The 42,358-nt window shown below is 71.9% G+C and carries 32 protein-coding genes and 1 pseudogene (1 of these 33 only partly in view); 25 read left to right on the top strand and 8 right to left on the bottom strand.

Annotated elements, in window-relative coordinates; genetic code table 11:
• Window positions 1–636: 636 nt before the first annotated feature.
• Window positions 637–2,688, top strand: coding sequence for a prolyl oligopeptidase family serine peptidase (locus tag AB0K05_RS41135; protein WP_364236776.1), 2,052 nt, complete (start codon window positions 637–639; stop codon window positions 2,686–2,688).
• Between the two features lie 62 nt (window positions 2,689–2,750).
• Here AB0K05_RS41135 and AB0K05_RS41130 read toward each other — a convergent pair.
• From AB0K05_RS41130 to AB0K05_RS41115, 4 genes and pseudogenes are all read right to left on the bottom strand, one after another.
• Window positions 2,751–3,329: pseudogene (locus AB0K05_RS41130) on the bottom strand (alpha-L-rhamnosidase N-terminal domain-containing protein); the annotation flags it as partial.
• Between the two features lie 62 nt (window positions 3,330–3,391).
• Window positions 3,392–4,219: a carbohydrate ABC transporter permease gene (locus tag AB0K05_RS41125; protein ID WP_364236774.1), complete on the bottom strand. Its 828-nt coding sequence runs from the start codon at window positions 4,217–4,219 to the stop codon at window positions 3,392–3,394.
• Window positions 4,216–5,148 (bottom strand): sugar ABC transporter permease, encoded by a 933-nt coding sequence (locus AB0K05_RS41120; RefSeq protein WP_364236772.1) that lies wholly within the window; start codon window positions 5,146–5,148, stop codon window positions 4,216–4,218. The genes AB0K05_RS41125 and AB0K05_RS41120 overlap by 4 nt, the downstream gene beginning before the upstream one ends.
• Complete coding sequence (locus tag AB0K05_RS41115; RefSeq protein ID WP_222708910.1) at window positions 5,145–6,446, bottom strand: ABC transporter substrate-binding protein; 1,302 nt, start codon at window positions 6,444–6,446, stop codon at window positions 5,145–5,147. The genes AB0K05_RS41120 and AB0K05_RS41115 overlap by 4 nt, the downstream gene beginning before the upstream one ends.
• A 260-nt stretch (window positions 6,447–6,706) precedes the next feature.
• Between AB0K05_RS41115 and AB0K05_RS41110 the strand changes: the two genes are divergently transcribed.
• The 11 genes from AB0K05_RS41110 (at window position 6,707) to AB0K05_RS41060 (ending at window position 23,147) form a co-directional block, all read left to right on the top strand.
• The gene (locus tag AB0K05_RS41110) at window positions 6,707–7,699 is read left to right on the top strand and encodes a LacI family DNA-binding transcriptional regulator (RefSeq protein ID WP_271278225.1); all 993 of its coding nucleotides are present in this window, start codon (window positions 6,707–6,709) and stop codon (window positions 7,697–7,699) included.
• Window positions 7,700–7,890: 191 nt separating this feature from the next.
• Window positions 7,891–11,094 (top strand): family 78 glycoside hydrolase catalytic domain, encoded by a 3,204-nt coding sequence (locus AB0K05_RS41105; protein WP_364236769.1) that lies wholly within the window; start codon window positions 7,891–7,893, stop codon window positions 11,092–11,094.
• 139 nt (window positions 11,095–11,233) lie between these two features.
• Window positions 11,234–13,672: a PEP/pyruvate-binding domain-containing protein gene (locus tag AB0K05_RS41100; RefSeq protein ID WP_364236767.1), complete on the top strand. Its 2,439-nt coding sequence runs from the start codon at window positions 11,234–11,236 to the stop codon at window positions 13,670–13,672.
• A 65-nt stretch (window positions 13,673–13,737) separates the two neighbouring features.
• Complete coding sequence (locus AB0K05_RS41095) at window positions 13,738–13,929, top strand: hypothetical protein (RefSeq protein ID WP_271278222.1); 192 nt, start codon at window positions 13,738–13,740, stop codon at window positions 13,927–13,929.
• Window positions 13,926–14,015, top strand: a complete 90-nt coding sequence (gene kdpF, locus AB0K05_RS41090) for a K(+)-transporting ATPase subunit F (protein ID WP_271278221.1) — start codon at window positions 13,926–13,928, stop codon at window positions 14,013–14,015. Before AB0K05_RS41095 ends, kdpF begins: the two co-directional genes overlap by 4 nt.
• Window positions 14,015–15,679 carry a potassium-transporting ATPase subunit KdpA gene (gene kdpA, locus AB0K05_RS41085; RefSeq protein ID WP_364236763.1) on the top strand — a complete coding sequence of 555 codons (1,665 nt, stop codon included), beginning with the start codon at window positions 14,015–14,017 and terminating at the stop codon, window positions 15,677–15,679. Before kdpF ends, kdpA begins: the two co-directional genes overlap by 1 nt.
• The gene (gene kdpB / locus AB0K05_RS41080; RefSeq protein WP_271278219.1) at window positions 15,676–17,739 is read left to right on the top strand and encodes a potassium-transporting ATPase subunit KdpB; all 2,064 of its coding nucleotides are present in this window, start codon (window positions 15,676–15,678) and stop codon (window positions 17,737–17,739) included. The genes kdpA and kdpB overlap by 4 nt, the downstream gene beginning before the upstream one ends.
• Window positions 17,739–18,572 (top strand): potassium-transporting ATPase subunit C, encoded by an 834-nt coding sequence (locus AB0K05_RS41075; RefSeq protein WP_364236759.1) that lies wholly within the window; start codon window positions 17,739–17,741, stop codon window positions 18,570–18,572. The genes kdpB and AB0K05_RS41075 overlap by 1 nt, the downstream gene beginning before the upstream one ends.
• A gap of 1 nt (window position 18,573) precedes the next feature.
• Window positions 18,574–21,111: a DUF4118 domain-containing protein gene (locus tag AB0K05_RS41070; protein WP_364236756.1), complete on the top strand. Its 2,538-nt coding sequence runs from the start codon at window positions 18,574–18,576 to the stop codon at window positions 21,109–21,111.
• Window positions 21,108–21,776: a response regulator gene (locus AB0K05_RS41065; protein ID WP_148031035.1), complete on the top strand. Its 669-nt coding sequence runs from the start codon at window positions 21,108–21,110 to the stop codon at window positions 21,774–21,776. The genes AB0K05_RS41070 and AB0K05_RS41065 overlap by 4 nt, the downstream gene beginning before the upstream one ends.
• Window positions 21,777–21,932: 156 nt before the next feature.
• Window positions 21,933–23,147 carry a hypothetical protein gene (locus tag AB0K05_RS41060; protein ID WP_148031034.1) on the top strand — a complete coding sequence of 405 codons (1,215 nt, stop codon included), beginning with the start codon at window positions 21,933–21,935 and terminating at the stop codon, window positions 23,145–23,147.
• A gap of 10 nt (window positions 23,148–23,157) precedes the next feature.
• Here AB0K05_RS41060 and AB0K05_RS41055 read toward each other — a convergent pair whose 3' ends face one another.
• Window positions 23,158–26,022, bottom strand: coding sequence for a BTAD domain-containing putative transcriptional regulator (locus AB0K05_RS41055; RefSeq protein WP_364236753.1), 2,865 nt, complete (start codon window positions 26,020–26,022; stop codon window positions 23,158–23,160).
• A gap of 281 nt (window positions 26,023–26,303) precedes the next feature.
• Here AB0K05_RS41055 and AB0K05_RS41050 point away from each other — a divergent pair, with 281 nt between their 5' ends.
• From AB0K05_RS41050 to AB0K05_RS41035, 4 genes are all read left to right on the top strand, one after another.
• Window positions 26,304–27,311 carry an aldo/keto reductase gene (locus AB0K05_RS41050; protein ID WP_148031033.1) on the top strand — a complete coding sequence of 336 codons (1,008 nt, stop codon included), beginning with the start codon at window positions 26,304–26,306 and terminating at the stop codon, window positions 27,309–27,311.
• 87 nt (window positions 27,312–27,398) lie between these two features.
• Window positions 27,399–27,545 (top strand): hypothetical protein, encoded by a 147-nt coding sequence (locus AB0K05_RS41045; protein ID WP_364236749.1) that lies wholly within the window; start codon window positions 27,399–27,401, stop codon window positions 27,543–27,545.
• A gap of 58 nt (window positions 27,546–27,603) precedes the next feature.
• Window positions 27,604–27,894 carry a hypothetical protein gene (locus AB0K05_RS41040; protein ID WP_364236747.1) on the top strand — a complete coding sequence of 97 codons (291 nt, stop codon included), beginning with the start codon at window positions 27,604–27,606 and terminating at the stop codon, window positions 27,892–27,894.
• A gap of 264 nt (window positions 27,895–28,158) precedes the next feature.
• Window positions 28,159–29,904, top strand: a complete 1,746-nt coding sequence (locus tag AB0K05_RS41035; protein WP_364236779.1) for an AfsR/SARP family transcriptional regulator — start codon at window positions 28,159–28,161, stop codon at window positions 29,902–29,904.
• On the opposite strand, the gene AB0K05_RS41030 is transcribed toward AB0K05_RS41035, so the two are convergent.
• On the bottom strand, window positions 29,901–32,696 hold the full coding sequence (locus tag AB0K05_RS41030) for a LuxR C-terminal-related transcriptional regulator (RefSeq protein ID WP_364236746.1): 2,796 nt from the start codon (window positions 32,694–32,696) through the stop codon (window positions 29,901–29,903). The genes AB0K05_RS41035 and AB0K05_RS41030 overlap by 4 nt on opposite strands.
• A 135-nt stretch (window positions 32,697–32,831) precedes the next feature.
• Between AB0K05_RS41030 and AB0K05_RS41025 the strand changes: the two genes are divergently transcribed.
• From AB0K05_RS41025 to AB0K05_RS41015, 3 genes are read left to right on the top strand one after another with little or no spacing between them, the layout of a single operon-like run.
• Entirely contained in the window at window positions 32,832–33,176 is a 345-nt protein-coding gene (locus AB0K05_RS41025; protein WP_148031031.1) for a VOC family protein, read from the top strand.
• 44 nt (window positions 33,177–33,220) lie between these two features.
• Window positions 33,221–33,832: a glyoxalase gene (locus AB0K05_RS41020; RefSeq protein ID WP_219552005.1), complete on the top strand. Its 612-nt coding sequence runs from the start codon at window positions 33,221–33,223 to the stop codon at window positions 33,830–33,832.
• A gap of 44 nt (window positions 33,833–33,876) precedes the next feature.
• Window positions 33,877–34,317: a DUF1801 domain-containing protein gene (locus AB0K05_RS41015; protein WP_364236742.1), complete on the top strand. Its 441-nt coding sequence runs from the start codon at window positions 33,877–33,879 to the stop codon at window positions 34,315–34,317.
• A gap of 20 nt (window positions 34,318–34,337) precedes the next feature.
• On the opposite strand, the gene AB0K05_RS41010 is transcribed toward AB0K05_RS41015, so the two are convergent.
• Both AB0K05_RS41010 and AB0K05_RS41005 read right to left on the bottom strand, forming a co-directional pair.
• Entirely contained in the window at window positions 34,338–35,084 is a 747-nt protein-coding gene (locus AB0K05_RS41010) for a hypothetical protein (protein WP_271278005.1), read from the bottom strand.
• Window positions 35,085–35,553: 469 nt separating this feature from the next.
• Entirely contained in the window at window positions 35,554–36,102 is a 549-nt protein-coding gene (locus AB0K05_RS41005; protein WP_271278009.1) for a DUF5994 family protein, read from the bottom strand.
• A gap of 375 nt (window positions 36,103–36,477) precedes the next feature.
• Here AB0K05_RS41005 and AB0K05_RS41000 point away from each other — a divergent pair, with 375 nt between their 5' ends.
• The 6 genes from AB0K05_RS41000 to AB0K05_RS40975 all read left to right on the top strand — a co-directional run.
• The gene (locus AB0K05_RS41000; protein ID WP_271278004.1) at window positions 36,478–37,596 is read left to right on the top strand and encodes an AI-2E family transporter; all 1,119 of its coding nucleotides are present in this window, start codon (window positions 36,478–36,480) and stop codon (window positions 37,594–37,596) included.
• Window positions 37,597–37,749: 153 nt separating this feature from the next.
• Window positions 37,750–38,148 (top strand): STAS domain-containing protein, encoded by a 399-nt coding sequence (locus AB0K05_RS40995; protein ID WP_271278003.1) that lies wholly within the window; start codon window positions 37,750–37,752, stop codon window positions 38,146–38,148.
• A gap of 180 nt (window positions 38,149–38,328) precedes the next feature.
• Window positions 38,329–39,330, top strand: a complete 1,002-nt coding sequence (locus AB0K05_RS40990; RefSeq protein WP_364236737.1) for a glycosyltransferase family 4 protein — start codon at window positions 38,329–38,331, stop codon at window positions 39,328–39,330.
• A 196-nt stretch (window positions 39,331–39,526) separates the two neighbouring features.
• Window positions 39,527–40,669, top strand: coding sequence for a glycosyltransferase (locus AB0K05_RS40985; protein WP_364236735.1), 1,143 nt, complete (start codon window positions 39,527–39,529; stop codon window positions 40,667–40,669).
• Window positions 40,666–41,670 (top strand): glycosyltransferase, encoded by a 1,005-nt coding sequence (locus AB0K05_RS40980; protein WP_271278000.1) that lies wholly within the window; start codon window positions 40,666–40,668, stop codon window positions 41,668–41,670. Before AB0K05_RS40985 ends, AB0K05_RS40980 begins: the two co-directional genes overlap by 4 nt.
• A protein-coding gene (locus AB0K05_RS40975; RefSeq protein ID WP_364236733.1) for a glycosylase crosses the window boundary here: on the top strand, window positions 41,667–42,358 show its 5' end (the start). 784 nt of this gene lie beyond the right edge of the window; only the first 692 of its 1,476 coding nucleotides appear in the window; the start codon lies at window positions 41,667–41,669; the stop codon falls past the right edge of the window. Before AB0K05_RS40980 ends, AB0K05_RS40975 begins: the two co-directional genes overlap by 4 nt.

The following is a 42,358-nucleotide window of genomic DNA, read 5'->3' as shown; positions in this document are numbered from 1 at the left end:
ACCTGGACTTTACGTGTCCGTCTACCTGGAGATTTCATGGCCGCCAGCCTGGATCAGGCTGGCCGCCCACCTGGAGAAATTCCTGACCGTCCACAAGGCCGCCCGCCACCGTGAAGGTCCGGTACCGTACGCGAACTCCCCCCGGGTTCGTGGGGAGGCCGCCCGGCGCCGTGAGGGTCCGGTCCGTACGCGAACCCCCGCCCTAGGCGGAGACTGCCGGGCGCCGTGAGGGTCCGGCACCGTACGTGAGCTTCCGAGCTGGGGTTGTGGAGGCGGACCGGCTTGTCGTACAGCCGGACCTCCGCGAGCAGGGGTCGGCGCGAGGTGCGGGTCGATCTCGTCGATCAAGTCCGGTTCGAGAAGCTGAGCACCGATGCCGGGCGAGAACCCCCGAGGTTCCTTCCGCGGCCCGATCCGGGCCGCCTCGGACGCGCCGTGACGACGTGGCCGCGCCGTAACGAGGGCCGCGCCGTAACGAGGGGTCGCGCCCGTAACGACGGGATCGTGCCGTAAAGAGGGGTCGCACCGTAACGACGAGGCCGCGCCGTGACGACGTAACCGCAGGGTGGCGGGAGAGGCGATCGGCGCTGGTTTATGCGGTTGCGTCCGGCTTGGCGGGCGTGCCTATGATCCCCCATGCCTCCCCTCACGCTTCCTCGTCAGCATGCCCGTACGGCCCGGTTCAAGCTCGGCGTCCCCAGGGACTTCACGATCTCGCCGGACGGCGCCCGGGTGGTGTTCCTCAGGTCCTCGGGCGGTGACGACCCGGTCAACCGGCTGTGGACGCTGACCGTGGCCACCGGGCAGGAGCGGCTGCTCGTGGACCCCGGCACGCCGGGCGGGACGTTGCCGGAGGCGGAGCGCGCCCGCAGGGAACGCACCCGCGAGCGCGCGAGCGGCATCGTCGCCTACGCCACCGACGCCGCCGTCACCAAGGCCGTCTACGCGCTCGACGGCGCGCTCCACACCGTCGACCTGCTGACCGGCGAGGTCACCCCGCTCGGCACGACCGGATCCGACCCGCGGCTCGACCCGGCCGGGCAGCGCGTCGCCCACGTGTCCGACGGCGCCCTGCACCTCGAAGGCAAGCCGCTGCTGACGCCCGACGGTCCCGAGGTGACCTGGGGGCTGCCCGAGCACGTGGCGGCCGAGTCGATGGCCCGCCACCGGGGCTACTGGTGGTCGCCCGACGGCACCCGCCTGCTGGTGGCGCGGGTGGACAACGCCCGGGTGAGCAGGTGGCACCTGTCCGAGCCCGCCGATCCGGGCAGGCCCTCCAGGACCATGGCCTATCCGGCGGCGGGCACCGACAACGCCGACGTGACGCTCTGGCTGACCTCGCCGGCCGGGGAACGTACCGAAGTGGTCTGGGACAGGGCGGCGTTCGAGTACGTCGCGGCGGTGTCGTGGACCGGGCAGGGGCTGCTGATCCTGGTGCAGAGCCGCGACCAGCGCACCACCCGCCTCCTGGAGGCCGACCCCGCGACGGGCGCGACCACGCTGGTGCGCGAGGACACCGACGACGCCTGGCTGACGCTGGTGCCCGGCACCCCCGCCCGTACGGCGGCCGGGGAGCTGGTCTGGACGGTGGACCGCGACGACACCCGCCGGCTGATGGTCGGGGACGACCTGGTCACGCCGCCGGGCCTGCAGGTGCTGCGGATCCTGGCGGTGGACGGCGACACCGTGCTCGCGCAGTGCTGCGACGAGCCGACGGAACGCCACCTTTACAGCTACTCCAGGGCTGCGGGGCTGACCAGGGTCACCTCCGAGCCGGGGGTGCACACCGGAACGCGCGCCGGCGGCGTCACCCTGGTCGTCAGCCGCACTCTGGAGGAGCACGGGACCCGCGTCACGGTGACCGGCGGAGGGGCGGCCACGCCGATCGTCTCGAACGGCGCGACCCCGGTCGTGCGCCCGCGGGCGGACCTGGTGTCGCTGGGCGAACGGGAGCTGCGCGGCGCGATCGTGTTCCCGTCCGGGCACGTGCCGGGCTCGCGGCGGCTGCCGGTCCTGCTCAGCCCGTACGCCGGGCCGGGCGGCGCCCTGGTGCTGCGCGGGCTGGACGACTACGCGGTCGCGCAGTGGTTCGCCGACCAGGGCTTCGCCGTGCTGGTCGTGGACGGGCGCGGCACGCCGGGCCGCGGACCGGCCTGGGAGCGGGCCGTGCACCTCGACAAGCTGAGCGCGGCGCTGGAGGACCAGGCCGACGCGCTGCGGGCCGCCGCCGGCCGCTTCCCCGACCTGGACCTGGACCGGGTGGCGATCCGCGGCTGGTCGTACGGCGGTTATCTGGCCGCCGCGGCCGTGCTGCGCCACCCCGACGTCTTCCACGCCGCCGTCGCGGGCGCGCCGGTCACCGACGCCCGCCTCTACGACACCCACTGGCAGGAACGCTACCTCGGCCATCCCGACCGGAACCCCGAGGCGTACGACCGCAGCTCCCTGATCGCCGACGCCCCGAACCTGCGCCGCCCGCTCATGCTCGTGCACGGTCTGGCCGACGACAACGTCTTCGCCGCGCACACCCTGCGGCTGTCCGCCGCGCTGCTGGCCGCGGGCCGCCCGCACACCGTCCTGCCGCTGTCGGGCGTCTCCCACATGACCGCCCAGGAGCAGGTCGCCGAGAACCTTCTCCTGCTGGAGCTGGACTTCCTGCGCCGGGCGCTCGGTCCGGAGCCCAGCTGATCACGCCCAGCGGAAGACGTGCCGTCCGGCTCCCACCTCGACGGCGGTGTCCGGGTCAGGGGCAGGTGGACGGCGGCGGTGGTGTTCGCCGGCACCACCACGACGAGTTCCGTCTGGTCCCCGGTCCGTTCCCAGCCGGCCTCGGCCCGGCCGTACGGGGTGTCGAGCGTGGCGCGGGCGCGGGTGAGGCCGCCGCCGGGAAGCAGGCGCGCGTCGTGGGACTCGCCGTCGTAGAGGCTCGCGGCGGTGACCTGGTTCGGCGCGCACCGCCAGGCGCCGTCGGTGGCGACGGTGTCCGTGGTGCCGTCGGAGTAGGTGATCTCCAGCTGGGTGATCAGGGCGGTCCGGTCTCCGTAGACGGCGGACCTGCCCCCGGCGAAGCCGACGCGGCCCCGGTACCAGCCGTCGGCGAGGGTGGCGCCGATCGTGTTGGCGCCCTCCTCCAGCAGGGCGGTGACGTCGTGGGTGCGGTAGCGCAGCCGGTGGTGGTAGCTGCTCCAGCCGGGGGCGAGCACGTCGTCGCCCACGACCCGGCCGTTCATCTCGACTTCGTACGTGCCGTGCGCGGTGACGTACAGGCGGGCCCGCTCGACGGGACCGCGCCGCTCGCGCGAGCCCAGCTCCGGTCCTGGCCAGGGCACGAGCACCGATTCCCCGGACGCGACGACGCCGGTGCGGGTGCCGTCGCCGCAGAGAGGTCATGTCATCCCTTGATGGCGCCGGCGGTCATGCCGGCCACGATCTTGCGGTTGAAGAAGACGAAGGCCAGCAGCGGCGGGATCGTGATCAGGACGATGTCCATGAACAGCAGGTTCCACTGGGTGCTGTACTGGCTCTGGAAGTTGTAGAGGGTGACCTGCACGGTGGCGTTCTCGTCGCCGGGCAGGAAGTAGAGCGGGTTGACGAAGTCGTTGAAGACGGCCACGGACGAGGTCAGCACGACCGTGATGGTGACCGGCCGGAGCAGCGGGAAGATCACCCGGAAGAACAGCCGCGCCCCGTGGCAGCCGTCGATCTGGGCCGCCTCGTCCAGCTCGCGCGGGATCGCCGCGATGAACGCCCTGAACAGCAGCATCGCGAACGACAGCCCGTAGGCGACCTCGACCAGGATCAGCCCCGGCAGGGTCTTGAACAGGCCCAGTGCCTGCAGCAGCCAGATGGTGGGCACGATCGCGGGCGGGATGATCAGCCCGGACAGCACCAGGAAGTCGACCAGCGTCCCGACCTTGCCGGCGCGGCGCTGCAGCACGAACGCGGCCATGGCGGCGAAGAACACGATCAGCGCGACCGAGGCGACGGTGAGGACGGTGGAGTTGACGAAGGCGCGCAGCAGCACGTAGTCACGCGCCTGGACGACCTCGACGAGGTTGTCCACCACCCGCCAGTCGACCGGCCAGGCGAAGTCCAGATCGGCGGCCTGCGCCGGGTCCTTGACCGCGGTCAGCAGCATGAACGAGAACGGCACCAGGAAGATCACGGTGGCCAGGACCAGCGCGATCGTGTCGGCGCCGAACTTCCTGAAGGTCCTCATACGGCGACCTGCCTCTTGCCCAGGACGTAGGTGAGCGGGACGACGATGGCGGTGACGATGAGGAACAGCAGCACGTTGCCGGCGGTCGACAGGCCGAAGAAGCCCGCCTGATACTGCTTGTAGATGATCGAGGCGATGACGTCGCTGGTGAAGCCGGGACCGCCCCGCGTCATCGTCCAGATGAGGTCGAACGACCGCAGCCCGCCGATGAACGACAGGATGATCACCGAGTAGGTGGCGGGCCAGGACAGCGGCAGCGTCACGTGCCGGAACCGGTGCCAGGCGCCGCCCCCGTCGACCTCGACCGCCTGGTAGTAGTCGCGCGGGATCGACATGATCCCGGCGATGTAGATGACGGTGGCCAGGCCCACGCCCTTCCAGACGTCGACCAGCGCGACCGACAGCAGCGCGGTCGTGGCGTCGCCGAGCCAGTCGGCGCCGTCGACGCCGGCCAGCGCGAGGGCCTTGTTCACCAGGCCGGTGTCCGGGCGGAGCAGCGCGCTGAAGGTGATGCCGACCGCCACGGTGGAGACCAGGACCGGGAAGAACACCACCGCGCGCAGGAAGCCGCGCAGCCGCAGCCTGGACGTGAGCAGCACGCCCAGCAGCAGGCCGAGCACCACCTTCAGCCCGCTGGTGACCACGGCGTAGACGATCGTGTTCCGGAAGCCGACGCGCAGGTTCTGCTCGGAGAGGAAGTCGCGGAAGTTGTCCAGGCCGACGAACTCGCTGTCGAACAGCGTCCACCGGGTCAGCGCGAAGTAGAACGCCATCACCGTCGGCACCAGGAAGATCACCAGGTAGACGACGGCGGCCGGCAGGTAGAGGGCGTACGGGTAGGGCGACCTGCGCCTGGCCGCCGGCCGGGCGTGCCGCTCGGCCGGCGGCCCGCCGGGCCCCGCGCGGAGCCCGGCACGCTGCTCGGTCACCACCCTGCCAGCCCCAGTTGCCTGGCCTGCTTCTCCACGTCCTTGTCGTACTGGGCGGCGCCCTCGGCGGGCTGCGTCAGCCCCGAGCCGACGGCGACGGTGATCTGCTCCAGCGACGGGCCCTTGATGGGCGACAGGAACTCCAGCGCGGGCGTCGTGGCGCCCCGGTCGATGTAGGCCTGGAGGTCCTTGGCCACCTGGATGGCGTCCTCCGGCAGCTTCGACCCCTTGATCCGGTACGGTCCGGACGGCTGGACGGCGGCGGTCACGGCTTCGGTGCCCGCCGGGGAGGCGACGAAGGCCAGGAACTTCTTGGCCGCGTCCAGGTGCTCGGTGGTCCTGGCGATGTAGAGGGCGGCGGGCTCCCAGACGGTGGCGCCGCCGGCGGCCGGGTCGTCGCCCGGGATGCCGAAGTAGCCGACATCGGTCGCGGTCTGGGGGTAGGTCTCCAGGAGCGGCGGGAGCAGTTGACTGAGCATCGCGTAGTGCGCGCCCTCGCCCTCGACCAGCATCTTCAGTCCCTGGTCGAGGGTCGCCGAGCCGAAGCCCTTGTTGAGGTGGCCCTTGGCGTGCACGTCGGCGAGGTGCTGGAAGCCGCCCGTCGCGGCCGGCGTGGTGGCAAACTTGGCCTTGCCAGCGGTGTAGTCGGCGGCGAAGCCGGGCACGGCGGCCTGGACGTTGTGGTAGTCGGCGAGCACGAAGATCTGGGACGTCCAGGTGTCCTTGAACGTGCTGATCACCGGGGTGATCCCGGCGGCCTTGATCGTGTCGTTGTTGGCCATGAAGTCGGCCCAGGTCCTGGGGACCTCCAGGCCGAGCCGCTCGTAGACCTTGCGGTTGTACAGGATGCCGCCGCCGCCCATCGTGGTGGCCGGGACGCCGTACGCCTTGCCGTCGTGCGAGACGACGGGCAGGTAGTCGGGCTGGACCTGGGCCAGGACGGGATCCCCGGTCAGGTCGACGAGGGTCTGGGCCGGGTTCAGCGCCTGCAGCAGCGAACCGGAGTTGTACCAGAACACGTCGGTCATCTCGCCGGTGGACAGCCGGGTCTTGACGACGTTGTCACCCTCGCTGCCTCCCGGCTGGTGCTCCATGTCGATCTTGATCGTGGGGTTGACCTTCATGAACGCGTCGGCCAGCGCCTTGGAGGTGTCCACGGTCGACTGGTCGCTGCCCGTCATGAAGGACAGGGTCACGGTGCCGTCGGCGGCGGGCTCCGAGCCGGATCCGCACGAGGCAAGGGCCGCCGTCGCGAGCACGGCCACGGCCGATGCCAGCATGCGGTGGGAGGTCTTCACACACCCTCCAGGGGTTTTGAATCGTTTTAAGCGGCTCCCCGATGCGGTTAACGTAGGCGTTGCCCGAAGAGGTGTCAAGACATGATTTGGGTAACGGTACCCACTCTTCTCGCAGTTGAGATCGCTGTACGTACGAGTAATGCAGGTAATGTTTCCCCCGTCGGACCGGCTCGCGTCCAGCTCGTACACTGGGATCACCCCACGGGAATTGGAGCCTCATGGTCGCGCCCAGCCGACGCCGACGAGTGACGATCAACGACGTGGCCAGCCACGCCCAGGTCTCCGTCACCGCGGTGTCCAAGGTGATCCGCAACGCCTACGGCGTCAGCCCCGCCATGAGAGACCGGGTCAAGACGGCCATCGAGGAGCTGGGCTACCGGCCCCAGGCCGTGGCGCGGGGCATGCGCGGGCGCACCTTCACGATCGGCCTGATGCTGCCGCACATCAGGAACCCGTTCTTCGCCGACATCCTCGACGGCCTCACCGAGCAGCTCGCCGGCACCGACTACCGGGCGTTCATGATCCAGGGGGGCGCCACCCGCAAGGTGGAGAGACTGGCGGTCGACGCCCTCATCGACCGCCAGGTCGACGGCATCATCATGGTCGCCCCGCTCGCCTCGAAGGCGCGACTGGAGGAGGTGGCCCAGGAGAAGCCCACCGTGGTGCTGGCCCGCCACGAGCGGTCGTCCTTCTACGACTCCGTCTACGACGACGACGAGGCGGGCGCCGAGCTGGTCGTGAAGCACCTCATCGAGCTCGGCCACCGCCGGATCGCGCACATCACGCACCAGGACGACAGCCAGGCGCAGCCGGCCGACCTGCTCCACAACATCCGGGCCGCGACCTACGAGCGCGTCATGCGCGAGCACGGGCTGGCAGACGAGATCGCCGTCGCGACCAGCTTCTACCACGAGAAGGGCGGCTACGAGGGAGCGCGGGAGCTGCTGGACCGCGATCCCCGCCCGACGGCCATCTTCGCGGGGGCCGACCAGGCGGCGTTCGGCGCGCTCGCCGCGGTCTACGAGGCCGGGCTCCGCGTCCCGGCGGACGTCTCGGTCGCCGGCTACGACAACACCCACCTGGCCGCCCTGCCCAACATCACCCTGACCAGCGTCGACCAGGAGGGCTCCGTCATGGGCGGCGCCGCCGGCAAGCTGCTGCTGGAGCGCATCGAAGGCCGCACGTCCGCGGTCCGCTTCTCGGTCACCCCCAGCCTGGTCGTCCGCGGCTCCACGGCCCCGCCCGCGTCCTGACGCGCGTGGGTAACGTTACCCACGCATCCACACACGCGGCCGGTCGAGGTGCGGCGGGAGCGGGAACCGTTGCCTCTTGACGGCACATGAGGGAGCGCTTACGGTGACGACGTCCGCGGATGTTAAATCGTTTCACTCTCCAGGGGGCTCACCACGGAAGAGCGGCCATGCCGCCGGAAGGGAGTGACCTCGTGTTCACCGCACCTCGCCGGACCCGCGTGCTCGCCGGGGCGGGGGTGTCTCTCGCCCTCGTCCTCTCGCAGCCCCTCGTCCCCCCGGCGTCCGCCGCCGGCGGACAGCCCCACGTCGAGGCCGTCGACCTGCGCGTCGACGGCCGGCGTGACCAGCCGCTCGGCATCGACGCCACCGCGCACTTACTGAGCTGGCGGATGACGGAGACCCGGCAGGGCGCCGCCCACCCGTGCCACCGGCGCCCCTCCCCCGCCGTCTGCCCCGCGGACGCGCAGACCGCGTACCAGATCCAGGCCGCCGCGAGCGAGGCCGACCTCAGGCACGGGCGGCTGATCTGGGACTCCGGCAAGGTGAGCTCCGCCGTCCAGTCCGGCGTCCGCTACGGCGGGCGGCCCCCGCGCTCGCGCGAGAAGGTCAGCTGGCAGGTCCGCGTCTGGGACGCCGGCGGCACGCCGTCCTCCTGGAGCAGGCCCTCCTCCTGGGAGATCGGCCTGCTGGAGCGGAGCGACTGGGGAGGCGCCCGCTGGATCGAGTATCCCGGCCGCACCGAGAACCAGCCGATGCCGATCTTCGCCCGCGCGTTCGACCTCGACCGCGGCAAGCGGGTGGCCGAAGCCCGCCTCTACCTCTCCGGCGTCGGGCTCCACCTGCCGACGCTCAACGGCCGCGAGCTCGGCGACGAGGTCCTCGCCCCCGGCAACTCCAACTACCAGCTCTCCAGCGAGTACCGCGCCTACGACGTCACCCGGCACCTGCGCGGCGGACCGAACACGCTCGGCGTCCGGCTCGGCAACGGCCCCGCCTACGTGCGGCGCAGCGTCACCAACCCCGCCGCCGGCCGGACCGCGCCCTACTCCTGGTGGCAGAGCCGGCTGAAGGGCAGCGGCACTCTGGCCGCCGACGCCGCGCCCGGCGCCACCACGGTGAGACTGGACGACGTCACCGGCTACCACCTCGGCGGCACCGTCAACATCGACACCGGCGACGGCGGCGACACCCTCGAATCCCGTACGATCACCGCGATCGGCACGCCGGGCCCCGGCGGCACGGGCATCACCTTCACCCCCGGGCTGGAGAAGCCGCACCGTGCCGGGGCGGCCGTCACCGGGTCCGGCAACAACATCGCCGCGAGCGACCCGAGCGCCGGCGCCGCGGTGACGCCGCGCCTGATCGCCCGCCTGGAGATCCGCTACGCCGACGGCTCGGCGGACGCCGTCGTCTCCGACCGCGACTGGCGCACCGCGCTCGGCCCGCTGGTCACCGACGCGTGGTACTCCGGCTCGGACCACGACGCACGCCGCGAGCAGCCCGGCTGGGACGCGCCGGGCGCCGACCTGTCCCCCGCCGCCACGCGGCGCGACGGCTCGGCGATGGAGTGGCGGGCCGCCGGCATCGCCCCTCCCCCGAACCTCGCGACCGAGCTCGTCGGCCGTACGGCCGAGCCGGTGAGGGCCGTGGAGAAGCTCACCCCGGTCTCGATGACCAACCCGAAGCCGGGCGTCTGGGTGTTCGACCTGGGCCAGAACATCACCGGATGGCCGCTGCTGCACCTCAGGGGCAGGGTGCCCGCCGGAGTCACCGTCCGCATGTCGCCCGCCGAGTCCCTCGCCCCTGACGGCACCGTCGACCAGTCCTCCCTGATGGGTGGCGGCGGCAGCCGGGGCCGCGATCTGTTCTCCACCTACACCACGGCCGGGCTCCGCGGCGGAGAGACCTGGCACCCCGACTTCACCTACTTCGGGATGCAGTGGATCCAGGTCACCGGCCTGCCGGAGGGCTACAGGCCCGCGAAGGACCTCGTCACCGGGATCCGGCTCCAGGCGGACACGCCGGTCGCGGGCCGGGTGACGACCTCCAGCGCCCGCGTCGACCGGATCCACAAGATGGCGAGATACTCCTTCGCCTCGAACATCATGTCGGTGTTCACCGACTGCCCCGGCCGCGAGAAGCTGTCCTACCCGGCCGACTACACGATGCCGATGGGCGCCATCCACCGCGACCACGACCTCAGCGCGTACCTGAAGACCACCATGCGGCACCTCGTCGAGGGGCAGTCGGTCGCCGACACCCCGATGCGCGGGAACGTGGCGCTGAAGACCCCGGTCTACGACTGGGGCTACAGCGGGCGCTTCGGCGACGAGATCAACTGGGGCAACGCCATCATCCTCGTCCCGTCCCTGCTGTACGAGCTCTACGGCGACACCGAGACGATGGCCCGCCACTACGACCGGATGACCGATTTCGCCGGCTACATCGAGCGGGAGAAGGCCGACGCCCACATCGTGGACGCCGCCCTGGGCGACTGGGTGGCCGCCGACCAGACCTCCGGCCGGATCACCGGCACCTGGGGCTACTACGTCATGATCAGCAAGTTGGCCACGATGGCCGGGCTGACCGGCCACGCCGGCGACGCCGCCCGTTACCGGGCGCTGGCCGCCGACATCAAGGACGCCTTCAACGCCCGCTTCTACAACCATCAGCTCCGCCGCTACACCTCCGACGGCGACGCGGGCATGGCGGGCGCGACCCAGACGGCCCAGGCGCTCGCCCTCGACGCCGGGCTGGTCCCCGACGGCGAGCGGCAGGCCGTGCTCGACGCGCTCGTCGAGCTGGTGTACGCCTTCCACCCCAACGGCGACGGCCCGCACTTCAGCGGCGGCACCATCGGGATGGGGCCGACCGTCCGGGCGCTCGCCGACGGCGGCAGGGACGACGTGCTGTGGGACCTGCTCCAGGAGGACGACCAGCCCGGTTACGGCTTCTTCATGGAGTCCACCAGCGCCAACCCGGGCGGCATGACCACCATGGGCGAGCGCTGGAACCGCGGCGACTCCAAGAACCACATGATCCTCGCCCAGATCGAGGAGTGGTTCCACACCGGGCTGGCCGGCATCCGCGCGGCCGACGGCTCGACCGCCTACCGCCGGCTGGTCATCCACCCCAAACCGGTCGGCGACCTCACCTTCGTCAAGGGCGGCTACGACACCCCGCACGGCACCGTACGGTCTGATTGGACCAAGAAGGCAGGCCGGTTCACGCTGACGGTGGAGGTGCCCCCGAACACCGCCGCCGAGGTCTGGGTGCCCGCCGGGGACAGGCGCCTCGTGGCGGCGCCCCACCGCGCGGCCTTCCTGCGCATGGACGGCGGCCATGCGGTCTACGAGGTCGCCTCCGGCTCGTACACGTTCGCGGCGGCGACCTGACCCGCACGGCGGTCACCCTCGTGACACGGGGGTGACCGCCTGGTCTGGATTCCGCCGCGGTGTTAGCGTCGGGGGCGGAGCGCCGGGAAACCGGGGGCGGCCATGTCGCGCATGGCGCCGGCCATGAGGAGATGGCGCGATGAAGCTGATCGGGTTGTCCGAGATCGACGCCTCCATGATCGACCTGGTGGGCGGCAAGGGCGCCGGGCTCGGAGAGATGATCAGGGCGGGTGAGCGCGTCCCCGACGGCTTCTGCCTCACCGTCGAGTGCTACCGGTCAGGAGAGCTGCCGGAGCGGGAACTGGTCGAGGCGTACGAGCGGCTCGGCGGTGGGCGGGTGGCGGTCCGGTCCAGCGCCATCGCGGAGGACCTGCCGGAGGCCAGCTTCGCCGGGCAGCAGGACACGTACCTCGGCGTCGAGGGTCACGCGGAGCTGATCGACGCGGTCCGCCGCTGCTGGGACTCCCTGTTCACCGAGCGCGCCGTCGCCTACCGCGCAGCCGTGCACGTCGAGGACGAGCCCGCCATGGCCGTGGTGGTGCAGCGCATGATCGACCCCGTCGTGGCGGGGGTGATGTTCACCGCGAACCCGATCACCGGCTGCCGTACGGACATGGTCGTCGACGCCGCTCCCGGTCTGGGCACCGCGATCGTCGAGGGCACCGTCGTACCCGACCATCATGTCCTCCGCCGGGGAGCGCCGGCCGTGCCGGACCCGGACGGGTGTCTCGACGCGGCGCGGCTCGAAGAGCTGCGGGCTGCGGGGGCGCGGCTGCAGGAGCATTTCGGCTCGCCGCAGGACGTCGAGTGGGCGATCGACGCCGGGGGGACGCTGTGGCTGCTGCAGTCCCGGCCGATCACCACCCTCTTCCCGCCGCCGCCCGACACCGGTGACACGCGGCTCTACCTGGAGTTCGGCCACATGCAGGGCATGCTGCGCCCGTGCACCCCGATGGGGTTCTCGCTGCTCAAGTCGGGCTCGAGCCTGTGGTTCGAGGCCGCGGGGGCCCGGGTCGACCGGCGCGACCCGATGCCCCGGCTGGTGTCGATCGGCGGCCGGCTGTTCTTCGACGTGACCGACTTCCTGCGCAGCGGGGTCATGCGCGGGCGCCTGGGGACCTCGCTGGAGATCTACGGGCCGAGGGTGCAGGGCGCCGTGCTGAGCATGCTGGACGATCCGCGGTTCGCGCCGCGGCCCGGTCTGCCGTTCCGCGTCGGCAGCCTGGTCAAGGGCGCGCTGCGGATGTTGCCCGGCGGGGTCGCCGGAGTCGTGTCGAGCCTGGTCAACCCGGATCTCGCCCGTGCTCGCGCCTACCGTGGCGTCGCGGAGATCAAGCGCCTCACCACCCCGCCGGGCGAGTCCGCCACCGCCGCGGAACGGCTGCGGTGGGTGATCGAGGACTCCCACAAGCCGATCATGAACATCGACATGCACGGGATCCTCTGGCCGTTGGCGGCCGGCATTATCGCCGGGACGATCCCGGCCGCGCTGCTCAAGGGCGTCGCCTCGGACGAGGAGCTCGACACCGTGCTCGGCGGCATGCCGTACAACGTGACCACGGAGATGGACCTCGAGCTCTGGGACCTCGCGGTGCGGGCCCGCGAGCACCGCGAGCTGTTCCTCGGCACCCCGCCGGAGGAGCTCGCCGCCGGATACTTCGCCGGCGACCTCCCGGACATCGGGATGGCGGGCTTCCTGGCGAAGTACGGGATGCGCGCCGCGGCCGAGATCGACGTCGGCGTGCCCCACTGGGACGAGGACCCCGCGCCGCTGTTCGCGACGATCGCCAACTATCTCCGCGTCGACGACCCCGGGCAGGCGCCCGACGCGCGGTTCAGGGCGGCGGCGGCGAAGGCCGAGCGGATGATCACGACGCTGTCGCGGCGGGCGCGGCGCAGGCGGCCGGTGCGCGGCCGGCTGGCGGTGTTCTTCATGCGCCGCTCGCGCCGGCTCACCGGGCTGCGGGAGATCGGGAAGTTCGCCTGGCTGCCCGCGATCCAGGCGGCCCGGCGGCAACTCCTCCTGGTCGGCGCGGACCTGGCCGCCCGTGACCGGCTGGCGGACGCCGGCGACATCATGTTCCTGACTCTCGACGAGGCGCGCGCCGCCGTGCACGACGGAACCGACCAGCGGGGACTGGCCGCGAGGCGGCGCGCGGAGTACGAGCGGGAGCTGCGGCGGCCCTCCGTTCCCGGCGCCCTGCTGTCCGACGGGACCGACGTGGAGGCGCTCGCCCCCGCGCGGCCGGTCCAGGACGGCGTGCTGACCGGGATGTCGGGGGCCGCGGGCCAGGCGACGGGCCGGGCGCGGGTGATCCGCGACCCGGTCGGGGCGCACATCGACCCGGGCGAGATCCTGGTGGCGCCGACCACCGACCCGGGGTGGACACCGCTGTTCATGACCGCGGCCGGCCTGGTGACAGAGACCGGCTCGCCGGTCGCGCACGGCCCCACCGTGGCCCGCGAGTACGGGATCCCGGCCGTCATCTGCGTCCGCGACGCCACCCGCGAGATCACGACCGGTCAGCTGATCACGGTCGACGGCACGGCGGGCACGGTACGCGTCGAACCGGAGTGACCGGCGGCGCGCGTCGCTTTCGATGGCACGCGTAGAGAAGCCGTCAAGATTCGGTTCGTAGCCGTATGAAACCCGTCAAGAACGGCAAAACCCTCCATACCTCAGCGTTCGCTTGTTCTGCGGCCACCGCGGTGAAGGCGGCGGCGCTCTCGGACATCGAACTGAGGAGTGGAATGGCAGACGTCATCTTCGTCGCCCTGACGATCGCGGTCTTCGCGGTCCTCGGGCTGGTCGTCAGGGCGGTGGAGCGGCTGTGAACGCCGTCAACGCGACCGGTCTCGTGGTCGCCGTGGCCCTGGTGATCCTGTTGGTCGCGGCCCTGCTGTTCCCGGAGCGCTTCTGATGAGCACCACCGTGGCGGGCCTCGTCCTCGTCACCTCGCTGATCGCGGCGCTGGCCCTGGTGCACAAGCCGTTCGGCGACTACATGTACCGCGTCTACTCGACCGACCGGCACAACCTCGTCGAACGCGGCATCTACCGGCTGCTCGGGGTGCGCGCCGACGCCGAGCAGCGCTGGGGCGTCTACGCGCGCGCCCTGCTCGCGTTCTCCGTCGTCTCGGTCCTGGTGGTGTACGGGCTGCAGCGGCTGCAGGACAAGCTGCCGCTGAGCCTGGGCATGGCGCCGGTCACCGACCACATCGCCTGGAACACCGCGGTCAGCTTCGTGACCAACACCAACTGGCAGGCCTACTCCGGCGAGTCCACGATGGGCCATCTGACCCAGATGGCCGCGCTGGCCGTGCAGAACTTCGTCTCGGCCTCGGTCGGCATGGCCGTGGCGATCGCCCTGGTGCGCGGGTTCGCCCGGCGTGCCGCCGGCACGATCGGCAACTTCTGGGTGGACCTGGTCCGCGGCACCGTCCGCGTCCTGCTGCCGATCGCGTTCGCCGGCGCGCTGGTGCTGGTCGCGGGCGGGGTGATCCAGAACCTCTCCGGCGTCCACGAGGTCACCACGCTGACCGGCGGCGCCCAGGCGATCACCGGCGGCCCGGTGGCCTCCCAGGAGGCCATCAAGGAGCTGGGCACCAACGGCGGCGGCTTCTACAACGCCAACTCCTCCCACCCCTTCGAGAACGCCACCGCCTGGACGAACTGGGTCGAGATCTTCCTGATCCTGCTGATCCCGTTCGCGTTGCCGCGCACCTTCGGCAGGATGGTCGGCCAGGTCAGGCAGGGCTACGCGATCGTCGCCGTGATGGGCGTGCTCGCGCTGGCGAGCGTCCTGCTCACCAACGTCTTCGAGCTCTCCGGGAACGCGACCGTGCCGCAGGCGGCCGGCGCCGCCATGGAGGGCAAGGAGATGCGTTTCGGCGTGTCCAACTCCGCCACCTTCGCCGCCTCCACCACCCTGACCAGCACCGGCGCGGTGAACTCCGCCCACGACTCCTACACGCCCTTCGGCGGCATGATGACGCTGGTCAACATGATGCTCGGCGAGGTCGCCCCCGGCGGGGTCGGCGCCGGCCTGTACGGCATGCTGATCCTGGCCGTCATCACGGTGTTCGTGGCCGGGCTGATGGTCGGCCGCACGCCGGAGTACCTCGGCAAGAGGATCGGCGCCCGCGAGATCAAGCTCGCCTCGCTGTACTTCCTGGTGACCCCGGTCCTGGTGCTGGCCGGGACCGCGTCCGCGATGGGATCGGAAGAGCGGCGCGCGGCCATGCTCAACACCGGCCCGCACGGCCTCTCCGAGGTCCTGTACGCCTTCACCAGCGCCTCCAACAACAACGGCTCCGCCTTCGCGGGCCTGACCGTCAACACCCCCTGGTACGACGTGGCGCTCGGCCTGTGCATGGCCTTCGGCCGGTTCCTGCCGATCATCCTGGTGCTCGCGCTGGCCGGCTCGCTGGCCGCGCAGTCACCCGTCCCCGAGGGCGCCGGCACGCTGCCCACCCACCGGCCGCAGTTCGTCGGCATGGTCGCCGGCGTGACGATCATCCTGGTCGCCCTCACCTTTCTTCCGGCCCTCTCGCTCGGCCCCCTCGCGGAAGGACTGTCCCGATGATCCGCTCGCTGCCGGACGCGTTGAGAAAGCTCAACCCGGTCACGGCGTGGCGCAACCCGGTGATGTTCATCGTGGAGGCCGGCGCCGTGTTCGCCACCGTGCTGGCCGTCGTGGAGCCGACGTTCTTCGCCTGGGCCGTCGTGGTGTGGCTGTGGCTCACCGTGATCTTCGCGAACCTGGCCGAGGCCGTGGCCGAGGGCCGCGGCAAGGCGCGGGCCGCCACGCTGCGCGCGGCCAAGACCGGCACCGAGGCCCGCAGGCTCAGGAGCCCGGACGACCCCGGCCACTGGGACGTCGTCCGGGCGCCCGAACTGCGGCAGGGCGACCGGGTGATCGTCGAGGCGGGTGAGGTCATCCCCGGCGACGGAGACGTCGTCGAAGGCATCGCCAGCGTGGACGAGTCCGCCATCACCGGCGAGTCCGCCCCGGTCATCCGCGAGTCCGGCGGCGACCGCTCCGCTGTCACCGGCGGCACCAAGGTGCTGTCCGACCGGATCATCGTCGAGATCACGCAGAAGCCCGGCGAGAGCTTCATCGACCGGATGATCGCCCTGGTCGAGGGCGCGAACCGGCAGAAGACGCCGAACGAGATCGCGCTCAACATCCTGCTGGCCGCGCTGACGATCATCTTCCTGACCGCCACCGTCACCATGCAGCCCCTGGCCATCTACACCAAGCTCGTCAACCCCGGCGTGCCGGACTCGCTCGCCCTCGGCGCGGACGGCGTCACCGGCATCGTGCTGGTCTCCCTGCTGGTCTGCCTCATCCCCACCACGATCGGGGCGCTGCTGTCGGCCATCGGCATCGCCGGCATGGACCGCCTCGTCCAGCGCAACGTCCTGGCGCTGTCCGGCCGCGCGGTCGAGGCCGCCGGCGACGTGTCCACGCTGCTGCTGGACAAGACCGGCACGATCACCCTGGGCAACCGGCAGGCCACCGAGTTCGTCCCGGTGGACGGGGTCGCCGAGGCGTACCTGGCCGAGGCGGCGCAGCTGTCCAGCCTCGCGGACGAGACCCCCGAGGGCCGCTCGATCGTGGTCCTCGCCAAGCAGCGCTACGGCCTGCGCGAGCGCCGGCCGGGCGAGCTGGCCCATGCGGAGTGGGTGCCGTTCACGGCCCAGACCCGCATGTCCGGGGTCGATCTCCCACCGGAACCCGGCGCGCCGGACCAGGCCGGGCGCCAGGTCCGCAAGGGCGCCGCCACCGCGGTCATGAAGTGGGTGCGCGACGCCGGCGGCCACCCCGCCGACGAGGCCGGCGGTCTCGTGGACGGCATCGCCGCCTCCGGCGGCACCCCGCTGGTGGTCGCCGAGAAGGGCCGCGTCCTGGGCGTGATCCACCTCAAGGACGTGGTCAAGGAGGGCATCCGGGAGCGCTTCGACGACATGCGCCGGATGGGCATCCGTACCGTCATGATCACCGGCGACAACCCGCTGACCGCCAAGGCCATCGCGGACGAGGCGGGAGTGGACGACTTCCTGGCCGAGGCCACCCCCGAGGACAAGCTCGCGCTCATCAAGAAGGAACAGGAGGGCGGCCGGCTGGTGGCCATGACCGGCGACGGCACCAACGACGCCCCGGCCCTGGCCCAGTCGGACGTCGGCGTGGCCATGAACACCGGCACGAGCGCCGCCAAGGAAGCCGGGAACATGGTCGACCTGGACTCCAACCCGACCAAGCTCATCGAGATCGTCGACATCGGCAAGCAGCTCCTCATCACGCGCGGCGCGCTGACCACGTTCTCCATGGCCAACGACGTCGCCAAGTACTTCGCGATCATCCCGGCCATGTTCGCGGCCGTCTATCCCGGCCTGGACGCGCTCAACGTCATGCGCCTGGCCAGCCCGCAGTCCGCCATCCTGTCCGCCGTCGTCTTCAACGCGCTCGTCATCGTCGCGCTGATCCCGCTGGCGCTCCGCGGGGTCCGCTACCGGCCGTCCAGCGCTTCCAAGCTGTTGTCGCGCAACCTGTACGTTTACGGCCTGGGCGGCATCATCGCGCCGTTCATCGGCATCAAGATCATAGATCTGCTGATCCAGTTTCTTCCGGGGATGTCATGATGAAACGCCTGCCAAGCTGGGTGCGCCGGTACGCGGCCGCGATCCGGGCGGTCGCCGTCCTGACGGTGCTGCTCGGCCTGATCTATCCCCTGGTCACCACAGGCGTCGCCCAGATCCTGTTCAACCACCGGGCCAACGGCTCGATCGTCGAGGGCGGCCGCGGCAGCTCGCTGATCGGCCAGTCCTTCACCGACGCCGGCGGCGATCCGGTCAAGAAGTACTTCCAGTCCCGCCCGGCGGCGTCCGGCGAAGGCTACGACCCGACCTCCACGGGCGCGAGCAACCTCGGCCCGGAGGACATCGTGGACGTCCTGCCGGTGCCCGGCGCCGGGGACGAGGGCAGGCAGTCGCTGCTGACCCGGGTCTGCGCCCGCTCGAAGGCGGCCGGTGAGCTGGAGGGCGTGAGCGGCGCCCGACCGTACTGCACCCCCGACGGGACCGGCGCGGTGCTGAAGGTCTTCGCCGGCCACGCGGTCAGCGTCAACCAGGCCTGTCCCGCCACCCCGTTCATCGCCTCGTACCAGGGCAAGAGAGTGGAGTGCGCGAAACCGGGCGAGGACTACGCGGCGGGCCGTACGGTCGCGGTGCGCGGCGACGCCGGGCCGCCGGCCGTGCCGGCGGACGCGGTGACCGCCAGCGCCTCCGGGCTGGACCCGCACATCTCCGTCGCCTACGCCGAGCTCCAGGCGCCCCGGGTGGCGCGCGAACGCGGCCTGCCGCCCGCACGGGTCAAGGCCCTGGTCGAGGAGCACACCACCGGACGCGCGCTGGGCTTCATGGGCGAGCCGGCGGTCAACGTGCTCGAACTCAACCTCGCCCTCGACGGGGCGTGACGTGCGGGGGCGGCTGCGGGTCTACCTCGGGGCGGCGCCCGGGGTCGGCAAGACGTACGCGATGCTCGCCGAGGGCCGCCGCGCCCGGGAGCGCGGCCGGGACGTGGTCGTGGGCTTCGTCGAGACCCACGGCCGCCCCCGCACCGCCGCCCTGCTGGAGGGCATGGAGATCGTCCCCCGCAAGACCATCGTCCACCGGGGCGCCGCCTTCACCGAGCTGGACGTGGCGGCCGTCATCGCGCGCAGGCCGAAGGTGGCGCTGATCGACGAGCTGGCCCACACCAACGTGCCCGGCTCCGAACGCGTCAAGCGCTGGCAGGACATCGACGAGATCCTGGACGCCGGCATCAACGTCGTGACGACGGTGAACATCCAGCACCTGGAGTCGGTCAACGACGTCGTCCAGGAGATCACCGGCGTCCCGCAGCGCGAGACCGTGCCCGACGAGGTGGTACGGCGGGCCGACCAGATCGAGCTGGTCGACATGTCGCCGGAGGCGCTGCGCCGCCGGATGGTCCACGGCAACGTCTACGCGCCGGAGAAGGTCAGCGCCGCGCTGTCGAACTACTTCCGGGTCGGCAACCTCACCGCCCTGCGCGAACTCGCTCTGCTCTGGGTCACCGGCAAGGTGGACGACCAGCTCGACCGCTACCGCGCCGAGCACGGCATCACCACCACCTGGGAGACCCGCGAACGCGTCGTCGTCGCCCTGACCGGAGGCCCGGAAGGCGACACCCTGGTGCGCCGCGCCTCGCGCATCGCCGCCCGCACCAAAGGCGCCGACCTGCTGGCCGTGCACGTCACCAGCTCCGACGGCCTGGTCGCCAGCGACCCGGCGAGCCTGGCCCGGCAGCGCGCGCTGGTGGAGAGCCTGGGCGGCAGCTACCACCAGGTGGTCGGCGACGACATCCCCCGCGCCCTGCTGGACTTCGCCCGGGGCGTCAACGCCACCCAGCTCGTCCTGGGCGCTTCCCGGCGCGGCAGGTTCGCGCAGATCCTCTCCCGCGGCGTCGGCCTGGAGACCACCGCGCTGTCCGGTTCGATCGACGTCCACCTCGTCACCCACGAGGAGGTCAAGCGGGGCCGCCGGCGGCCCGAACGCGCGCGGGCGGCGCTGACCCGCAAGCGGCGGGTGGCCGGGTGGATCGTGGCGGTGGCGGGCCTGCCGGCGGTGACCGCCGCGCTCTGGCCGTTCCGCGACGTGATCTCGCTGCCCAGCGAGATCCTGCTGTTCCTGTGCCTGGTCGTCGTGGTGGCGCTGATCGGCGGCATGCTGCCGGCGATCGCCACGGCGGTGGGCGGGTCGCTGCTGCTCAACTGGTTCTTCACCCGGCCCACGGGAAGGCTGACGATCGCCGATCCGGACAACCTGCTCGCGCTCATCGTGTTCGTCCTGGTCGCGGTGGCGGTCAGCACGATCGTGGACGTGGCCGCCCGGCGTACCCGCCAGGCGGCCCGCGCCGGGGCGGACGCCGAGGTGCTGTCCACGCTGGCGGGGCACGTGCTGCGGGGCGAGGCCGCGCTGCCCTCGCTGCTCGCCCGGCTGCGCGAGACGTTCGGCCTGGACTCGGTCACCCTGCTCGAACGCGTCGGCGAGCCCACGCCCGACGACAAGTCCGAACCCGGAGCCTGGCGCATCGTCGCCGTCTCCGGCTCCGCCCCCTGCACCGCGCCCGCCGCGGCCGACACCGACGTGGTGATCAGCGACGAGCTGGTCCTCGCCGCACGCGGGCGGCTGCTGGACGCCGGCGACCGGCGCGTCCTGGAGGCGTTCGCCGCCGAGGCCGCCGTCGCGCTGCGGCAGGAGCGCCTGGAGGAGGAGGCCGAACGGGCCAGGCCGCTGGCCGAGGCGGACCGCATGCGCACCGCGCTGCTCGCCGCCGTCAGCCACGACCTGCGCACCCCCCTGTCGGCCGCCAGGGCCTCCGTCGAGAGCCTGCGCAACCGCGAGATCACCTGGACGGACGAGGACCGTGAGGAGCTGCTCGCGACCGCCGACGAGTCCCTGGCCCGGCTGGGCCGGCTGGTGGAGAACCTGCTCGACATGAGCCGCCTGCAGGCGGGCGTCCTCGGCCTGTCGCTCCAGCCCATCGCCCTGGAAGAGGTCGTGCCCCGCGCGATCGACGACCTGGGCCCGCTGCGCGGGCGTGTCAGGAGCGACGTCTCCATCGAGCTGCCGGAGATCGTCGCCGACGCGGCCCTGCTGGAACGCGTGCTGGTCAACCTGATCAGCAACGCCGTCCGCTACAGCCCGCCCGCTCACCAGGTGCTGGTGACCGGCAGCCGGCAGGACGACATGGTCGAGATCCGGGTGGTCGACCGCGGCCCCGGCATCCCGCCGGAGGACCGCGAGCGGGTCCTCCTGCCGTTCCAGCGGCTCGGCGACCGCGACAACGGCACCGGCGTGGGGCTCGGCCTGGCCCTCGCGCGCGGGCTGACCGAGGCCATGGGCGGCACCCTCACCCCCGAGGAGACTCCAGGAGGAGGTCTCACGATGATCGTCAGCATGCCGGTCCACTTCGAGACGTCGACCTCATGACCAGGATCCTGGTCGTCGACGACGAGCCGCAGATCCTGCGCGCGCTGCGCATCAACCTGACGGCACGCGACTACGAGGTCGCCGTCGCCACCGACGGCGCCTCCGCGCTGCGCCAGGCCGCCGAATGGCATCCCGATCTGGTCGTGCTCGACCTCGGCCTGCCCGACGTCGACGGCGTGGAGGTCATCCACGGACTGCGCGGCTGGACGCGGGTCCCCATCGTCGTGCTGTCCGGGCGGGCCGGCAACCAGGACAAGATCGAGGCTCTGGACGCCGGCGCCGACGACTACGTGACCAAGCCGTTCAGCATCGAGGAGTTCCTGGCCCGCATCCGCGCCGTCTCCCGCCGCGCCGCCACGCGGGACACCGAACTCGCCGCCGTCCACCTCGGCGACCACACCGTGGACCTGGTGCGCAAGACCGTGTCAGGCGGCCTGCGGCTGACGCCCACCGAGTGGCACATCCTGGAGATCCTGCTGCGCAACCCCGGCAAGCTCATCCCCCAGCGCTACCTGCTGGCCGAGGTGTGGGGCAGCACGTACGTCAAGGAGACCCACTACCTGCGGCAGTACATGGCCCAGCTCCGCAAGAAGCTCGAACGCGACCCCGCCCACCCCCGGCACCTCATCACCGAACCCGGCATGGGCTACCGCTACACCCCTTGACCCCCGTGCGGCCGGCCACGGACCCGCGTGCCCCCTTCGGGGATCCGAAGGGGGCGACCCACGGACCTTTGAGCTGCGGATTCAAGGGTTGCCGAAGATTTGCGGAAGGAGCGGCCCGCAGGCTGGCGCCTACACATCGACGGTGGAGGTATGTCAGTGAGACAACGCATTCATGGGCCGGTCGCCCTCGTCGTCGCGGCGCTGCTGCTGTCAGCCGGGACGCCGGCCTCGGCCGCGGCTCGTACCGGCTTACCGGACCCGCCGCCCGTTCAGTCGCCGGCGGAAGCCCTGCGTCAAGATCTGAAGCTGGTCGCGGAGGGCAAGGGCTGGACCCTGGCGCAGGCCGCGGCGGACCGCAAGGCGGCGGAGGCCGTCGGTGACGTCGCCGCCAAGGTCGCGCGCGAGAGGCCGGAGATCTTCGTCGGCTCGGCCGTCAACCCCCTTCCCGGCGGTGCGCCGACGCTCTACGTCAAGGGGCCGGCCGATGCGTTCGTCGACCGGCTGGTGGCCGGCGCGGACGTGGACATCGACGTCGTGGACGGGCAACCGTACTCGTTCGGTGAGCTGGAGGAGCGCCAGCTCACCGTGCACAAGGCGCTCGTGGCCTACGGTTTCACCTCCGTGGCCACGTCCGTCGACATCGTGGGCGCGGGGCGGATCCCGGCCCAGGTCACCGAAACGCCGGGGGTCGACTCGCGGCCGGAGGCCGTGCTGTCCGCGATGCCGCAGGGCCTGCGCCCGCACATCGATCTCGCCGTGCGGGACGAGCCGGTCACGAGCCTGGAGTTCGGCTTCGGCGGGGAACGGGTGCGCGGCGGCGGCTCCCAGTGCACCAGCGGCTGGCCGATCCTCGCCAACGGCGTGCTTCCCGGCATCACCACCGCGGGCCACTGCGACGGCATGAACGAGATCGACTGGACCGACGCGGGCCTGTCGTTCCCGATCACGCCCCAGTTCCAGCATCGCCGGGCCTGGGGCGACGTGGAGTACCACTTCGGCGTTCCCGTACTGGCGGGGATCTTCTACGCCAGCAGCGCCGACGTGCGGGAGGCGAGGTCGGTGGAGCCGGTGGCCGCTATCAGCCTGGGCGAGTCCGTCTGCCAGTACGGCCGGTCCTCCAACGTCAGGCACTGCACTCCCGACGTCGACAGCGTCTCGGTGACCTGCACGTTCGCCCCCTTCCCCTTCCCGACGGAGCGGCTGGTCGGGACCGACAACGACGTCGGCATCAGTGGCGACAGCGGGGGCGGCTGGTCCTTCAACGACACGGCGTACGGATCGCACGTGGGGAACTGCGACAACGGCGAGGTGTTCAGCGCGGCCGACTACTACGACGAGGCGCTCGGCGTCCAGGTGTGGCTGGCCCCGTGACCTCGGCGGCTCACGATCCGGTCCCTCGCGGCGCGACCGGCCGCGAGGGACCGGAGCTTCGCGCCCCGCCGAGCTTGACCCGGACCTCCTCGGCGCGGTGGTGGCCGAGCTGGTCGAGGATGTCGAACGCGTCCTGCCAGTGGCGGTGGGCGGCGGCGGGATCGCCGGCGTCGTGAAGGATGTCACCGAGCGAGCTCAGCGCCAGGCCTTCGGAGTACCTGGCGCCGAGCTCGCGGAACAGCGCCAGCGCCCGCGCGTAGCAGGTGACGGCCTGGCGGAGATGGCCGAGGCGGCGCCGGATGAAGCCGAGGCTGTCCCAGGTCGCCGCCTCGCCCTGACGATCGGCGATCTCCTGGTAGAGCGACAGGGCCTGCCGGCAGTGGGCGAGGGCTCGGTGATGGTGGCCCAGGTGGGCGTGGTGCCAGCCGATGGCGTTGAGCCCGGCGGCCTGGCCGCGCCGGTTCTTCAGAGTCCGGAACAGGTCGAATGCCTGCTCGTCGTGGGGCAGCGCCTCCCGGTGGTGGCCCTGCTGTGCGAACAGCCGGGCCATGCAGCGGTGGGCGTGGGCCTGCCCGGCGCGGTCACCGAGCGCACGAAACAGTCGCAGGGCCTGCCGGAGGTGCTCGCCGGCATCACCGTACCGCCGCACAGAGATGTACGCGAGCGCGAGGCCGCAGTGGGCGTGGGCCTCGGCGGGGCGGTCCGCCAGACGCCGGGCGGCCTCCAGGGCGGCGCGCTGCGTCGCGGCCTGATCATGCCACAGCCCTCGCCTGTCGCAGAAGGTCATGAGCGCCCACCCCAGCCGGCAGACGTACGCGTCGGACCCGGCGTCGTCGACGGTGGCCAGCAGCGCCGGGTACTCGGCGCCGAACCAGGCCCGAGCCGCGCGATGGTCGGCGATGTCCGCCACGACGACGCCGGGCCGGGGCGGGGGCAGCGTCAGCGGCTCGCGGTGCGGGCTGAGCGCCCGATCCGCGCGATGGGCGGTGTGCAGGTAGTGGTCGAGCAGCCGCCTCAGCCCGGCTCCCCCGGCGTCGAGACGGCCGGACAGCTCGGCCGCGTAGAGCAGCACCAGGTCATGCGCCCGGTAGCGGTCAGGGACCGGCTCGTCCAGCAGATGCGCGTTGACCAGCTCGCGGAGGAGGGCCCGGGTACGGGTGACGGTCAGCGCCGTGAGGCTGGCCACCGCCGGCAGGCTGATCTCCGGTCCCGGGGCGCGGCCCAGGAGGGCGAAGACGCGGGCCGCACCGGAGGACAGGGCATCGTACGAGCAGGACAGGACCGCCCGCAGGTTGACCGCCAGTTCACCGCCGTCCAGGGCGTCCAGCCGGGTGGTGGCCTGCCGCAGCTCACCGGCGAGCACGCCGAGGGAGAGCCCGGGGTGGACAGCGGCGCGGGCGGCGATGACGCCGAGCGCCAGCGGCAGGCCCCCGCAGTGGCGGATCACGGCGGCGACGGCCTCGGGCTCGGCCGCCGTCCGGCTCGCGCCGAACTCGCGGGTGAGCAGCCGGCGTGACTCGGCCTCGGTCAGCACGTCCAGGACCAGCGGCCGGGCGCCGTGCGCGGTGATCAGCCCGGTCAGCCTGCGGCGGCTGGTGACGAGCACGGCGCAGGTGGGAGTGGCGGGCAGCAGCGGCGCCACGTGGGCGGAGTCGCGGGCGTTGTCCAGCACGATCAGCATGCGTCTGCCGGCGGTCAGGTGCCGGTACATCGCCGCCTGCGCTTCCGGATCCGGCGGGATCACGGCGGGCGGCACGCCGAGAGCGTCGAGGAAGGAGCGCACCGCGACCGCCGGGTGCAGGGGATCCGCCGCCGGGTCGAAACCCCGGAGATTGACGTGCAACTGGCCGTCCGGGAACCGGTCCGCGTTCTCATGGGCCCACCGCAGAGCCAGCCACGTCTTGCCGAGGCCGCCGGCACCGCTGATCGTCACGGTGCCCCCCAGGCCGGACGGCGCGCGCATGGCCTCGCCGAGCGCGGCGAGCTGGCGGGCCCGCCCGGTGAACGACCGCGGTGGCGCGGGCAGCTGACGCGGGATCAGCGGCTGGACGGGCCGTTCGGCCGCCTTCACGGGCTCGCGTACGACCAGGGCCGGATCCGTGGTCAGGATCCGCACGTGCAGATCTCGCAGTGCCCGGGTGGGGCCGGCGCCCAGTTCCTCGGCGAGCAGTCGCCGAAGCCGTTCGTAGACGTCGAGCGCGCCGGCCTGGCGGCCGCAGCGGTAGAGGGCGAGCATCAGCTGACCCGCGATCCGTTCGTCCAGCGGATGCGCGGAGGCGGAGGCGGTCAGCTCCGCCAGCAGCCCGGCGTGCCCGCCGCGGTCGAGGACGAGATCGTTGCGGTCCAGTTCGGCGGCCAGACGCTCCAGGGCCACGCCATGACGGACGTCGTTCAGCCACGCGGAGTCATGCCCCGCCACCAGGTCGCCGCGCCATAGACGCAGCGCCCGGTCGAACAGGGCCAGGGCGGTTCCGCCCTCCTCCGCCTCGCGGGCTTCGGCGACCAGCTTCCGGAACTTGAGCAGGTCCACGGTCATGGGGTCGACGGTGAGGGCGTACCCGCCGGGCCGGCGCACGAGGCCGACACCGTCCATCTCGGTCAGCACCCGCCGCAGCCTGCACAGATAGCCGTGGACGGCCGCGCGGGCGCGTTGCGGAGGGGCCTCACCCCATACCCGATCCAGTATCTGGTCGGCCGACACGACACGATTGGCCTCGATCAGGAGCACCGCCAGGACGCGGCGTTGCCGTGCGTGGCCGAGATCCACGAGCCGGCCGTCGGCCGCCGCCTCGACCTCGCCGAGCAGCCGGAACTCCACCGGCGGCCCGGCCGGTATCGTGCCCGTCGAGTCCGCCGGAGCGTGCTTCATGGCCATCGGGACCCCCATAGAGCCCCTTCCGACCGGCGGGATCATGCGTACATTCCCGATCTTCAGGGGGACATGGCAACTGACTCCCTGATGATCGCCTCCGGCCCGGCATCGATCCACGTCTATTTACCGGCTGCACCGGACTCGGCGTCGAACCCGGTGGCCCACCGGCCGGGCACTTGACCTGGAGCGCACTCGAGCTTCTAGCGTCATGACACGGGCGCGCCACGGGGGCCGCCGGGATCGCGGGCGTCATCGCCACGAGATCGAGGAAGGACGCGAATCACATGAAGACCGTGCAGCTCGGCCGTACCGGTGAACAGGTCAGCCAACTCGCCCTGGGTTGCATGATCATGGGCACCGCCACGCCGGAGGACGAGGCCGTCGCGATCCTGGACCGGTACGCCGAGGCGGGCGGCGGCTTCCTGGACACCGCCGACTGCTACGCCTGGTGGGAGCGCCGGGGCAGCCGCGGCGGCGAGAGCGAGGAGCTGATCGGCCGCTGGCTGGCCAGGACCGGACGGCGCGAGGACGTGTTCCTGGCCACCAAGGGCAGCGCCGTCCCCCGTGACCTGGACGCGGTCTGGGCCGGCGGCCGGCCGGACTGGGAGGTGGCCTACAGGACGTTCGCCGGGGCCGGGGCGAAGACCCTGCGGGAGGCGATCGACGGCAGCCTGCGCCGGCTCGGCACCGACCACGTCGACCTGTACTACGTCCACGTCGACGACCGGGCCACGCCTCTGGAGGAGACTCTGGAGGCGCTCGCCGGGATCGTCAGGGCCGGCAAGGCCCGCCACATCGGCTGGTCCAACGCGCGGACCTGGCGGCTGGAGCGCATCCGGCAGCTGTGCGCCCGGCATGGTTGGCCGGCGCCGGTCGCGCTCCAGCAGCAGCACTCGTACCTGCGCCGCCGCGCCGGGCTCCGGCACGCGTCGATCGTGGACGACGAGCAGCTGGACTACCTGGAGGGGCATGACGACCTGACCCTGGTGGCGTACTCCCCCATCCTCAAGGGCATCTACGACGACCCGGCCAAGCGCGAGGGCCACGGGGCGATGGAGCCGTACGGCGGCCCGGACGCCGAGGCCCGGCTCGCCGCCGTCGCCGAGGTGGCCGCCGAGGCGGGCGTGACGCCGAACGCGCTGGTCCTCGCGTGGCTGCTGCGCCAGACCTCGCCCACGGTCGTGCCGCTGATCGGGCCGCGCACGCTCCAGCAGTACGAGGCGGCCCTGCCGGCGCTCGACGTCAAGCTCACCGACGAGCAGTTCGCCCGCCTCGACACGGCCGGCGCCTGAGACGAGATCCGCGCCGTCTCCCGCCGCGCCGCCACGCGGGACACCAAACTCGCCGCCGTCCACCTCGGCGACCACACCGTGGACCTGGTGCGCAAGACCGTGTCAGGCGGCCTGCGGCTGACGCCCACCGAGTGGCACATCCTGGAGATCCTGCTGCGCAACCCCGGCACCTCATCACCGAACCCGGCATGGGCTACCGCTACACCCCGTGAAGGCGGCGCGAAGGCCGCATGAATGTGCGCGGGAATAGCCTGCCCGCTGTTCCCCAGCAGATTTGAAACGGAGGATATAGGTGCGTATCGCCATTATCGGCACCGCGCTCGCGGTCGGTCTCACGCTCTTCACCGGCAGCGCCGCCGCGACAGCCACGGTCGCGAAGTGCAACTGGACCCAGGCGAAGCTCAACGTCAGCAAGACGTTGTATCGCACGGCGACGGGATGGACCCCCAAGGGGTCGATTCCCAGCGGCACAGTGATCATTTTCTATTACACGAAATACTCCCGGTTGTCCGTCCCGTCGCGCAACGGCTATATAGCGCCTGGGGGGATGACGGTCATCGACGGGGGCACCTGCCCGTCCTGACGCGCGTCGCTTCGCCACCGCCGCCGGCCTCGTCCGCGCGGCGGTCCGCTTTTCCGGGGGTGACGCCTCATGGGCGACTGTTAGTCCCTGTTCGAAAGGTTCGAGCGGGCTCGCCGTCCGCTCTAGCGTGTGCCGCGGCTGTTCTCCGGCACTCGCACGAAGGTGATCGTCATGGTGGCGTCGCGTTTCTCGATCTTGGGGTCTCTGTCGGTCACGACCGAGGAGGGCATCCGGACGTCCGTGCCGGGTTAGAAGAACCGGGTCCTGCTCGCCACGCTGCTCCTGCACGCCGACCAGTGCGTCTCCGTGGACCAGTTGGCCAGGCGCCTCTGGGGTGACAGACTCCCGCGTGACCCGCGCCGCGTGGTGCAGACGTACGTCGTCCGCCTGCGTCGATGGCTCGGCGACGGCGGCCTGATCCGGACGCGGGACGGCGGCTACGTCATGGAGCTCGATCATGAGCGGCTGGACCTGCTCGAGTTCCGGCGGCTGCTGCGTCTCGCGGCTCGGGCCGGCCGCCCGGAGGACGAGGTGGCGCTCCTGCGCCGGGCGGTGGGCCTCTGGCGCGGCCCGGCGTGCGAGAACGTGGAGTCGGACGTGCTGCACCACCTGGATGTGCCCATCCTCACCGAGCAGTATCAGCACGCCGTCGAGCGGCGCGTCGACCTGGAACTCCGGGCAGGTCCGCCAGGTGAGCTGATCGCGGAGCTGCGGGCTCTCACCCGGGAGCATCCGCTGCGTGAGCGCCACTGGGCCCAGCTGATGACGGCGCTGCGCGGGTGCGGGCGCAGGGCGGAAGCGCTGGACGTCTACAGCTCGGTGTTCCGTACGTTACGTGACGAGCTGGGGATCGAGCCGGGCCGCGAACTGCGCGAGCTGCACGAGGCGATCCTGTCCGGCGACGACGTCGCCTTCCCGGGGGTGACGCCGCCACGGGAGCTCCCCCCTGACGTCAGGCACTTCGTGGGCCGCGCCAAGGAGCTCCGGCTCCTGGACGACGCCCTGGCCGAGGAGGGTTCCGCGGCCAGGACCGCCGTCGTCGTCGGTCGTGGCGGCGTCGGCAAGACGGCCATGGCGATACGGTGGTGCGCCTCCGTGGCCGGGGACTTCCCGGACGGGCAGCTGTACCTCGATCTGCGAGGCTTCGACGCGCGGCCGGCGCTCGAACCCGCCGACGCGCTGCGCGCCCTGCTGCGCGGCCTCGGCGTCGCCCCCGGCGACATACCGGCCGACGAGACGGCGGCGTCCGCCCTCTTCCGGACGCGCACCACCGGCCGCCGCCTGCTCGTCCTGCTCGACAACGCTCTCGACACCCGGCAGGTGCGGCCTCTCCTGCCGGGCCGCGGGCCGGTGGTCGTCGTCACCAGCCGCAACCAGCTACGAGGGCTCGTCGCGAGCGGCGCCGCGACACGGGTCGTCCTGCGCCCCCTGTCAGGCGACGAGTCGGCCGCCCTGCTCGCCGGTCTGCTCGCCAAGGACCCGGCCTGGCGGGAGACGGACCAGGCGCGCCGCCTCGCGGCCCTGTCCGACGGCCTGCCCCTGGCCCTGCGCGTCATCGGCGAGAGACTCGCGCGTCAGCCCGAGCTGCCGCTCACGGACCTCGTACGGGACATCGACGCCGATCCGGACGCCGTCGCCTCCGGTGACGACGCGGTGCACGCCATGCTGTCCTCCTCCTACGAGCGGCTCGACACGACGACGAAGCGCGTCCTGCGCCTCACCGGCGGTCTCCATCCGGGCCCGGTGCTCGACCCGCGCCCGGTCGCCGCACTCGTCGGCATGCCGGTCGACCGGGTACGGGCCCACTTCGACCACCTGGTGGCGAACCACCTCGCCGAGCAGACCGGCCCCCACCGCTATGAGCTGCACCGCCTGGTCAGGTCGTACGCGGCCGCGGAAATGCGACGCCAGGACACGGCACCGGACCAAGACGCGGCCCGTGGCGCCCTGCTGTTTCTGCGCGAATACAGACCATCCACGATCGACGCGGAGGCCCCCGTCCGGTTCTAGCCCTCGGGCGGCGCCGGAGCTGGGGGCAACGGGGCGAGTCCGAGGTCGCGTAGCGTGGCGGCGCCGCGTGAGGCGTGGGCGCCGCCGGCGAGCACCAGGGTTCGCGCGGACTGGTAGCGGCAGCCCGCGGCGTCGAAGGCGGCCGCCAGGGCGGGCAGCGCCTCCCGGTCGCCGTCGAGCAGGGCTCCGGCTCGCTCCACGATGGCGCCGGCGACCGGGTTGCCGGCCACGACGGCACGTGCCCCGGCCACCCGGTCGCGGGCGTCGGGGCTTCCGGCCAGTACGGCGGCTTCGGCGCGCAGCGCCACGTACCAGTGGAGCCAGATCCAGGTGACCCACTGCCACACCTCGCCCGGCTCGGGCGCCAGCCGCTCCAGCGCCTCCGCCGCCTGCCCGCGGTGGAGGAGCGGCAGCGCGTCGAAGACCGCCCCGTAGCCGCGGGTGTTCCCCGGCGAGTCGTCGAGCCGGCCCAGCACCGCGCTCCACTCGCGCGAGGCGTCCAGGTCGCCACGCAGGGCGTGCGTCATCGCCACCGCGGCCGCCGGCGGGCCGAGGACCGACCTGGCGGGCCGGCCGGCCCGCTGCCACGCGTCGAGGAACCGTACGCCGCCGGTGAGCACGTCCTCGACGTCGCCCGCCAGCGCGTCGGCCACCAGGAGCCAGCCCGTGGCGCGGTGGCCGACCTCCGCCAGCAACGGATGCTCCGCGAGCCGCCGCGCCCACCGGCGGGCACCCGGCAGGTCGCCGGTGCCGATGCCGGCCTCGGCCGCCTCCCCCAGCGCCTCGATCAGCTCGTGGGTGCCGGCCGGGGTCTCCGGCGCGGACGAGAGCAGCGTGATCCGCCGCCGGGCCGTGCCCGCGGCGGCGAACGTGTCACCGGCCCAGCTCCGGGCGCAGGTGAGCGTGTCGAGCGCGGCGGACTCGGCGAGCGGGTCGCCCGTGCGGCGGGCGAGCTCGACCGCTCGTTCCGCGCGGGCGATCGTCGCCTGGACCGCGTCGTCCAGGCCCTCCTCCGCCCCGACCTCGGTGAGCGCCCGCCCGGCCTCGGCCAGCGCCACGGCGGCCTCGGCGGCCGCGTCGCCGCCGGCCAGCTCCCGTGCCCGGGTGATGAGCGCGTCCGTCTCCTCCGGTGGCAGTTCCCGTACGAACTTGCCGGAGAACCGGCAGGCGTTGGCGGCGGCGATCGCCAGGTCACAGGCGGCGCCGGCGAGGTCGCCCGACCGGCGGGCGGCGTCCGCGGCGGCGCGCTGCAGGCGGTACATGTCGTCGCCGCGCATCCTGCACCCGGCCACGGCGGCGGCCTGCCGGAGCATCGGCGCGGCGGCGGCGTCGCCGGCGAGCGCCGCGGCCTGCTCGTAGCGCTCCTGGGACTCGCCGATCAGGTTACGGGTGAAGGTCAGCTCCGCCAGGGATCGGGCGAGGCGGTACGCCTCCGCGCGCCGTTCCGGCCGGTCGGCCGCCCACGTCAGGGCCGCGCGCAGGTCGTCCGCCACCGCGTCGAACCCGGCCCGCCAGCCCTCCCGCGCCACCGCCAGCCCGTCGGCCCGCTCCAGGCACCAGCGGACGTGGCGGGATCGGGTGACGGCCAGCTCATCGGCCTCGGACAGCCGTTCCATCCCGTACTGGCGGATGGTCTCCAGCGCCCGGTACCCGGTCCCGCCCGGGGCGGCCGTCACCACGAGCAGGCTCTGTTCGGCCAGCCGGGCCAGCCCTTCGGCGACGATGCCCTCTTCGTCCCCGGCCACCTCCGCCGCCGCGGCGGCGGTGAACGGCGCGACGAACACCGACACCCGGCGCAGCAGCGCCCGGTCGGCCGGCTCCAGCAGCGCGTGGCTCCAGTCCAGCGCCCCCCGCACCGAACGATGCCGCTCGTCGGCGCGGGAGCCGCCCGTCAGCATCCGCAGCGGGTGGGACAGGGCGGCGGCGATGCCGTCCAGCCCGAGCGTGGAACACCGGGCGGCGGCCAGCTCGATCGCCAGCGCCATCCCGTCCAGCCGCTCGCAGACGGAGGCGATCTGGTCGCGCAGCGCGGGATCCAGCGGCCGGCCCGCCGCCGCGGCCCGCTCCATGAACAGCGCGACCGCGTCGGACCCTCCGTCGGCGGACAGCGACAGCGGCGGAACCGTGTACACGCGTTCGAACGGCACCATGAGCCGGGCTCTGCTGGTCGCCAGCACCGTCACACGGGGGCACGCCGCCAGCAGCCGCTCGGTGAACAGCGCCACCCCGTCCAGCACGTGCTCGCAGTTGTCCAGCACCAGCAGCGCGTGGCGGTCGGCCAGCGCGGCGGCCACCGACTCGGTCAGGTCGCGGCCGGGCTCCTCGCCGAGGCCGACGGCCCCGGCGACGGCGGTGGCGACCAGGCCGGGATCGGTGACCGGGACCAGGTCGGCGAACCACACGCCGTCGGCGTACTCGCCGGCCGCCCGCGCGGCCACGGCCAGCGACAGCCGGGTCTTGCCGACTCCGCCGGGACCGACCGCGGTCACCTGGCGGTTCGTCTTGATCAGCTCGGCCAGCTCGGCCCGCTCGCTCGCCCGTCCGACGAACGAGGTCAGCGGGGCCGGCAGGACCGGCGCCGGCGACGGGGCGGCGCCGGCCGGTTCTGGCGCGCGCCGGGCGAGCGCCCGGCGGTCCGGCACCTCCAGCTTGCGCAGCAGCGAGGAGACGTGACTCTCCACCGTGCGCACCGAGATGCACAGCCGTGCCGCGATCTCGGCGTTGCTGAGATGGGCCCCGACCAGGTCCAGCACCTCGGCTTCCCGAGCCGAGATATCCACTTCTGTCGCCACTGTCCCAGTTTGGCGCATCCGCTCCGTGCGTGGTCCGTGCCGTCGATCCGTGGCCGGATTCCGTGGTGAGCACGGATGTGGACCGGCCGGGCCGGGCGGCAGGCTTTACCCAGCGACGAACCACGAGGAGCGACCATGACCATCTCCATCAAGACCGTGCTGCACCCGGTGACCGACCTGGCCAAGGCCAAGGCCGTGTACGCGGCCCTGCTCGGCGTCGAGCCGCAGACCGACTCGTCCTACTACGTCGGCTTCGAGGCCGGGGGCCAGCACATCGGGCTGGTGCCCGGCGGCGGGCCGCAGGGCATGACCTCGCCGGTGGCGTACTGGCACGTGCCCGACATCGAGGCGAAGGTGGCCGAGATGACGGCCGCGGGGGCCACCGTGCGGGAGGCCGCGCACGAGGTCGGCGCCGGCCGCCTGGTGGCCACCGTCACCGACCCCGACGGCAACGTCCTCGGACTGATCCAGGACCGATGAGCCCCCTGATCGACCACGACCCCGACTCTCCCAAAGGAACCGCCATGACCTCCTTCGCATCCGTCACCCTGGAAGTCCCCGACCCCGCCGCCGCGGACGCCTTCTACCGGGCCTTCGGCCTCGACCCGTACGTGCACGTCCGCGCCTCCGACGCGCCGGCGACCGGCTTCCGCGGCTTCGCGCTGTCACTCGTGGCGGCCCAGCCGGGCGACGTCGACGCCCTCATCGGCGCCGCGCTCGACGCCGGCGCCACGACGCTGAAGCCGGCCGCGAAGGGGTTCTGGGGCTACGGCGGCGTCGTACGCGCCCCGGACGGGACGATCTGCAAGATCGCGACCTCGAAGAAGAAGGACACCGGCCCCGCCGCCCGGCGCATCGAGCAGGTCGCCCTCCTGCTGGGGGTGGCGGACGTCAAGGCGAGCAAGCGGTTCTACGTCGAGCGCGGCCTGGCCGTGGCCAAGAGCTTCGGCGGCAAGTACGTCGAGTTCGACACCCCGTCGTCGGCCGTCACGCTGGCGCTCTACCCGCGCCGCGCGCTGGCCAAGGACACCGGAGTCGCCCAGGAGGGCGCCGGGTCGCACCGGCTCGTGATCGGCGGCGACGCCGGGCCCTTCACCGACCCGGACGGGTTCGTCTGGGAGCCCGCAGCCGTCTGAGCCGTTCCGCACATCTTCGAAAGATTCGAAAGAGAGGTCCTGTCATGAGCAGCACGTACGAGGGATTCACGGCCGAGGAGCGGGCCGCGATGAAGGAGCACGCCACCGAGCGGAAGAAGGCGGCACGGCGCGGCACGCGCGCGGACAAGGCGGCGGAAGCGGCGCGAGACGTTCTCGCCAAGATCGCCGAGATGCCGGACCAGGACCGGATCATGGCCGAGCGCGTGCACGCCGCCGTCATGGCCGGCGCTCCGGCCCTGGCGCCGAGGCTCTGGTACGGCATGCCCGCCTACGCGCTGGACGGCAAGATCGTCTGCCACTTCCAGCCCTCGGGGAAGTTCAAGACCCGCTACGCGACGCTCGGGTTCAGCGACCGGGCGAACCTGGACGACGGCCCCATGTGGCCGGTCGCGTTCGCCCTGACCGAGGTGACGCCCGAGGTCGAGGCGCGGATCAGCGCACTGGTGAAGCAGGCGGCGAGCTGAGGCCCGGCGCACGGGGACGGTCAGTCTCCGATGTCGGTGGTCACCTTCCCGGGATCGGGCGCCTTGATGGACACCTTGGCGCCCCACCCGGTGAAGCGGCTGTCGATCACGATCGTCTTGCCTTCGTGCTGGTTGGTGTCGAACACGCCCGTGGCCGCGTACGACGACTTCACCCTGCTCACGAGCCCGGCCGAGGTCAGCGTGAGCGTGTAGGAGACCTTCGTGTCGTTGTGCATGCGCAGCGGGATCGACGCGTCGAACCAGCGTGACACCTTCTCCAGCTCCTTGAAGGTGATCTTCCCGGTGAGGCTGCTCCCGCGCAGTCTGCCCTTCTTGACCAGCGCCGCGAGGGTCTTCGGCTCGGCCGGGTTGATGACCTGCCCGTAGAAGCCGCTGCCGCCGCCGAGGATGGCGTTGCCCTTGAGCCAGGTCTTGCCCTCCGGGAAGCGGCCTTCCCACATGCCGCCCGAGGTGTAGCTGACCTTGCCGACGCTGATCGTACGCTCGCGGGGGCGGGTCGGGGAGGTCGCGGTGATGTCGGAGGCCGCCACGCCCTTGGCGTTGAACTGGAAGGTCCCCTTGCGGCTCTGGATCTTCTTCTTGCCGCCGCCGGAGAGCGTGGTCGTCTCGGTGAACCGCACGCCGTGGCCGGCGGTGAGCTTGCTCTTGAGCGCGCGTACGGGGTCCTTGGGGGCGGCCTGAGCGGGCGCGCCCGCCGCCAGCAGGCAGCCGCAGGCCACCAGTGCGGTGATCGTGGTCTTCTTCACGATCGGTGATCTTGCCGCGGGCGGATCACGGCCGAGGATCGGTGGACGATCGGAAGGGCAACGGCCCGCGCCGTCAGGTCTCTCACGGACACCCCTCGCCCCCGCGAACACGTCGAACCGGTCGATCCCCCCTCTCAGTCGGACTGCGGTGAGACATGGGACGCCGTGCGATTGTTCGGGTGGACCTCCCGGATCGGCGGGGTCGCCACCACTCTGTCCCTTGCTCCAGGGCGGACGGATCTTCTCCTGCCGGACGAGAGGAGCGTGGGCGGACGTGCAGGAGAGCCGGTGCGGGGGGTGGTCATGGAGAGTCTCCTTGCCGGAGAAGCCGCGATGCGATGAGATGCCTGCCGGCCGGAGATCGGCCCGCCGCCACGAGGGGCGGTGCCTGAGCCGCTCAATCCGGCCGGCAGGCGGCACGTGGGTGACCTCACGCCAGGGCTGAGGCTCGATCGTCTGCGGCTGTCGCCTACTGTGCGATGACCGATCCGCCCTCGTTCTCCCAGCGAGCGGGGCTGTCGCCGGTCCCCGCGCGGAACGCGGGATCGGGTGGCGGGCCCGCCCGGGTGAGAATGTCGTCGGTGGTCAGGCCGGCGATGTCCCGGGCGGTGAGCTTGAGCGTGGTCTCGGCGGCGTCGGGGGCGGTGTCGGGCGGGATGATCAGCAGGACGATCGGCTCGCCGGCGGCGAGGACAAGAGTGATCACCCGCGGGTCGGTGTGGCGGAACCAGCCGACGCGGACCTGCCGCCCACGGGCGAGGATGCGGCGTGGAATGCCCTGCCAGGCGTCATGGTGCAGGCCTATCCTCAGCGTGGTCCGGCCCAGTCGCTGGTCGGCGGCGGCGATGAGTTCGGGCAGTTCGGCGGCGGCGTCGCGGGAGTGGGGCCACCAGGCTCCGTCCACGACGGCTCGGCGATCCAGCACGGGGTGAAGGCTGAGTCGTAGCGCGGAATCGAAGCGAGGGATCGCGGAGGAGGCGGTGCTGAGGGGTGCGGATTGAGGAGTCAGTGTCGGCATCATGGTCGGCTGACCTGTCCAGGCCCTGGTGAAGGGGCCGGTATTGGTTCGCCGGGGGCGACGCAGACCTGAATGCCGACGCTCGAAATGTCCTCGGTGTCTCCACACTACCTCATGACCTCTTCAGCGGGGCGGGGCAGGCGCAGCGGCCCCTCACACGGCGTGCCCCCATCCACGGCAGCCGAGCCCACAGATGCGGCCACTCGATCGCAGCCGGATCAGTCGACATCGTGACACGCCTTCGGCGTAGAGACCCAGCCAGGACGACAAGCATTGCGATCTTCAGGCGGCCGGGTGGAGCTATTCACTCTGCAAAATTCCCGGATCGAAGCTGGGAAGCGCGCCTGTCTCCCCCCGGTGGGGAAGTCTCCATGCATGGATTCACGCCAGGAACGCCTGCTGCGGTTAGTCCCTCCGACCTTGGCCAGGATGGCCGCGTGGTGCGCGTGTCTGATCGTCATCGGCATCGTGGCCAACTATGTGTTCGGCTTCGTGGCGACGATGCGCCTCATCGCCCTGCCCGTGGCGATCGCGCTGCTCCTGACCGCGCTGCTCTTCCCGCTCACCCGGCAACTGCGGATGTCGGGCCTGCGGTCGATCTACGCCACCTGGATCACCATGATCGTCGCGTTCGCGGTGCTGAGCGGGACGGGCTGGATCATCGGCGTCCGGGCCAACCAGGAGTTCCCCGGGCTGGTGACACAGGTCAGGCAGACGGCGAAGTCGGTGGAGGAGTGGCTCTACACCGGCCCTCTGGGACTGGAGCCCATCCAGCTCAGCGGCTTGGTGGACGAGATCGCCAAGCTGATCAGCGAGCGGCAGCAGCAGATCACCACGACGGTTCTCGCCGGCACCGTGGTGGTGGTGGAAGTGCTGGCCTCGATCGTGCTCCTGCTGTTCGTGACGTTCTTCCTGCTCAAGGACGGTGACCAGATCTGGTCCTGGTTCCTCAAGGGGTTCGGCCGGATGGCGCCGCGGGTCGACCGCGCCGGGCGGACCGCCTGGGCCACGCTGTCCCACTACGTGCAGGGCACGGTGGCCGTGGCCGCGGTGCACGGCGTGCTCATGGGCCTGGTGCTGGCCATCATGGGCGTCCCGCTCTGGGCGGCGCTCGCCGTGCTGATCTTCCTGGCCAGCTTCATCCCGATCGTCGGCATCCTCTTCGCCGGCGCGGTCGCGACGCTGGTCACGCTCGGCGCCAAAGGCCCGATCTACGCGCTGATCTTCATCGGCATCCTGATCGTCGAGCAGCAACTGGAGAACCACGTGCTCCAGCCGCTGATCGTCGGCCGGGTGCTGCACTTCCACCCGCTGGCGATCATCATCGTGCTGGCCGTCGGCGGCATCCTGGCCGGGATCGCGGGCGCGGTCGTGGCCGTGCCGATCACGGCCATCCTCTACAGGGCCGTGCCCGAGCTCTTCAAGGAAGATCCGATCCCCCTCCCGCCGTCTCCGAAACCACCGACCCAACCCGTGCCTCCCGGGAAGGACTGAGGGCGATCGTCCGCTCGGCCGGTGTTCTCACCTGGAGATGAGCAGGGCGCGGATTGCTGCTTTCCGCCTGGCCGGGGCTGTTGGACGATCACATCACCACACCTGACCGTTCTCTCAGCCAGGTTTCCCGTACCCCCGCCGGCAGGAGCCAGCATGAACACCGCAGACCCGGCCGGCGAGCTCTCACCCAGCACGGCTGTCGGCCGACTTTTACGGATCACGCCGCTCGCCGATCACGTGGGCCTGCGGATCGAGGGCGAACTCGACCGCGCCACGCTGCCCGCCCTGTCCTCCGCGCTGGACTCGATGGCGAGCCGCGGCAGCTTCTCGGTCGATCTCAGTGGCCTGGTGTTCTGCGACGTCGGCGGGTTACGCGCCCTGGTCACCGCCGCGGCCGGTCTCCGGAGCGGCCACACCCTGACCTTGCGGTCGCCCTCCCCGCAGGTACGACGCCTGCTCGAGCTCACCGGCCGGCCCCGGACGACCGGCTTTCGCCTGCAGGTGCCGTCGCGCCGCTGCCCGGCCCGCCCGCGCCGGGCACGGGCCCGATAGACGCCTCGCCGATGTGCCGGTGACCACCTTCTGGTGATCACGGTACGAGATGAGCTCTTCTCTCTTTCACGATTGTCCGGAAGGGAGGACCGGACTTGAATGTGAACCCGAAGGAGTGATGGCGTCCATGTCAGACGATCGTGTTCCGGTGCGGCGGACCCCAGCCACCGTCTCGTGAGAGTGGCGCTGCTGGGACCGGTCGCCTGGCGTACGCCTCCGCGTCATTACGGCCCGTGGGAGCAGGTCACGAGCCTGCTCGCCGAGGGCCTCGCCGCCGCCGGTGTCGACGTGACGCTCTTCGCCACGCTGGACTCCGTCACTTCTGGATCCCTGGACGGGGTCTGCCCGCGCGGGTACGCCGACGATCGATCGCTCGACGGGCGGGTGTGGGAGGCGATGCATGTCGCGCACGCGTTGAGCCGTTCGCATGAGTTCGATCTCGTCCACAACCATCTCGACTGGCTGCCGCTGGCCTTCGCCGATCATTGCCGGGCTCCGTTGCTCACCACGGTTCACGGATTCTCCGGAAAGGGGATACTCCCGGCCTACGCCCATGCCCGGTCCACCTACGTGTCCATCTCGGACGCGGACCGTGCCCCCGAACTGGACTACGTCGCCACGGTGCACCACGGCATCGATTTCGACGCGTTTCCCTTCGATCCGGTGGGCGGCCGGCGGCTGATCGCGTTCGGCCGCATCCATCCCGACAAGGGGACGCACACCGCCATCGAAATCGCCCGGCGGGCCGGCATGCCGCTGACCATCTGCGGGATCGTCCAGGACGAGCAGTACTTCGAGAAGCGGGTCGCTCCGGAGGTCGACGGAAGGCAGGTCAGGTTCCTCGGATCGGTGGGACCCGCGCAGCGTGGCGAGATCCTCGGCGGCGCCGCCGCCCTGCTGCATCCCATCGCGTTCGACGAGCCCTTCGGCCTGTCGGTGGTCGAGTCGATGGCCTGCGGCACGCCCGTCGTCGCCTACCGGCGCGGATCGATGACCGAAGTCGTGGACCAGGGGGTGACGGGTTTCCTGGTGGACTCCCTCGACGAGGCGGTCACCGCCCTGACCCGCGTCACCACGGTCGATCGCGCGGGCTGCCGCGCGCGGGCCGAACTCAGGTTCAGCGCCGATCGGATGGTGGCGGGCTACTTGGGTGTCTACCGCGAGATGCTGGGGGAAGGTTGAGCGAAGAACATTGTCAGGTGTACGAAGACCAGGCCATCGGCTGAGGGTCTCGGCAGCCGGGCCCCCGTATGTGGGCGGGCCCCCGGTGAAGGCTCCAAGGTTCCACCACACAGGCAGACGGGGGTAGCCGTCTTCACCGATCGAGCCGCATCGGCGTCCGCTCTGGTGCGGGCCGAGTGACCGAAAGGCATGGCAGTTGGCCTTCACATACGGCTTTCTCAGCACCCATCCGCCCACCCAGTGCGGGCTGGCGACCTTCAACTCCGCCCTGGCCGCCCATCTCACCAGCGGCGGTGAGCTGCTCGGCGGCATCGTCCGTGTCACCGCGGCAGGCGACGACGAACGACCGCAGCCCGGGGTCGTGCACACCTGGACCCCGGGCGGACCCGGCGGCTGGAAGGCGGCGGCCACCGCTCTGGAGAGATTCGACGTGGCCATCGTCCAACACGAGTACGGCATCTACCCCGGTCCGGACGGCCAGGACGTCCTGCCGCTGCTCCGTCGCCTCACCGTGCCGAGCATCGTGGTCCTGCACACCGTCCTGACCAGACCCACTCCGCGGCAGAAGGCCCTGCTCGAGGAGATCGGAGCCGCCGCCGGCGCGATCGTGACCATGACCGGCACCGCGCGTGACCGGTTGGCCGCCGGCTACCGGGTCGACACCGGCAAGGTGTTCGTCATCCCGCACGGAGCCGCCGACCACATGCGGGTCCCGGCCCAGTTCCGACCCCGTCCGCACCTGCTCACCTGGGGACTGCTCGGGCCGGGCAAAGGCATCGAGTGGGCGTTGCGCGCGCTCGCGCTCCTGAGGGGCCTCGACCCGTCGCCGATCTACACTATCGCCGGGAAGACCCACCCCAAAGTGCTGGAGCAGCAGGGCGAGGCCTATCGTGACGAGCTCCATGAGCTCGCCGCCCGGCTCGGGGTGTCTTCGGACGTCCGACATGATGCTCTCTATCGAGATCAGGACTCGCTGAGCCGGCTGGTCCGCTCAGCGGACGTGGTCGTCCTGCCCTACGACTCCGCGGAGCAGGTCACCTCCGGTGTCCTCATCGAGGCCGTGGCCGCGGGCGTGCCGGTCGTCGCCACCTCTTTCCCACATGCCGTGGAACTGCTCACCGGCGGCCCAGGACTCCTCGTCCCACACGGTGACCCCACCGGGCTCGCCTCCGCCATACGCAGGGTCCTCATCCAGCCGGGGCTGGCCGACAGTCTCACCAGGCGTACCCGCACCCTGATCCCGACCCTGCTGTGGCCCGCGGTCGCGGCCCGGTACGACGACCTCGTCCGCTCGCTCGTCGCCGAGCGGCCGGCCACAGCGGTCGCGGTGCTGCCGTGAGCACCGCCACCCCCGGCTTCAGGCACCTGATCCGGCTCAGCGACGACACCGGTCTGTTCGAGCATGCCCGGCACGCCCTCGTCCGCCGCCAACATGGCTACTGCACCGACGACGTCGCCCGCGGGCTGGTCGTCGCCACCCGCGAACCGCGCCCCGCCCACCGGCTGACCCGGCTGGCGGAGAGCTACCTGGCCTTCCTCACGCACGCTCAGGACCGTTCCGGGGCGTTCCACAACCGGCTCTCCTTCGACCGGCGCTGGGACGACCAGCCGGGCGTCGGCGACTGGTGGGGACGGGCGATGTGGGGTCTGGGCACCGCGGCGGCCCGCAGCCCTGTCCCGTGGATCCGGGACGAAGCGCTGCTCGCCTTCACTGCCGGCGCCGAACAGCGCTCCCCGCATCCGCGCGCGATGGCCTTCGCCGGGCTCGGCGCTGCCGAGGTCCTGCGGGCCGACTCGGACAGCAGCGTGGCCGCCGGCCTGCTGATGGACGCCGCGGAGGCGATCGGCGCTCCCTCGGAGAACCCCTCCTGGCCGTGGCCGCAGCCGCGCCTGACCTACGCCAACGCCGCTCTCGCCGAGGTGCTCATCGCCGTCGGCGAGCTGAGCGACGACCGGCTACGGCTCGCCACCGGCCTGCGCATGCTCACCTGGCTGTGGGATGTCCAGACGAGGCACGGCCGGCTCGCGGTCGTGCCCGCCGCCGGCTGGCGCCTGGACGCGCCGCGACCCCGCTTCGACCAGCAGCCGATCGAGGTGGCGGCACTCGCCGACGCCTGTGCCACCGCTGCCCGCGTGAGCGGCGACCAGGCGTGGCAGGAGAGGGTACGGCGGTCGGTGGCGTGGTTCCAGGGCGCCAACGACGCCGATGCTCTCATGTGGGATCCGGCGACCGGCGGAGGCTACGACGGCCTGACCGAGCACGGCCCGAACCTCAACCAGGGCGCGGAGTCGACCATCGCGCTGATCTCCACCATGCAGCATGCCAGGCGGCTCCCATGACCAGCGGAGACCTCGCCACACGGCTCGGCCCGACGCTCACTCCCGACCCGCGAAGAGTGATCATCAAATTCTTCGTGCCCGGCGAGGACGCCGCGCTCACCCGTACCCGGGCCGCAGCCCTGATCGACCGCGTCATGCTTCTTGACGACGACGAGACGACCGAGATGCTTCAGATGACACTGCGGCGATTCGGCGGTCGGCACCACGACCTCGAAGCGACGTTCGCCCATCACCACGACCTGGTCCGCCATCGCGTCCCGCGCGACGTCGACCTGTCCCCGCGGGCCCGCCTCCTCGTGGGCGCCTACTTCAGCCACGAGTACGCCGTGGAGGCCGCGGCGGTGTGCAATCCCTCGATGGTCCCCCATCCCGACCAGTCCGGTCTGCGCCCTGGACAGCTCCGCGTGGTGATCAGTCTGCGGCAGATCGGCGAAGGCCACCTGTCCTCCATCGGCTTCACCACGGCGCTGCTCGGCCCCGGCTCGGACCTGATCGTCTCCGATCGCTCCGGGACCCTGTCCATCGGGCGCCGGCACCGGACCCACCATCGGCGGGACCTGCTCGCCGCGGGGCTCTCCGACGAAGCCTGGGACAACGAGGTGACCGCCACCATGCTGGCGTCCCTGCCGGAACGCTTCGACGACGACGATTTCGAGCAGGTGCTCGGCCAGTTGCCGGTCGACCTGCT

Origin of the sequence: Nonomuraea sp. NPDC049486 (assembly GCF_040676925.1) — a bacterium.
Classification (GTDB): domain Bacteria; phylum Actinomycetota; class Actinomycetes; order Streptosporangiales; family Streptosporangiaceae; genus Nonomuraea; species Nonomuraea ferruginea.
This window is presented reverse-complemented; position numbering and strand designations above follow the sequence as displayed.

Excerpts from the sequence above, each read along its gene's own strand:
- AB0K05_RS41025 (WP_148031031.1), top strand. The coding sequence starts at position 32,832 with ATGACCATCTCCATCAAGACCGTGCTGCACCCGGTGACCGACCTGGCC.
- kdpA (WP_364236763.1), top strand. The coding sequence starts at position 14,015 with ATGAGCACCACCGTGGCGGGCCTCGTCCTCGTCACCTCGCTGATCGCG.
- AB0K05_RS41065 (WP_148031035.1), top strand. The coding sequence starts at position 21,108 with ATGACCAGGATCCTGGTCGTCGACGACGAGCCGCAGATCCTGCGCGCG.
- AB0K05_RS41095 (WP_271278222.1), top strand. The coding sequence starts at position 13,738 with ATGAAACCCGTCAAGAACGGCAAAACCCTCCATACCTCAGCGTTCGCT.
- AB0K05_RS40995 (WP_271278003.1), top strand. The coding sequence starts at position 37,750 with ATGAACACCGCAGACCCGGCCGGCGAGCTCTCACCCAGCACGGCTGTC.
- AB0K05_RS41005 (WP_271278009.1), bottom strand. The coding sequence starts at position 36,102 with ATGCCGACACTGACTCCTCAATCCGCACCCCTCAGCACCGCCTCCTCC.
- AB0K05_RS41135 (WP_364236776.1), top strand. The coding sequence starts at position 637 with ATGCCTCCCCTCACGCTTCCTCGTCAGCATGCCCGTACGGCCCGGTTC.
- AB0K05_RS41075 (WP_364236759.1), top strand. The coding sequence starts at position 17,739 with ATGAAACGCCTGCCAAGCTGGGTGCGCCGGTACGCGGCCGCGATCCGG.
- AB0K05_RS41050 (WP_148031033.1), top strand. The coding sequence starts at position 26,304 with ATGAAGACCGTGCAGCTCGGCCGTACCGGTGAACAGGTCAGCCAACTC.
- AB0K05_RS41125 (WP_364236774.1), bottom strand. The coding sequence starts at position 4,219 with ATGAGGACCTTCAGGAAGTTCGGCGCCGACACGATCGCGCTGGTCCTG.
- AB0K05_RS41000 (WP_271278004.1), top strand. The coding sequence starts at position 36,478 with ATGGATTCACGCCAGGAACGCCTGCTGCGGTTAGTCCCTCCGACCTTG.
- AB0K05_RS41015 (WP_364236742.1), top strand. The coding sequence starts at position 33,877 with ATGAGCAGCACGTACGAGGGATTCACGGCCGAGGAGCGGGCCGCGATG.
- AB0K05_RS41055 (WP_364236753.1), bottom strand. The coding sequence starts at position 26,022 with ATGGCCATGAAGCACGCTCCGGCGGACTCGACGGGCACGATACCGGCC.
- kdpB (WP_271278219.1), top strand. The coding sequence starts at position 15,676 with ATGATCCGCTCGCTGCCGGACGCGTTGAGAAAGCTCAACCCGGTCACG.
- AB0K05_RS41020 (WP_219552005.1), top strand. The coding sequence starts at position 33,221 with ATGACCTCCTTCGCATCCGTCACCCTGGAAGTCCCCGACCCCGCCGCC.
- AB0K05_RS41100 (WP_364236767.1), top strand. The coding sequence starts at position 11,234 with ATGAAGCTGATCGGGTTGTCCGAGATCGACGCCTCCATGATCGACCTG.